52 protein-coding genes (1 of these 52 cut by a window edge) are annotated in these 56,924 nt (G+C 71.4%); 36 read left to right on the top strand and 16 right to left on the bottom strand.

Going from position 1 to position 56,924, the window contains the following annotated elements:
- From metH to AB0E02_RS23095, 4 genes are all read left to right on the top strand, one after another.
- Nucleotides 1-141 carry the 3' portion of a methionine synthase gene (gene metH / locus AB0E02_RS23110; protein ID WP_362142179.1) on the top strand. It extends 3,369 nt beyond the left edge of the window, so the window shows 141 of its 3,510 coding nt (coding positions 3,370-3,510); its start codon lies beyond the left edge, outside the window; its stop codon occupies nt 139-141.
- 222 nt (nt 142-363) lie between these two features.
- Nucleotides 364-1,077, top strand: coding sequence for an HAD family phosphatase (locus AB0E02_RS23105; RefSeq protein WP_030414716.1), 714 nt, complete (start codon nt 364-366; stop codon nt 1,075-1,077).
- A gap of 374 nt (nt 1,078-1,451) precedes the next feature.
- A complete protein-coding gene (locus AB0E02_RS23100) occupies nt 1,452-3,059 on the top strand; it encodes an ABC transporter substrate-binding protein (RefSeq protein WP_362142177.1) in 1,608 nt (535 codons plus the stop codon).
- 89 nt (nt 3,060-3,148) lie between these two features.
- Nucleotides 3,149-4,747 carry an ABC transporter substrate-binding protein gene (locus tag AB0E02_RS23095; protein WP_362142175.1) on the top strand — a complete coding sequence of 533 codons (1,599 nt, stop codon included), beginning with the start codon at nt 3,149-3,151 and terminating at the stop codon, nt 4,745-4,747.
- Nucleotides 4,748-4,900: 153 nt separating this feature from the next.
- On the opposite strand, the gene AB0E02_RS23090 is transcribed toward AB0E02_RS23095, so the two are convergent.
- Entirely contained in the window at nt 4,901-5,572 is a 672-nt protein-coding gene (locus tag AB0E02_RS23090; protein ID WP_030801847.1) for a response regulator transcription factor, read from the bottom strand.
- A gap of 190 nt (nt 5,573-5,762) precedes the next feature.
- Nucleotides 5,763-6,683, bottom strand: a complete 921-nt coding sequence (locus AB0E02_RS23085) for a PD-(D/E)XK nuclease family protein (protein WP_362142173.1) — start codon at nt 6,681-6,683, stop codon at nt 5,763-5,765.
- Nucleotides 6,684-6,858: 175 nt separating this feature from the next.
- On the opposite strand from AB0E02_RS23085, the gene AB0E02_RS23080 reads away from it, so the two are divergent.
- The 3 genes from AB0E02_RS23080 (at nt 6,859) to AB0E02_RS23070 (ending at nt 10,728) form a co-directional block, all read left to right on the top strand.
- The gene (locus AB0E02_RS23080; protein WP_362142171.1) at nt 6,859-8,169 is read left to right on the top strand and encodes a site-2 protease family protein; all 1,311 of its coding nucleotides are present in this window, start codon (nt 6,859-6,861) and stop codon (nt 8,167-8,169) included.
- Nucleotides 8,170-8,263: 94 nt separating this feature from the next.
- Nucleotides 8,264-9,211 carry a tRNA (adenine-N1)-methyltransferase gene (locus AB0E02_RS23075; protein ID WP_362142169.1) on the top strand — a complete coding sequence of 316 codons (948 nt, stop codon included), beginning with the start codon at nt 8,264-8,266 and terminating at the stop codon, nt 9,209-9,211.
- A 944-nt stretch (nt 9,212-10,155) separates the two neighbouring features.
- Complete coding sequence (locus AB0E02_RS23070) at nt 10,156-10,728, top strand: hypothetical protein (RefSeq protein ID WP_362142197.1); 573 nt, start codon at nt 10,156-10,158, stop codon at nt 10,726-10,728.
- A gap of 60 nt (nt 10,729-10,788) precedes the next feature.
- On the opposite strand, the gene AB0E02_RS23065 is transcribed toward AB0E02_RS23070, so the two are convergent.
- On the bottom strand, nt 10,789-11,082 hold the full coding sequence (locus AB0E02_RS23065; RefSeq protein WP_030801836.1) for a ferredoxin: 294 nt from the start codon (nt 11,080-11,082) through the stop codon (nt 10,789-10,791).
- Nucleotides 11,083-11,331: 249 nt separating this feature from the next.
- Here AB0E02_RS23065 and arc point away from each other — a divergent pair, with 249 nt between their 5' ends.
- From arc to prcA, 6 genes are all read left to right on the top strand, one after another.
- Nucleotides 11,332-13,098, top strand: coding sequence for a proteasome ATPase (gene arc / locus AB0E02_RS23060; protein ID WP_362142166.1), 1,767 nt, complete (start codon nt 11,332-11,334; stop codon nt 13,096-13,098).
- Nucleotides 13,099-13,372: 274 nt separating this feature from the next.
- Nucleotides 13,373-14,884 carry a depupylase/deamidase Dop gene (dop, locus tag AB0E02_RS23055; protein ID WP_078866244.1) on the top strand — a complete coding sequence of 504 codons (1,512 nt, stop codon included), beginning with the start codon at nt 13,373-13,375 and terminating at the stop codon, nt 14,882-14,884.
- 189 nt (nt 14,885-15,073) lie between these two features.
- Nucleotides 15,074-15,292: a ubiquitin-like protein Pup gene (locus AB0E02_RS23050; protein WP_030414306.1), complete on the top strand. Its 219-nt coding sequence runs from the start codon at nt 15,074-15,076 to the stop codon at nt 15,290-15,292.
- Nucleotides 15,293-15,339: 47 nt separating this feature from the next.
- Nucleotides 15,340-15,609: an endonuclease domain-containing protein gene (locus tag AB0E02_RS23045; protein ID WP_362142195.1), complete on the top strand. Its 270-nt coding sequence runs from the start codon at nt 15,340-15,342 to the stop codon at nt 15,607-15,609.
- Nucleotides 15,561-16,406: a proteasome subunit beta gene (prcB, locus tag AB0E02_RS23040; protein ID WP_030414304.1), complete on the top strand. Its 846-nt coding sequence runs from the start codon at nt 15,561-15,563 to the stop codon at nt 16,404-16,406. The genes AB0E02_RS23045 and prcB overlap by 49 nt, the downstream gene beginning before the upstream one ends.
- A 63-nt stretch (nt 16,407-16,469) precedes the next feature.
- Nucleotides 16,470-17,333 carry a proteasome subunit alpha gene (prcA, locus tag AB0E02_RS23035; protein ID WP_362142163.1) on the top strand — a complete coding sequence of 288 codons (864 nt, stop codon included), beginning with the start codon at nt 16,470-16,472 and terminating at the stop codon, nt 17,331-17,333.
- Between the two features lie 43 nt (nt 17,334-17,376).
- Here prcA and AB0E02_RS23030 read toward each other — a convergent pair whose 3' ends face one another.
- Entirely contained in the window at nt 17,377-18,453 is a 1,077-nt protein-coding gene (locus AB0E02_RS23030; RefSeq protein ID WP_362142161.1) for a LacI family DNA-binding transcriptional regulator, read from the bottom strand.
- A 126-nt stretch (nt 18,454-18,579) separates the two neighbouring features.
- Here AB0E02_RS23030 and AB0E02_RS23025 point away from each other — a divergent pair, with 126 nt between their 5' ends.
- From AB0E02_RS23025 to AB0E02_RS22975, 11 genes are all read left to right on the top strand, one after another.
- Nucleotides 18,580-19,839 (top strand): MFS transporter, encoded by a 1,260-nt coding sequence (locus AB0E02_RS23025; protein WP_362142159.1) that lies wholly within the window; start codon nt 18,580-18,582, stop codon nt 19,837-19,839.
- A 9-nt stretch (nt 19,840-19,848) separates the two neighbouring features.
- Nucleotides 19,849-21,210 carry a Pup--protein ligase gene (gene pafA / locus AB0E02_RS23020; RefSeq protein WP_030414300.1) on the top strand — a complete coding sequence of 454 codons (1,362 nt, stop codon included), beginning with the start codon at nt 19,849-19,851 and terminating at the stop codon, nt 21,208-21,210.
- A 135-nt stretch (nt 21,211-21,345) separates the two neighbouring features.
- Complete coding sequence (locus AB0E02_RS23015; protein ID WP_362142157.1) at nt 21,346-22,371, top strand: FKBP-type peptidyl-prolyl cis-trans isomerase; 1,026 nt, start codon at nt 21,346-21,348, stop codon at nt 22,369-22,371.
- A gap of 69 nt (nt 22,372-22,440) precedes the next feature.
- Nucleotides 22,441-22,815 carry an FKBP-type peptidyl-prolyl cis-trans isomerase gene (locus AB0E02_RS23010; RefSeq protein ID WP_261952443.1) on the top strand — a complete coding sequence of 125 codons (375 nt, stop codon included), beginning with the start codon at nt 22,441-22,443 and terminating at the stop codon, nt 22,813-22,815.
- A 154-nt stretch (nt 22,816-22,969) separates the two neighbouring features.
- Nucleotides 22,970-24,034: a WYL domain-containing protein gene (locus AB0E02_RS23005; protein WP_362142155.1), complete on the top strand. Its 1,065-nt coding sequence runs from the start codon at nt 22,970-22,972 to the stop codon at nt 24,032-24,034.
- 20 nt (nt 24,035-24,054) lie between these two features.
- Nucleotides 24,055-25,005 (top strand): WYL domain-containing protein, encoded by a 951-nt coding sequence (locus AB0E02_RS23000; RefSeq protein WP_362142153.1) that lies wholly within the window; start codon nt 24,055-24,057, stop codon nt 25,003-25,005.
- A gap of 73 nt (nt 25,006-25,078) precedes the next feature.
- Nucleotides 25,079-25,351 carry a hypothetical protein gene (locus AB0E02_RS22995; protein WP_362142152.1) on the top strand — a complete coding sequence of 91 codons (273 nt, stop codon included), beginning with the start codon at nt 25,079-25,081 and terminating at the stop codon, nt 25,349-25,351.
- A gap of 16 nt (nt 25,352-25,367) precedes the next feature.
- On the top strand, nt 25,368-25,583 hold the full coding sequence (locus AB0E02_RS22990; RefSeq protein ID WP_201809880.1) for a hypothetical protein: 216 nt from the start codon (nt 25,368-25,370) through the stop codon (nt 25,581-25,583).
- A gap of 244 nt (nt 25,584-25,827) precedes the next feature.
- Entirely contained in the window at nt 25,828-26,127 is a 300-nt protein-coding gene (gene tatA, locus AB0E02_RS22985) for a Sec-independent protein translocase subunit TatA (RefSeq protein WP_362142150.1), read from the top strand.
- Between the two features lie 62 nt (nt 26,128-26,189).
- Complete coding sequence (gene tatC, locus AB0E02_RS22980) at nt 26,190-27,149, top strand: twin-arginine translocase subunit TatC (RefSeq protein WP_362142147.1); 960 nt, start codon at nt 26,190-26,192, stop codon at nt 27,147-27,149.
- 151 nt (nt 27,150-27,300) lie between these two features.
- A complete protein-coding gene (locus AB0E02_RS22975) occupies nt 27,301-30,117 on the top strand; it encodes a DEAD/DEAH box helicase (RefSeq protein ID WP_362142145.1) in 2,817 nt (938 codons plus the stop codon).
- A 94-nt stretch (nt 30,118-30,211) separates the two neighbouring features.
- Here the strand turns inward: AB0E02_RS22975 and AB0E02_RS22970 are convergent, their stop codons facing one another.
- From AB0E02_RS22970 to AB0E02_RS22960, 3 genes are all read right to left on the bottom strand, one after another.
- Nucleotides 30,212-31,330, bottom strand: coding sequence for an LLM class flavin-dependent oxidoreductase (locus tag AB0E02_RS22970; RefSeq protein ID WP_362142144.1), 1,119 nt, complete (start codon nt 31,328-31,330; stop codon nt 30,212-30,214).
- 496 nt (nt 31,331-31,826) lie between these two features.
- Nucleotides 31,827-32,288: an ABA4-like family protein gene (locus AB0E02_RS22965; protein WP_362142142.1), complete on the bottom strand. Its 462-nt coding sequence runs from the start codon at nt 32,286-32,288 to the stop codon at nt 31,827-31,829.
- A complete protein-coding gene (locus tag AB0E02_RS22960; RefSeq protein ID WP_362142194.1) occupies nt 32,285-33,187 on the bottom strand; it encodes a hypothetical protein in 903 nt (300 codons plus the stop codon). The genes AB0E02_RS22965 and AB0E02_RS22960 overlap by 4 nt, the downstream gene beginning before the upstream one ends.
- Nucleotides 33,188-33,436: 249 nt before the next feature.
- Between AB0E02_RS22960 and AB0E02_RS22955 the strand changes: the two genes are divergently transcribed.
- A complete protein-coding gene (locus AB0E02_RS22955; protein WP_362142192.1) occupies nt 33,437-34,072 on the top strand; it encodes a MerR family transcriptional regulator in 636 nt (211 codons plus the stop codon).
- Between the two features lie 82 nt (nt 34,073-34,154).
- Here AB0E02_RS22955 and AB0E02_RS22950 read toward each other — a convergent pair whose 3' ends face one another.
- Nucleotides 34,155-35,021: a siderophore-interacting protein gene (locus AB0E02_RS22950; protein ID WP_362142140.1), complete on the bottom strand. Its 867-nt coding sequence runs from the start codon at nt 35,019-35,021 to the stop codon at nt 34,155-34,157.
- A gap of 84 nt (nt 35,022-35,105) precedes the next feature.
- The gene (locus AB0E02_RS22945) at nt 35,106-36,020 is read right to left on the bottom strand and encodes a 5'-3' exonuclease (protein WP_362142190.1); all 915 of its coding nucleotides are present in this window, start codon (nt 36,018-36,020) and stop codon (nt 35,106-35,108) included.
- Nucleotides 36,021-36,247: 227 nt separating this feature from the next.
- Here AB0E02_RS22945 and AB0E02_RS22940 point away from each other — a divergent pair, with 227 nt between their 5' ends.
- The 4 genes from AB0E02_RS22940 to AB0E02_RS22925 all read left to right on the top strand — a co-directional run bounded on the left by AB0E02_RS22940 (nt 36,248) and on the right by AB0E02_RS22925 (nt 41,426).
- A complete protein-coding gene (locus tag AB0E02_RS22940; RefSeq protein ID WP_362142138.1) occupies nt 36,248-37,501 on the top strand; it encodes a betaine/proline/choline family ABC transporter ATP-binding protein in 1,254 nt (417 codons plus the stop codon).
- Complete coding sequence (locus AB0E02_RS22935) at nt 37,494-40,091, top strand: ABC transporter permease/substrate binding protein (RefSeq protein ID WP_362142136.1); 2,598 nt, start codon at nt 37,494-37,496, stop codon at nt 40,089-40,091. The genes AB0E02_RS22940 and AB0E02_RS22935 overlap by 8 nt, the downstream gene beginning before the upstream one ends.
- 136 nt (nt 40,092-40,227) lie before the next feature.
- The gene (locus AB0E02_RS22930) at nt 40,228-40,656 is read left to right on the top strand and encodes a hypothetical protein (RefSeq protein ID WP_362142135.1); all 429 of its coding nucleotides are present in this window, start codon (nt 40,228-40,230) and stop codon (nt 40,654-40,656) included.
- 47 nt (nt 40,657-40,703) lie between these two features.
- A complete protein-coding gene (locus AB0E02_RS22925; protein ID WP_362142134.1) occupies nt 40,704-41,426 on the top strand; it encodes a helical backbone metal receptor in 723 nt (240 codons plus the stop codon).
- Between the two features lie 16 nt (nt 41,427-41,442).
- On the opposite strand, the gene AB0E02_RS22920 is transcribed toward AB0E02_RS22925, so the two are convergent.
- Nucleotides 41,443-42,585, bottom strand: coding sequence for a TDT family transporter (locus AB0E02_RS22920; RefSeq protein WP_362142132.1), 1,143 nt, complete (start codon nt 42,583-42,585; stop codon nt 41,443-41,445).
- A gap of 94 nt (nt 42,586-42,679) precedes the next feature.
- Between AB0E02_RS22920 and AB0E02_RS22915 the strand changes: the two genes are divergently transcribed.
- Entirely contained in the window at nt 42,680-43,639 is a 960-nt protein-coding gene (locus AB0E02_RS22915) for a LysR family transcriptional regulator (protein ID WP_362142130.1), read from the top strand.
- On the opposite strand, the gene AB0E02_RS22910 is transcribed toward AB0E02_RS22915, so the two are convergent.
- Complete coding sequence (locus AB0E02_RS22910; protein ID WP_362142128.1) at nt 43,606-44,916, bottom strand: solute carrier family 23 protein; 1,311 nt, start codon at nt 44,914-44,916, stop codon at nt 43,606-43,608. The two genes, AB0E02_RS22915 and AB0E02_RS22910, sit on opposite strands and share 34 nt — an antisense overlap.
- A gap of 3 nt (nt 44,917-44,919) precedes the next feature.
- Nucleotides 44,920-46,041, bottom strand: a complete 1,122-nt coding sequence (locus AB0E02_RS22905; protein WP_362142126.1) for an aryl-sulfate sulfotransferase — start codon at nt 46,039-46,041, stop codon at nt 44,920-44,922.
- A 102-nt stretch (nt 46,042-46,143) separates the two neighbouring features.
- On the opposite strand from AB0E02_RS22905, the gene AB0E02_RS22900 reads away from it, so the two are divergent.
- Together AB0E02_RS22900 and AB0E02_RS22895 are read left to right on the top strand one after the other, a co-directional pair.
- The gene (locus AB0E02_RS22900) at nt 46,144-46,815 is read left to right on the top strand and encodes a helix-turn-helix transcriptional regulator (RefSeq protein ID WP_362142124.1); all 672 of its coding nucleotides are present in this window, start codon (nt 46,144-46,146) and stop codon (nt 46,813-46,815) included.
- Between the two features lie 36 nt (nt 46,816-46,851).
- Complete coding sequence (locus tag AB0E02_RS22895) at nt 46,852-47,205, top strand: hypothetical protein (protein ID WP_362142122.1); 354 nt, start codon at nt 46,852-46,854, stop codon at nt 47,203-47,205.
- A gap of 9 nt (nt 47,206-47,214) precedes the next feature.
- Here AB0E02_RS22895 and AB0E02_RS22890 read toward each other — a convergent pair whose 3' ends face one another.
- From AB0E02_RS22890 to AB0E02_RS22880, 3 genes are all read right to left on the bottom strand, one after another.
- Entirely contained in the window at nt 47,215-47,913 is a 699-nt protein-coding gene (locus tag AB0E02_RS22890; RefSeq protein ID WP_362142120.1) for a gamma-glutamyl-gamma-aminobutyrate hydrolase family protein, read from the bottom strand.
- Nucleotides 47,914-47,955: 42 nt separating this feature from the next.
- Nucleotides 47,956-49,509, bottom strand: a complete 1,554-nt coding sequence (locus AB0E02_RS22885; RefSeq protein WP_362142118.1) for an amino acid permease — start codon at nt 49,507-49,509, stop codon at nt 47,956-47,958.
- Between the two features lie 168 nt (nt 49,510-49,677).
- Nucleotides 49,678-50,397, bottom strand: coding sequence for an FCD domain-containing protein (locus AB0E02_RS22880; RefSeq protein WP_030414275.1), 720 nt, complete (start codon nt 50,395-50,397; stop codon nt 49,678-49,680).
- 73 nt (nt 50,398-50,470) lie between these two features.
- Between AB0E02_RS22880 and AB0E02_RS22875 the strand changes: the two genes are divergently transcribed.
- The 4 genes from AB0E02_RS22875 to AB0E02_RS22860 all read left to right on the top strand — a co-directional run bounded on the left by AB0E02_RS22875 (nt 50,471) and on the right by AB0E02_RS22860 (nt 55,455).
- Nucleotides 50,471-51,877: a glutamine synthetase family protein gene (locus tag AB0E02_RS22875; RefSeq protein ID WP_362142116.1), complete on the top strand. Its 1,407-nt coding sequence runs from the start codon at nt 50,471-50,473 to the stop codon at nt 51,875-51,877.
- A gap of 11 nt (nt 51,878-51,888) precedes the next feature.
- Nucleotides 51,889-53,277: an aldehyde dehydrogenase family protein gene (locus AB0E02_RS22870; protein WP_362142114.1), complete on the top strand. Its 1,389-nt coding sequence runs from the start codon at nt 51,889-51,891 to the stop codon at nt 53,275-53,277.
- Entirely contained in the window at nt 53,274-54,074 is an 801-nt protein-coding gene (locus tag AB0E02_RS22865) for a 3-oxoacyl-ACP reductase (protein WP_362142112.1), read from the top strand. The genes AB0E02_RS22870 and AB0E02_RS22865 overlap by 4 nt, the downstream gene beginning before the upstream one ends.
- Nucleotides 54,075-54,186: 112 nt before the next feature.
- Entirely contained in the window at nt 54,187-55,455 is a 1,269-nt protein-coding gene (locus tag AB0E02_RS22860) for a haloacid dehalogenase-like hydrolase (protein ID WP_362142110.1), read from the top strand.
- Between the two features lie 36 nt (nt 55,456-55,491).
- On the opposite strand, the gene AB0E02_RS22855 is transcribed toward AB0E02_RS22860, so the two are convergent.
- Nucleotides 55,492-56,712 (bottom strand): amino acid deaminase/aldolase, encoded by a 1,221-nt coding sequence (locus AB0E02_RS22855; protein WP_362142107.1) that lies wholly within the window; start codon nt 56,710-56,712, stop codon nt 55,492-55,494.
- Nucleotides 56,713-56,924: the final 212 nt, after the last annotated feature.

The raw sequence follows: 56,924 nt of genomic DNA, 5'->3' as shown, positions 1-56,924 counted from the left end.
GACCGCGCCAAGATCGCCGACCTGCTGCAGCCGGAGCGGATCGGGGTCCAGCTCTCCGAGGAGTTCCAGCTGCACCCGGAGCAGTCCACCGACGCCATCGTCATCCACCACCCAGAGGCGAAGTACTTCAACGCCAGGTGACGTCCGTACCGCCGGGCCCCGCCCGGCGTGACGCAGCGTGAGCGGCCGGGGCCGTCCGGAGTCGTACCGGGCGGCCCCGGCCGCTGCCGTCCGGTCGTCGGCACGCATTCCGGCGCACACCGTCGTACACTTATCGATCCGGTAGTGGCCGGTCGTATCCCCCAGCCGGGGATGGCGACCGGCCTTTTCGTCCCTTGTGGGACGCGTAACGGAGGTGGATGGATGACCAGCAGCATCCCCGCAGTCGGCACCCGGACGGGCGGCGCCGCGACCCTCCAGGCCGTCTTCCTCGACCTCGACGGCACCCTCGTCGACACGGAGGGGTTCTGGTGGGAGGCCGAGGCGCAGGTGTTCGCCGAGCTCGGCCACGTCCTCGACGACGCCCACCGCGAGGTGGTCGTCGGCGGGCCGATGACCCGCAGCGCCGGGTATCTGATTCAGGCCACCGGCGCCGACATCGGCCTGACCGAGCTCAGCGTGCTGCTCAACGCCGCCTTCCTGGCCCGGATCGCCCGCGGCGTACCCCTGATGCCGGGCGCCCACCGGCTGCTGGCCGAGCTGGCCGCCCACGAGGTGCCCGCCGCGCTGGTCTCCGCCTCGCACCGCACCATCGTCGACCGGATGCTGCAGTCCCTCGGGCCGGAACACTTCCGGCTGACCCTGGCGGGCGACGACCTGCCCCGCACCAAGCCGCACCCGGACCCGTACGTCACGGCCGCCGCGCGGCTCGGGGTGGACCCGGCACGCTGCGTGGTCATCGAGGACACCCTGACCGGGGTGCGGGCGGGCGAGGCGGCCGGCTGCCCGGTCGTCGCGGTCCCCTCGGTGACCCCGATCCCGGCCGCCCCGGGCCGCAGCCTGGTCCGCTCGCTGGAAGAAGTCGATCTCGCATTTCTCCGGTCGCTCATCACGGAAAGCCGCGGCGCCGTGCACTGAGCGTGTCCCGCCAAATCCCCGGAAGAACTCAGGGCAGCGGACCGCTCATTTTCCGTGACGAAAGGGCGGGGGGCATCCTGACTGAATTGATACATCGCCGCAGAGCTGGGAATGCGTGACGTTTCTCACGTGCCGTGGCATCGACAGCGGGCCCGTCAGGTGTTCCACGGGCCCCGTTCGGAGGTTTCTACGGGGGTAAGTGTCCGGATTGGTGGAGCAACGCGCGGATCGTTCCACCGTCCGGATATCGATCACCCCGCCGACGTTATCCGGGACCCTTATCCGTTCAACTCCTTTGTGTCCCGGCGCGGCTGGCCGTTCCTACTAATGTCGACGCGAGCAACACCTCTGCGCTGATAAGGAACCTGCCGACGATGAATCGCAAGACCCTGGTGCTGCCGGCGCTGGCCGGTCTCCTTGCCCCCGTACTCGCGGCCTGTGGAAGCACGGACGGTGCGGGCGATGGCGGCGATCCGATCGTGGTGGGCGTCGCCGCCCAGATCGAGGCGACGAAGGCCGCGCCGGCCCCGCTCGACCCGGCGCAGGCCTACGACGTCGACGCGTGGAACGTGCTGCGCAGCACCCTGCAGACGCTGATGCGGCTGCCCCGGTCCGGCACCACGCCGGTGCCCGACGCGGCCGAGTCCTGCGGGTTCCGCGACACCCAGAACGAGCAGTACCGCTGCACCCTGCGCAGTGGCCTGAAGTTTTCGAACGGTCATGCCCTGACGGCCGAGGACGTCAAGTTCTCCATCGACCGCATGCGGACCATCAACAACAGCAACGGCCCGGTGGCGCTGCTCGACGACATCGACACCGTCGAGGCGCCGGACGCCAAGACCGTGGTCTTCCACCTCTCCAAGCCGGACGCCACCTTCTCGGAGAAGCTCGCCACCCCGGCCGCGGCCATCGTCGACAGCCAGGTGTACCCCAAGAGCCGCCTGTACAACGGCTTCGACGTGGTCGGCTCCGGCCCGTACACCCTCAAGGCCGAGCACAGCGGCAGCCACATCACCAAGGCCGTCTTCACCAAGAACCCCGACTACAAGGGCGGGATGAGCGTGAAGAACGACAAGGTGGAGATGCGGTTCTTCGCCGATTCGGCGGCCACGGAGAAGGCGCTGCGCAAGGGCGACATCGACCTGATGAACCGCGGCCTGGCGTCCGACCAGATCCGCGGTCTGGAGAACGCCCGCGCCCAGCACATCGCCCTCCAGGAGATGCCGGGCCAGGAGATCCGCTACCTGGCCTTCAACACCAAGGCCCCGGTCGTCTCCAACAAGGCCGTGCGCCAGGCGATGGCACAGATCGTCAACCGCTCCGATCTGGTGCGCGACGTCTACTCCTACACCAGTGACCCGCTCTACTCGATGGTGCCCACCGGCCTCACCGGTCACATCAACTCGTTCTTCACCAAGTACGGGAACCCCGGCGTCGCCGCCGCCCGGAAGACGCTGCAGCAGGCGAACATCACCACCCCGGTGAAGTTCACCCTCGCCTACACCACGAACCACTACGGTCCCAGCACCGGCAAGGAAGTCCGGGTGCTGCAGAAGCAGCTCAACGACACCAAGCTGTTCGACGTCAGCCTCAAGGGCGTCGACAGCTGGCAGCAGTACCGCACCAACTCGCAGGCCGGCAAGTACACCGTCTACCACATGGGTTGGTTCGCCGACATTCCGGACGCCGACAACTACATCGCGCCGTTCATCGGCAAGCGGAACTTCCTCGGCATCCCCTACCGCAACCCCAAGATCGAGTCGCAGCTGATCCCGGCCAGCCGCCAGGAGACCGACCGCAACGCGGCGGGCGCCGAATTCAAGCAGGCCCAGGACATCATCGCCGACGACGTTCCGCTGCTCCCGCTGTGGCAGGGCAAGCAGTACGTCGCCGCCCGCGACGACATCACCGGCATCGGCTGGGCCCTCAACTCCGCCTCCGGCCTCCAGATCTGGGAGCTCGGCCGAGGCGTCGCCGACTGACCCCCGCCGCATCCCCCCGGATGCGGCACACCCGCCGCGGTGTCCCCGCCGCGGCCCGACAGGCACCACCCAGAACGTGAGGACCTTTAGTGAGGAAGCGTGACCCGCGGCTGGCCGCCCCGATCCGAGCGGGGCTGGCGACAGCCCTGCTCGCGCTCGCCGGGTGCGGCACCGACGACTCGGCGGCGGCCGGCCACGGCGAGCCGGTCGTCATGGGAATGACGGACAAGGTCGTGGCCACCGACCCGGCAGCCGGCTACGACCCGGGTTCCTGGCTGCTGTTCAACAACGTCTTCCAGTCCCTGCTGAGCTTCCCCAAGGGCGGCAACACCCCCGAGCCGGAGGCCGCCCAGCGCTGCGGCTTCACCGACGCGGACAGCAAGGTCTACCGCTGCACCCTGAAGGACGGCCTCCACTTCAGCAACGGTGACCCGCTGACCTCGAAGGACGTCAAGTTCTCCTTCGACCGCACCCAGCGGATCAAGGACAAGAACGGCCCGGCCGTGATGTTCGCGGCCCTCGACAAGGTCGAGACGCCGGACGCCAAGACCGTGGTCTTCCACCTCAAGACGCCCGACGCCACCTTCCCCATGAAGATCGCCTCGGGTGCCGGCTCCATCGTCGACCACACCGCCTACCCGGCCGACCGGCTGCGCACCGACGGCAAGGCCACCGGCTCCGGGGTCTACACCCTCAAGTCGTACGGCAAGGACCGGGCCGTCTTCTCCGTCAACGAGCGCTACAAGGGCCCCGCCAAGGTCAAGAACTCCGGGATGACCGTGAAGTTCTTCGACGAGCCGGGCAAGCTCAAGAAGGCCGTCGAGAGCGGCGACGTCGACCTCGCCTACCGAGGCCTGGCCATGAAGGACATCGCCCACCTGGACAATGCCTCCCTGAACCAGCAGCACGGCACCCAGGTCATCGAGGGCGGCAGCGCCGAGGCCATGTACATGGTCTTCAACATGAAGGACCCGGTCGCCAAGCAGGCCGGCGTCCGCAAGGCGATCGCCTACCTCCTGGACCGCTCCACCCTCGTCCGGGACGTCTACCAGCGCACCGCCGAACCGCTCTACTCGGTCGTCCCGGCCGGCATCACCGGCCACAGCACCTCGTTCTTCAACACCTACGGCGACCGCCCGCAGCCCGACAAGGCCAAGGCCGCACTGCGCGCCTCCGGCCTGTCCGGCAAGGTCCCGCTGACCCTGTGGGCGACCCCCGACCGGTTCGGCCCCGGCACCGTCCCGGCCTTCCAGGAGATCGCCCAACAGCTCAACGCCAGCGGCCTGTTCGACGCCAAGGTGCGCTCGGTACCCACCGACGAGTACGAAAAGGGCGTCGCCGACGGCCGGTTCGGCGTCTACGTCAAGGGCTGGATCCCCGACTACCCGGACCCCGACAACTTCACCCAGCCGTTCTTCGGCAAGGACAGCGTGCTGTTCAACCACTACAACTCGCCCGCCATCACCGGCCGGCTGCTGCCCAAGACGGCCGACGAGCAGAACCGCGCCGCCACCAAGACGGCGTTCCGCGAGCTGCAGGACATCGTCGCCCGTGACGTGCCGATCATCCCGATCTGGCAGGGCAAGCAGTACGCGGTGGCCCGGAACGGCGTCACCGGCCTGGAGTGGACCCTGGACGCCTCGACCGTCTTCCGGTTCTGGGAGATCAGCAAGGCGACCGACGCCTGACGGACGCCCTGACGAGGCACTGACGGGCGCACCGACGGACGCACTGCACGACAGCGGGGCCGGTCCCGGGAGGTTTCCCTCCCCGGACCGGCCCCGCCGCCGTACCCGCCCTCACGAGCGCCGTAACGGCCTCCGTGGCCCCTCCGGGCCCGGCTACTGCGCTCCCGGGCGCACCAGGCCGCTCTCGTACGCGTACACCGCCGCCTGCACCCGGTCGCGCAGCCCCAGCTTCGTCAGCACATGGCCCACATGCGTCTTGACCGTCGTCTCGCTGACGAACAGGTCCGCCGCGATCTCCGCGTTCGACAACCCGCGGGCCACCAGCTTGAGGACCTCCACCTCCCGGTCGGTGAGGGTGTGCAGGGTGTCCGGCACCGGCTCCTCACCCGACGGCAGATGCCCGGCGTACTTGTCCAGCAGCCGCCGGGTGATGCTCGGCGCCAGCATCGCCTCGCCCGCCGCCACCACCCGGATCGCCTGCACCAGTTCGTTCGCCGGCGCGTCCTTCAGCAGGAACCCGCTGGCCCCCGCCCGCAACGCCTCGACGACGTACTCGTCCAGGTCGAAGGTCGTCAGCACCAGCACCTTCGCCGGCCCGTCCTTCGCCGGACCGGTGATCTGCCGGGTCGCCTCGACCCCGTCCATCCGGGGCATCCGGATGTCCATCAGCACCACATCGGGCTGCAGCGCGCGCACCTGCTCCAGCGCCTGCAGACCGTCACCGGCCTCACCGACGACGGCCAGGTCCTGCTCCGCCTCCAGAATCATCCGGAATCCCGTACGCAGCAGGGGCTGGTCGTCGACCAGCAGGACGCGGATGGCCACGAGCTCTCCTTCGTTAGATCGGCCCCATTCTGCCCTGCGGCCCCCCGCCGCCGTCCCCCGGGCGCACGGGCAGCGCCTGTGCTTCCTGTGGGCCCGACCCCCGGGCCCACGGCCGAAGGCCGTCAGTCACCCGCACCGGCAGCGCCTGTGTCTCCCGAGGGTCGACCCCCGGCCCCCGGCCGAAGGCCCGTCAGTCACCCGCACGGGCAACCGGCAGCGGGTAGACCGGGGGAGTACCGCCGAATTCCGGACAGTGCGCCCGGTGGTCGCACCAGCCGCACAGCTTCGTCGGCCGCGGCCGCCAGTCGCCCGTCTCCGTCGCCAGCCGGATCGCTTCCCACAGCGCCAGCAACTTCCGCTCCGCCGCCCGCAGATCGGCCTCACCCGGGTCGTACGTCCGCACCTCGCCGCTGCCCAGATAGACCAGCTGCAGCCGCCGCGGCACCACACCCCGCAGCCGCCACATCACCAGCGCGTAGAACTTCATCTGGAACAGCGCGCCCTCGGCGAATTGCGGCCGCGGCGCCTTCCCCGTCTTGTAGTCGACGATCCGCACCTCGCCAGTCGGCGCGACGTCCACCCGGTCGATGAAGCCCCGCAGCCGCAGCCCCGACGCAAGCTCCGTCTCGACGTACAGCTCACGGTCGGCCGGCTCCAGCCGCTGCGGATCCTCCAGCGAGAACCACCGCTCCACCAGCGCCTCGGCCTCCGCCAGCCACGCCGCCAGCCGCTCACCCCCCGGATCGTCCGCGAACAGCTCCGCCAGCTCCGGCCGCTTGGCCAGCAGCCGCTCCCACTCGCCCGGCACCATGGCGCGGGCCCCAGCCGCCGTACGCGCCGCCGCCGGGGCGTCGAAGAGCCGCTCCAGCACCGCATGGACGACCGTGCCCCGGGTCGCCGCCGGGCTCGGCTTCTCCGGCAGCCGGTCGATCACCCGGAAGCGGTAGAGCAACGGGCACTGCATGAAATCGCTCGCCCGCGACGGCGACAGCGCCACCGGCGGCCGCGCCGGCTCCCCGCCCCGCTCCTCAGCGGCCCCCGCACCGGACCCCTCCTGGGCGTCCTGCACACCCTGCGTGCCCGCGCCGTCCTGCTCCGTGCTCCATCCCATGGCACAAAACCCTACGGCCCGCCACTGACAGGCGTGGACGGCCCTGCGCCGGAGGCGCCCCGCAGCCGACCGGCGCACGCCACTCCGCATACCATCGACGCCGGACCCCTGCGCCCTGCATGATCGGGATATCAGGCCGAGCAGGGGCGAAAGCCGTATTCGATGAGGGGACACTGTGGACGAGAGCGGGAAGCCGCAGGACCCCGAGGAGTCCGTGCGGCCCCAGCCGCCCGAGCCGCCCGAGGACACCAAGGACATCAAAGACACCGACACCAGCGACACCAAGGGCATCGAGGACACCGGCGCCCCCAAGGCGCCGCCACCGGGCGGGAAGGGCAGCGGCGGCGGCATCCTGATGGGCCGTCCCTTCGGCGTCCCCGTCTACGTGGCCCCCAGCTGGTTCCTGGTCGCCGCCCTGATCACCTGGGTCTTCGGCGGGCAACTGGAGCGCGTGCTGCCCGAGCTCGGCGCCGCCCGCTACCTCGTCTCGCTCTTCTTCGCCGTCGCCTTCTACGCCTCGGTCCTCGTCCACGAGCTGGCCCACACCGTCGCCGCGCTCCGCTTCAAGCTCCCCGTCCGCCGCATCCAGCTCCAGTTCTTCGGTGGCGTCTCGGAGATCGAGAAGGAGAGCGAGAGCCCCGGCCGGGAATTCGTCCTCGCCTTCGTCGGCCCGCTGCTCTCCCTCGTCCTCGCCGCCCTCTTCTACGCCGGGATGCAGCTGGTCGAACCGGGCACGGTCCCCGGCGTCCTGCTCGCCGGCCTGATGATCTCCAACCTCATCGTCGCGATCTTCAACCTGCTGCCCGGCCTCCCGCTGGACGGCGGCCGGATGCTCCGCGCCGTCGTCTGGAAGATCACCGGCAAACCGATGACCGGCACCATTGCCGCCGCCTGGGTCGGCCGCGCGCTCGCCGTCACCGTCCTCATCGGCCTGCCGCTGCTCACCCACACCGGCGCCCTCGGCAACGCCCGCCCCGAGATCGGCGACGCCGACTCGCTCACCGACGCCCTGCTCGCCGCGATCCTCGCCGCCATCATCTGGACCGGCGCCGGCAACAGCCTGCGGATGGCCCGGCTCCGCGAACGCCTCCCCGACCTCACCGCCCGCACCCTCACCCGGCGCGCGGTGCCCGTCGAGACCGCCACCCCGCTCTCCGAGGCCCTGCGCCGCGCCAACGACGCGGGAGCCCGCGCCCTGGTCGTCGTCGACCCCCAGGGGCGGCCCACCGCCCTGGTCCGCGAGGCCGCCATCGCCGGCGTCCCCGACCACCGCCGCCCCTGGGTACCCGTCGGCACCCTCGCCCAGGACCTCAAGGACGGCATGCGGGTCTCCGCCGAGCTCGCCGGCGAGGACCTGCTGGAATACCTCCGCGCCACCCCCGCCACCGAGTACCTCGTCGTCGAGCGGACCGGCGAGATCTACGGCGTCCTCTCCACCGCCGACGTCGAACGCGCCTTCGTCTCGGCGATGGCCCGCCCCAACTAGACTCCGCCCACCCCCGCGCCGCAGCCCCTGCTCACTCGCCCCTGCTCCCTCGCCCGTGGTCAGTGGCGGCCCCACGGCCCGGTAGGCTGGTCACATGTCCGAACCGACCGGTGCCGCCCGCCGTCGCGGGCCCTTCAAGGTCGGGGACCAGGTCCAGCTCACCGACCCCAAGGGACGCCACTACACCTTCACGCTCGAAGAGGGAAAGAGCTTCCACACCCACAAGGGAGCCTTCCCCCACGACGAGCTGATCGGTGCTCCCGAGGGCAGCGTTGTCCGTACCACCGGGAACGTCGCCTACCTCGCGCTGCGCCCGCTGCTCCCCGACTACGTCCTGTCCATGCCCCGCGGCGCCGCCGTGGTCTACCCCAAGGACGCGGGGCAGATCCTGGCGATGGCCGACATCTTCCCCGGCGCACGCGTCGTCGAGGCGGGCGTGGGCTCCGGCTCGCTCAGCAGCTTCCTGCTGCGCGCCATCGGCGACGACGGCATGCTGCACTCCTACGAGCGTCGCGCCGACTTCGCCGAGATCGCCACGCAGAACGTCGAGCGCTACTTCGGCGGCCCGCACCCGGCATGGACGCTCACCGTCGGTGACCTCCAGGACAACCTCTCCGACACCGACGTCGACCGCGTCATCCTGGACATGCTCGCCCCCTGGGAGTGCCTGGAGGCCGTCTCCAAGGCCCTGGTGCCCGGCGGCATCCTCTGCGCCTACGTCGCGACCACCACCCAGCTGGCCCGCACCGTCGAGGCGATCCGCGAGCACGGCACCTTCAACGAGCCGTCGGCCTGGGAAACCATGGTCCGCACCTGGCACGTCGAGGGCCTCGCGGTCCGTCCCGACCACCGCATGATCGGCCACACCGGCTTCCTGCTCACCGCCCGCCGCCTCGCCGACGGCGTCGAGCCCCCGCTCCGCCGCCGCCGCCCGGCCAAGGGCGCGTACGGCGAGGACTACACCGGCCCGGGCGGCCGCGAGAAGGCAGCCGGCAAGGACAAGGGCACGGCCACCCCGGTCGACCCCACCGACGCCGCCTGACCCCTCCACACACCGTCACCGGCCGCCCGCAACCGGCCACCGAACCCCTGGGCGCCGCCGCCGAGTTCCTCCCCGGAACCCGCCGGCGGCGCCTTCCGTTCCCCACCCACAGCAGCGCCCGCCCCGGCCCCAGAAACCGCTGACGCCACCTCCCGTACCCGGCCACACAAACCCTCAGCGCACCCTCCGCCGACCACCCCTCAGACGCCTCCGCCCACAAACCGGCCGACGACACCCTCGGTCCCCGGCCCTGGCACCCCCACTTCCCGGCCCCGGTGCCCCCGGTTTCCGGCCACGGCGCCTTGCGTTCCCGGCCATGGCGCCTCCCGTTCCCGCCCCGGCGCCTCCAGTTCCCGGCCATGGCGCCCCTGGTTTCCGGCCACGGGCCCAATCCCCCAGCGGGCCACGGGCCCCGTCCCGCCCCCGGCCCCCGGGGTTCCCCCAGACATGGCCCCTTCCGGCCACGGGCCCCCGCCCCCAGACATGGCCCCTCCCGGCCACGGGCCCGCCCTCAGACACGGCCCCTTCCGGCCACGGGCCCCCGCCCCCAGACACGGCCCCTCCCGGCCACGGGCCCGCCCTCAGACACAGCCCCTTCCCGGCCACGGGCCCCTGGCCCCCCAGGCACGGCCCCTCCCGGCCACGGGGCCACAGGTCCCCGGCCCCAGACACGCCCCCGTCCCGCCCCCCAGCGTCCACCCCCGTGCGTCCACCGCCCGGGAACCCCCACCGTCCCCCCTCCGTTCACCGGTCAGGGGCTCACACGACCCCTAAGGGATCCCCTAAGGGGCCCCGAGGGATCCCCGACGACAACCCTTACGGAACCCCCACGGGAAACCCCGAAAACTCCCGTCCAGCCGGTTCCTTGCCGCCCTGTCCTGTGGAACGATGCTGGGCACTCCCACCGGCACAGCACTTCACAGGAGTTACCCCGCGTGCAGCCCATGGCAGGCCAGGACCTCTTGCACACCCAGCCGCGCCCCATGCACTGGCTCGCCACCGCCACCGCCCTCTCGGCGGTCGTCGCGGCCGCGTCCTTCGTCCAGCCCCCCGACGCCACCGCCACCACCGCCCGCAACACCGCGGCCGGCCGGTATTCCTCCGCCCCCGACCCCGGCAAGGTCACGTTCCCGGTCACCTGCGGACCCAACCGCCCCGAGGTGGTCAAGAAGGCGTCCGGCGACCTCGACGCCGACGGCACGACCGAGACGGTCGCCGTGGTCCGCTGCCACAGCGACACCGGCACCCCGCCCAGCGGCGTCTACGTCCTCGCCCGTCCCACCGACCCGCAGGCCACCCCGCGCATCGTGGCGACCCTGGTCGCCCCCGCCCAGCAGCTCAGCGTCCGGTCCCTGGCGGTGGAGCACGGGGTGATCTCGGCGGCGCTACTGGGCTACTCCGACCTGAACGTGCCGCGCTGCTGCCCCGACGTGCACAAGAGCGTCAAATGGCAATGGCGGGACGGGAAGTTCATCCAGAGCGAACTGCCCGCCGAGGCGAGCACCACAGGTGTCTGAGTCATTACAGAAGGTGCGGGAAGGGAGCTTTCCGCTTCCTCCGGTTCACTCAGCGTCGGTTCACTCGGCGTCCGGGCCGTAGACCTCGACGCGGTCGCTGACCCGCCGCACGTGAATGCAGTCCCCGGGGCACTCCTTCGCCGAGTCCCGGACGTCGGCGAGCAGCTTCAGCGGGACGGGCGTTGTGGCGCCCTCCTCCTGGAGCAGCTCGTCATCGGCGCTCTTCACGTAGGCCAGACCGTCGATGTCCAGCTCGAAGACCTCCGGCGCGTACTGCGCACAGATGCCGTCCCCGGTGCAGAGATCCTGGTCGATCCAGACTTCCAGCTCTGGGGCTTCGTCCTGCGCGGTCATCTCGCCTGCCGTTCCTGCGTACGTGAACCGTTTTTGTCTAAGTGGCGCCAGCCCTGACGGGTGTTGACCGACTCGACGATACAACCGCTCGCTTTCCGATGTTGATGGGTGGGTATTCCCTTGGCGGGAGGACGTGCGCAAGGGTGAAGATCGGACACACCCCGACAGTCTTTTCGATCTAGGGGTTTCAACCTGCACCGGCCCAGGTAGGGTCAGGAAGCGTCCAGCTCCTTGGAGGAGGTGAGGACCGTGGCAGCCCACGACGACGACATCAACCGCGGCATCCGGCCGGGGCGGGGGTCTGAAGATCCCGCCGGCCAGGTTGCCTATCTCGAGCAGGAGATCGCCGTCCTGCGACGCAAGCTCGCCGACTCTCCGCGTCACACGAGGATTCTCGAAGAGCGGATCGTCGAGCTGCAGACCAACCTGGCCGGCGTCTCGGCGCAGAACGAGCGTCTCGCCAATACGCTCCGCGAGGCCCGTGACCAGATCGTCGCCCTCAAGGAAGAGGTCGACCGGCTCGCACAGCCGCCGGCCGGCTTCGGTGTCTTCCTGCAGGCGAACGAGGACGGCACGGTCGACATTTTCACCGGAGGCAGAAAACTCCGGGTCAATGTCAGCCCGAGCGTGGAGACCGAGGACCTCAGGCGCGGCCAGGAGGTCATGCTCAACGAAGCGCTCAATGTGGTCGAGGCCATGGAGTACGAGAGCGCCGGCGACATCGTCACCCTCAAGGAAATCCTTGAGGACGGCGTGCGCGCCCTGGTCATCGGGCACACCGACGAGGAGCGGGTGGTGAGGCTCGCCGAGCCGCTGCTGGACACCACCATCCGCCCCGGCGACGCCCTGCTTCTCGAACCGCGCTCCGGCTACGTCTACGAAGTCATCCCGAAGAGCGAGGTCGAGGAACTCGTCCTCGAAGAGGTCCCGGACATCGACTACACCAAGATCGGCGGTCTGGGCGGCCAGATCGAGCAGATCCGGGACGCGGTCGAGCTTCCGTACCTCTACCCCGACCTCTTCAAGGAGCACGAACTCCGCCCGCCCAAGGGCGTGTTGCTCTACGGCCCGCCCGGCTGTGGCAAGACGCTCATCGCCAAGGCGGTCGCCAACTCCCTTGCCAAGAAGGTCGCCGAGGTGACCGGGCAGCCCGCGGGGAAGAGCTTCTTCCTCAACATCAAGGGCCCCGAGCTGCTCAACAAGTACGTCGGTGAGACGGAGCGGCACATCCGGCTGGTCTTCCAGCGCGCCCGGGAAAAGGCGAGCGAGGGCACGCCCGTCATCGTCTTCTTCGACGAGATGGACTCGCTCTTCCGCACCCGCGGCTCCGGCGTCAGCTCGGACGTGGAGAACACCATCGTCCCCCAGCTGCTCTCGGAGATCGACGGCGTCGAGGGCCTGGAGAACGTGATCGTGATCGGCGCCTCCAACCGCGAGGACATGATCGACCCGGCAATTCTGCGGCCCGGCCGTCTCGACGTGAAAATCAAGATCGAGCGCCCGGACGCGGAGGCCGCCAAGGACATCTTCTCGAAGTACCTCACGGAAAACCTCCCGCTGCACTCCGACGACCTCGCCGAGCACGGCGACTCGCGCCGGGCGGCGGTCAGCGGGATGATCCAGTCGGTCGTCGAGCAGATGTACGCGGAATCCGAGGAAAACCGCTTCCTGGAGGTCACCTACGCCAATGGTGACAAGGAAGTCCTCTACTTCAAGGACTTCAACTCCGGTGCGATGATCGAAAACATCGTAGGACGCGCCAAGAAGATGGCCATCAAGGCCTTCCTCGAACACAATCAGAAGGGTCTGCGGGTCTCCCACCTCCTCCAGGCTTGCGTGGACGAGTTCAAGGAGAATGAGGACCTGCCGAACACCACGAACCCGGACGACTGGGCCCGGATCTCCGGAAAGAAGGGCGAGCGGATCGTCTACATCCGCACTCTGGTCACCGGAAAACAAGGCGCCGACACCGGTCGCTCCATCGACACGGTGGCGAATACCGGCCAATACCTGTAACACCGCTCGCCGGCTGCGGATGTCCTGCACGGGGCGTCCGCAGCCGGACGCATTTCCGGGGACGCCGCAGCCGCCCCATTTCAGAGCGATGGACCAGGGAAAACCGGACTGGAGCAATGACTGTAATGATCTCCCCAGCGCCGCAAAGGCGTTCTAGGCTCTTCGGTACCGCTGCGTCACGCTGTGCGGGCGTGGGGCACGCACGCGGAACGGAAGCGCAGCGGTACTTGAGCGCCGACCCCATCCGGGGGCGCCGCCGGGCAAGGAGGGCCGCATGACCGTACGGCGAGTAATGGGAATCGAGACGGAGTACGGGATCTCCGTCCCCGGCCACCCGAACGCCAATGCCATGCTCACCTCATCCCAGGTCGTCAACGCCTACGCGGCCGCGATGCACCGGGCACGCCGTGCCCGCTGGGATTTCGAGGAGGAGAACCCGCTGCGGGACGCCCGCGGCTTCGACCTCGCACGCGAGAACGCCGACGCCAGCCAGCTCACGGACGAGGACATCGGCCTGGCCAATGTGATCCTCACCAACGGCGCCAGGCTCTACGTCGACCACGCACACCCCGAATACAGTGCCCCCGAGGTCACCAACCCCCGCGATGCCGTCCTGTGGGACAAGGCCGGCGAACGGATCATGGCCGAGGCCGCCGAGCGGGCCGCCCAGGTGCCCGGCGCCCAGCCGATCCACCTCTACAAGAACAACACCGACAACAAGGGCGCCTCCTACGGCACGCACGAGAACTACCTGATGAAACGGGAGACCCCGTTCTCGGACATCGTGCGCCACCTGACCCCGTTCTTCGTCTCCCGCCAGGTCGTCACCGGCGCCGGACGGGTCGGCATCGGCCAGGACGGCCACGAGCACGGCTTCCAGCTCAGCCAGCGCGCCGACTACTTCGAGGTGGAGGTCGGCCTGGAGACGACCCTCAAGCGGCCCATCATCAACACCCGCGACGAGCCGCACGCCGACGCCGAGAAATACCGCCGGCTGCACGTGATCATCGGCGACGCGAACCTCTCCGAGATCTCGACCTACCTCAAGCTGGGCACGACCTCCCTGGTCCTGTCCATGATCGAGGACGGCTTCATCGCCGTCGACCTGGCCGTCGACCAGCCCGTCCGCACCCTCCACCAGGTCTCGCACGACCCCACCCTGCAGCGCCTGATCACCCTCCGCAGCGGCCGTACGCTCACCGCCGTCCAGCTCCAGATGGAGTACTTCGAGCTGGCCCGCAAATACGTGGAGGACCGTTACGGAGCGGATGCGGACGAGCAGACCAAGGACGTCCTGACCAGGTGGGAGGACGTGCTGGGCCGGCTGGAGAACGACCCGATGAGCCTCTCGGGCGAGCTGGACTGGGTGGCCAAGCGGGAGCTCATGGAGGGCTACCGCCGCCGCGACGGCCTGGACTGGGACGCCGCCCGGCTGCACCTCATCGACCTGCAGTACGCCGACGTGCGGCCCGAGAAGGGCCTGTACAACCGTCTGGCGGCCCGCGGCAAGATGAAGCGGCTCCTGGACGAGGCCGAGGTCCGGCGGGCCCAGCAGAAGCCGCCGGAGGACACCAGGGCCTATTTCCGGGGCCGCTGCCTGGACCAGTACGCCGACGACGTCGCGGCCGCCTCGTGGGATTCGGTCATCTTCGACCTGCCCGGCCGCGACTCCCTGCAGCGGGTCCCCACCCTGGAGCCGCTGCGCGGTACCCGTAAGCACGTCAAGGAGCTGCTCGACCGCTGCCGGACCGCGGAGGAGCTGGTGAGGACGCTGTCCGGCCGCTGAGGAGCGGCAGGTGCACGACAGAATCCGCGGCGATCGCCCGCCGATTCGCGGCTGAAATCGTCGCGGTACGGGAATCATCGAGGTGACCCCCGGGCGTTGCAGCAACAGCAGGGCCGATGTCGGACCCTGCTTGTAGGGTCGGATCTTGAAGGTCACATCGAGCGGGGCAAACCGAGCGGGGTGAGGGATATGGCGACCAAGGACAGCGGCGGCGGACAGGCGAAGGCCACCCGTTCCACCGAAGAGGTCGAGGAGCAGGCGCAGGACGCGCAGGTCTCCGAGGACCTCAAGGAACGGCAGGAAAAGCTGAGCGACGACGTGGACTCCGTCCTGGACGAGATCGACGACGTCCTCGAAGAGAATGCTGAGGACTTCGTGCGGTCCTTCGTGCAAAAGGGCGGAGAGTAGACCACCTTAGCCTTCGCATCGAAGGTGGCGGGGTGGGCGAGCGACGGATGAACAGCGTGCGAAGCGCTGCGCGCGGTGCGGCCGGGCCGGACCGCGCGCACGCTTCGCCCCGGTCCCGGCCCGCGCAGGACGATCAGCATGTGGATCACGCCCACGAGCCGGGTAAGGTCCGGGGCGTACCGTGCATCAACTGCAACTCGGCACTCGGCAAGTTGAGGGATGACCCGGGCGCACACCGCAGGGCCATCGCATATCCGGAAGGAAACGTGTGGAAGCCAATACTCGAAGCACCGGGCGTCTACCAGCTGCCTTCCTGACGCCTGGATCCTCGTCGTTCATGGACTTTCTCGGTGCGCACGCACCCGATCTGCTGCCGGGCAACCGCCCGTTGCCGCCGGTGCAGGGAGCCATCGAGGCGCCGCACGGCACGACGATCGTGGCCGCGACGTTCCCCGGGGGAGTGGTGCTGGCCGGCGACCGCCGGGCGACGATGGGCAATGTCATTGCGCAGCGTGATATCGAGAAGGTTTTCCCGGCCGACGAATACAGCGCGGTCGGAATCGCCGGCACCGCCGGTCTCGCCGTCGAAATGGTCAAGCTGTTCCAGCTGGAGCTGGAGCACTTCGAAAAGGTCGAAGGCGCCCAACTCTCCCTGGAGGGCAAGGCGAACCGCCTGTCGACGATGATCCGCAGCAATCTCGGAATGGCGATGCAGGGGCTGGCCGTGGTGCCGCTCTTCGCCGGTTACGACCTCGACCGCGAGAAGGGCCGGATCTTCTCGTACGACGTCACCGGCGGTCGCTCCGAGGAGCAGGGCTTCGCCGCGACCGGCTCCGGCTCGGTCTTCGCGCGCAGCGCCCTGAAGAAGCTCTTCCAGGAGGACTTCACGGAGGGTCAGGCCGCCACCGCGGTCGTCCAGGCCCTGTACGACGCGGCGGACGACGACTCGGCGACCGGTGGGCCCGACATGGCGCGACGGATCTACCCGATCGTCACGGTGATCACCGACGAGGGCTTCCGGAGGCTGTCCGACGAGGAGGTCGCGGACATCGCCCGTGCCATTCACGAGCGCCGCCTCGACCAGCCCGACGGCCCGCGGGCCGCGCTGCTCTGACGGGACGGACGTTCCGCAATGCCGCCACTGAGAGAGCTTTTGACAGGAAGGGACGGATAGCCGGTGTCGACGCCGTTCTATGTCTCACCCCAGCAGGCCATGGCCGACCGCGCCGAATACGCCCGCAAGGGCATTGCGCGCGGCCGTAGCGTCGTGGTGCTGCAATACACCGACGGCGTGGTTTTCGTCGCCGAGAATCCCTCCCGCGCCCTGCACAAGGTCAGCGAGATCTACGACCGGATCGCCTTCGCGGCGGTCGGGAAATACAACGAGTTCGAGAATCTGCGGATCGGCGGTGTCCGCTATGCCGATCTGCGGGGATACACCTACGACCGCGAGGACGTGACCGCGCGCGGTCTGGCCAATGTCTACGCCCAGACGCTCGGCACGATCTTCTCCAGCGCCGCCGAGAAGCCGTACGAGGTGGAGCTGATCGTCGCCGAGGTGGGCAGTGCCCCCGAGGAGGACCAGATCTACCGGCTGCCGCACGACGGCTCGATCGTCGACGAGCACGGCTCGGTGGCGGTCGGCGGCAATGCGGACCAGATCAGCAGCTATCTGGACCAGCGGCACCGTGACGGCATGACGCTGTCCGAGGCGCTGAAGCTGGCCGTGGAGTCCCTGTCGCGGGACAACAACGGCGGCGAGCGCCGGCTGACCGCGGAGCAGCTCGAAGTGGCGACGCTGGACCGTACGCGGCCGCAGCAGCGCAAGTTCAAGCGGATCCTGGGCCGCCAGTTGTCCCGTCTCCTGGAGGAGAGCGGACCGGCGGGCGCCGAGGAGCCGGCGGCGGACGCGGACGCCGGTACGGAGGGCGCCGGCGGCAAGGGCGCCAAGGGCGGCGGCACCAAGGACAAGGACGTCAAGGACAAGGACGTCAAGGACGTCAAGGGCAAGGACGGTCCGGACGGCGAACCGCTGCTGTAAGGACGGTTTCCGGGCCGGTGCCCGGTGTGCGCGCCCCGGTGGGTCACTGCCCGCCGGGGCGCGCCGCGTTGTCCGGCCCGGCCGGCGGCGGGGCGGTGGAGCCGCGGGTGACCAGTTCGACCGGCAGGGTGGGTTCCTGCGCGGGACGGCCGTCGAGCACGGCCATCAGGGCGCGCATCCCGGCCTCGCCGAACTCCTCCGCGGGCAGCCGTACGGTGGTCAGCTCGGGCTCCACCGCGAGGGCGAGGGCGAGGTCGTCGAAGCCGGTCACCGAGACGTCCTCGGGGACCCGCAGGCCGAGGCGGCGTACGGCCTTGCAGGCCCCGGCGGCGATGATGTCGTCGTCGCAGAGCAGGGCGGTGGGGCGGGGGCCGGGGCCGGTCAGCGCGGCGTGTGCGGCCTGCAGACCGGCGTCGACGCCGAGGGCGGCGGGCTGCCGGCGCAGCAGCGTACCGGGGACGGCGTCGAGGGCCTCGGTGACGGCCCGGGCGCGCACCTCGAAGGTCCAGGAGCGGACGTCGGCGGCGAGGTGGGTGATGCGGCGGTGCCCGAGCGCGGTCAGATGGCCGGTCAACTGCCGGGCGCCGGAGGCGATGTCGAGGTTGACGGTGGCGCTCGCGCGCGCGTCGTCGGGGTCGCTGTCGAGCATGACGAGGGGGAGGTCGGCGGCGCGCAGGGCGGTGAGGGCCTCGGCGGCCATGGAGGAGGCGATCACTCCGTCGAGGGTGGCGGCCGCGGAGTCGAAGGGGTCACGGGCCGGGCCGATGCCCTCGGGGGAGGGGTAGAGGACGACGCCGAAGCCGTGGTCGGCGGCGATCCGGGCGGCTCCGGTGTAGACCCGGGCGAAGAATTCCGTGGTGAGGGCGGGGACGACGAGGAGCACGGTGCGGGTGCGGCCCATGCGGAGGCTGCGGGCGGCGAGGTTGGGGCGGTAGCCCAGCTCGCGGGCGGCCACCCGGACCGCCTCGGCCTTCCCGGGGGAGACCCGGCCGCGCCATTTGTCACCGAGGACGAGCGAGACGGCGGCCTGGGAGACGCCGGCGGCCCGGGCCACATCGCGGCTGGTGGCGCGGGCGGTGGCCGGGCGGTGGCCGGGGGGCGTGGCCTTCTGGCTGGTCACGGGGTGTCTCGCTCCTCGCTCGGGCCGCTGCGGGGTGGACCGCGGGTCGCCGCCATGGTACGTATGACGGAGGACGTTATACGTAACACTGCCGTCCGGACCGGACCGGACAGAAAAGGGGCGGGGATGGCCGCGGGTTATGCGGAGCTGCTGAGAACCCGGCATGCGGCCCGGCTGCTGGCCGGAACGCTGGTCGGTCGGCTGCCGAACGCCACCGCCGCGCTGGCGGTGGTGCTGTTCGCGCGGGCCGAGGGCGGCAGCTACGCCCTGGCCGGCGTGCTCTCGGCGGTCTACGGCGTGTGCAACGCGATCGGCCAGCCGCTGCTCGGCCGGGCCGTGGACCTCTACGGGCAGCCACGGGTGATGCTGCCCGCGTCGGTGCTCTCCGCCCTCGGCATGGCGCTGCTGGCGGCCGTCGGCCTGGACGTGCTGTGGCTCGCCTACGCCGCCATGGTGGTCGCCGGTTTCTTCACGCCCCCTCTGGAGGGCGGGCTGCGGGCGCTGTGGCCCGGCGTGCTCAAGCGCCCGGACCGGGTGCACGCCGCCTACGCACTGGACGCGGTGGCGCAGGAAGTCATGTTCGCGGTGGGTCCGTTGCTGGTGACGCTGTGCGTGGCGGCGTGGTCGGCGGGGGCCGCACTGCTGGTCATCAACGCCGTGGGGGTGCTCGGCGCGCTCTCGGTCGTGGTGTCGCCGCCGTCCCGGCAGTGGCGCAGCGCGCCCCGCGAGGCGCACTGGCTGGGCGCCCTGCGGTCGGCCGGGATGCTGGTGCTGATCGGGGCGTTCTTCTTCGTGGGCCTGGCGCTGGGATCGATCGCGGTCACGGCGGTGGCGTACGCGGACGAGCACGGCGGCGGGGCGGTCTCCAGCTGGCTGCTCTCCGCGCTGGGTGCCGGGGCGCTGGCCGGCGGGCTGGTCTACGGTGCCCGGGACTGGCCGGGGCACCCGGAGAACCGGCTGCGGCTGCTGATCGGGCTGCTGGCGCTGGGGTATCTGCCGCTGGTGCTGGTCCCGGGCGTGGCCGGGATGACCGCGCTGACCGGTGTCGCCGGGGTGTTCCTGGCGCCGGCGCTGGCGTGTGCGTTCGTGGTGGTGGACCGGCATGCGCCCAAGGGGACGGTCACCGAGGCGTTTTCGTGGCTGGTGACGACCTTCGGGGTGGGGTCGGCGGTGGGCATGTCGGTGGCCGGTCCGGCCGTGGAGGGCGGCGGTGCGCAGGCCGGCTTCGCGGTGGCGGGGGCGGGCGGGCTCGCCGCACTGCTGGTCCTTTTGTCGACGAAGCGATTTCTGGGGGAGCCCGGGCGGCGTACGGCGGGTGCCGCCCCGGCGGAAAATGATCGAAACGGGGCCGTCGAACCCGGTTTCAGAGCAGGCCGTCAGGCGTAATGTTCAGTCATGGACCGCCGCATTTTCGGGCTGGAGAACGAGTACGGCGTCACGTGCACGTTCAGGGGACAGCGCCGACTGTCGCCTGACGAAGTGGCGCGGTACCTCTTCCGCCGTGTCGTGTCATGGGGCCGCAGCAGCAATGTCTTCCTGCGGAACGGCGCCCGCCTGTACTTGGACGTGGGTTCGCACCCGGAATACGCAACTCCCGAGTGCGACAACGTGACCGAGCTGGTCACCCACGACAAGGCCGGTGAGCGCATTCTCGAGGGCCTGCTCGTCGACGCCGAGCGCCGCCTGCATGAGGAGGGAATCGCGGGCGACGTCTATCTGTTCAAGAACAACACCGATTCGGCGGGAAACTCCTACGGCTGCCACGAGAATTACCTCGTCGCCCGCCACGGCGAGTTCTCCCGGCTCGCGGACATCCTCATTCCGTTCCTGGTCACCCGCCAGCTGCTCTGCGGCGCGGGCAAGGTCCTGCAGACGCCGCGGGGCGCCGTCTACTGCGTCAGCCAGCGCGCGGAGCACATCTGGGAGGGCGTCTCCTCGGCGACCACCCGCTCCCGCCCGATCATCAACACCCGTGACGAACCGCATGCGGACGCCGAGCGCTATCGCCGGCTGCACGTCATCGTCGGCGACTCGAACATGTCCGAGACGACGATGATGCTCAAGGTGGGCGCCACGGATCTCGTCCTGCGGATGATCGAGGCCGGCACGGTCATGCGCGATCTGACGCTGGAGAATCCGATCCGCGCGATCCGCGAGGTCAGCCACGACACCACCGGTCAGCGCAAGGTGCGGCTGGCCAGCGGGCGGGAGGCCTCGGCGCTGGAGGTCCAGCAGGAGTACTACGAAAAGGCGGTGGATTTCTGCGACCGCCGCGGAATCCGCACCGGTCTCGTGGAACGCGTACTGGAACTGTGGGGCCGCACCCTGGAGGCGATCCGCGACCAGGAACTGGACCGCATCTCCACCGAGATCGACTGGGTGATGAAACATCAGCTGATCGAGCGGTACCGCACGAAGAACAACATCACGATGTCCCACCCACGAGTGGCGCAGATAGACCTCGCGTATCACGACATTCACCGCCGCCGGGGGCTTTACTACCTCCTGGAGCGGAAGGGTCAAGCGGCGCGTATCTGCAATGACTTGAAGATCTTCGAGGGCAAGTCGGTGCCCCCGCAGACGACTCGGGCCCGGCTGCGCGGTGACTTCATCCGGCGGGCGCAGGAACAGCGCCGGGATTTCACCGTCGACTGGGTGCACCTCAAGCTCAATGACCAGGCGCAGCGTACGGTCCTGTGCAAGGACCCGTTCCGTTCGGTGGACGACCGGGTGGAGAAGCTGATCGCCGGAATGTGACCCGCGGGGAATGCGGAGATGTGCCGGGAGCCGAGCGCTCCCGGCACATTGCTGTGTTGTGCCGGGAAGGGCCCACGGGCACAGGTCGTAGAGTGGCGGGCATTGCCCACCACCCCACGAGCCCGAGTTGGACTGATGCTGAATCTCTCCGGGGCACGCCCCCCGCACCACCGCTCGTTCCCGAAGCCCGCCCGTCGCGCCGCCGTCGCCGCGCTGACCGTGCCCCTCCTGCTGATCACCGCCGCCTGCGGGTCCGACGACGGCAAGGGCTCGTCGGGCGAAGCCGTCGTGAAGGTCACGGGCAAGCCGGGGGCGCAGCCCAAGATCACGGTGCCGAAGGGCGCCAAGCCGTCCGACACGGCCGTCACCAAGACCCTCGTCCAGGGGAAGGGCGCGACCGTCAAGAAGGGTGACCTGGTCCGCCTGGACTTCGCGGCGCAGACCATGAAGGGCCAGAACCTGGGCAGCAGCTGGGCGCCGCAGCCCGGCGCCGAGAAGGGCGCGCCGCGCACCCAGGTCGTCAGCGAGGTCACCGACCAGATGACGCAGCAGATGCTGCCGCCGAAGGTGATGTCGGCGGTCGCCGGGCAGAAGGTCGGCAGCCGGTTCGAGGTCGAGGGCACCGCCAAGGCGCTGATCGGCGCGGGCCTGAACCCGCAGTCCGGGATCAAGCCGGGGGACGGCCTGGTCTGGGTCGTCGATGTGGTCGGCGCGAAGAAGGTCGACAAGAAGGCGAAGGCCGAGGGCAAGCAGGCCGACGCCGAGAGCGGGATGCCGGAGGTGACCGCGGCGGACGAGAAGGCCGCGAAGATCACCATCCCCAAGGGGGAGAAGGCGCCCAAGGGCCTGGAGCAGCAGGTGCTGATCAAGGGCAAGGGCCCCGTGGTGAAGGCCGGCGACGGGCTGATCGCGCAGTACACCGGTGTGAAGTGGGAGGACGGCAAGAAGTTCGACTCCTCCTGGGACCACGGGGGTGCGACCGCGTTCCAGATCGGTACCGGGCAGGTCGTCCAGGGCTGGGACAAGGCGCTGGTAGGCAAGCACGTCGGGGACCGGGTGGAGATCGTCATTCCGCCGAAGCTGGGGTACGGCGCGAGCCCGCAGCACGAGCTGGCCAAGAACACCCTGGTCTTCTCGGTCGACATCGTCGGCACCGTCTGACCAGCGACGACGTCAAGATCTGCGAGACTGGCCCGGTAATCGTAAAGATTCGCAAGTAGGAGCACATCAGTGAGCATCGACAAGCCCGAGATCGACTTTCCTGAGGGCCCGGCTCCCACCGAGCTCGAAATCGTGGACCTGACGGAGGGCGACGGGCCGGTCGCCAAGGCCGGGGACACGGTCTCCGTCCACTACGTCGGTGTGTCCTTCAGCACCGGCGAGGAGTTCGACGCCAGCTGGAACCGCGGCAAGCCGCTGCAGTTCCAGCTCGGTGCCGGCCAGGTCATCGCCGGCTGGGACCAGGGCGTCCAGGGCATGAAGGTCGGCGGCCGCCGCCGGCTGACCATCCCGCCGCACCTGGCGTACGGCGCGCACGGCGCCGGGGGCGGCCGGATCGCCCCCAACGAGACCCTGATCTTCGTCTGCGACCTGGTCTCCGTCTGACGCCGCCGCCGCTCCCGACCGGGGCGGCCGCCGACGCACCCGAGGGCCCGTGCCACCTTGTGGCACGGGCCCTCGGCCATGGGCCCTCGGCTTTTACCTTCCGCACCCCGAGCGGTACGGTCAACGATCGGGAGAACAACGAGAAAGGGCGTCGATGGCCATTGCCAAGGCCGAGCGGCTGATGAATCTGGCGCTGTGCCTGCTGGGGACGCGACGCCCGCTGACCAAGCGCGAGCTCCGCTCGTCCATCGAGGCGTACATCGAGGCCTTCGGGCCGGGACACGCCGCGGCCTTCGGGCCGGGACGCGCTGCGGCCTTCGGGCCGGGACGCGCTGCGGCCTTCGGGGCCGGCAACGGCACTCCGGGCGGCGACGAAGCCTTCAACCGCATGTTCGAGCGGGACAAGGACGACCTGCGCGAGCTGGGCCTGGTCATCGAGACCGTCGAGGGCATCGACGGCGAGGTCGGCTACCTCGCCCGCCGCGACAGCAACCGGCTGCCCCCGATCACCCTGGACGCCGAGGAGGCCGCCGCCCTCGGGCTGGCCGCCAAGGTCTGGCAGCAGGCCCGGCTGGCCGGCGCGGCCAGCGGCGCGCTGCAGAAGCTGCGGGCGGCCGGGATGCCGCTGGCCGGGGAGGGCGAGGACTACGACGCCGGGCAGCCGCACAGCGCGCTCGAACCCCGTATCCCCGCCCACGAGGCCGCCTTCGAACCGCTGATGCTGGCCTGCCGCGACCGCCGCCCGGTCGTGTTCGACTACCGCAAGTCCAACGCCGCCCGCCCCGAGCAGCGCCAGGTCGAGCCGTGGATCCTGGAGTGCTGGCGCGGCCACTGGTACGTCGCCGGCTGGGACCGCGAGCGCCAGGCCGAGCGGGTCTTCCGGCTCTCCCGGATCACCGGCAAGGTCCGTTCCCGGCAAGGGAAGTTCACCGCGCCGGTGCCCGACCACGTCACCGTCCGCGAGACCGTCGAGAGCTGGGCGGGGGAGACCGCCACCGGCACCGCCCGGATCAAGCTCCGCGCCGAGCACGGCTATCCGCTGCGGTCCCGCGCGCTGACCGTCCGGGACCTGGGCGACGGCTGGGACGAGCTGGAGATCCCCAACGGCCACGGACTCGACGCCTGGCTGGTGGAGTTCGGGCCCGACGTGGTCGTACTGGAACCCGCGGAACTGCGCGCCGACGTCATCGACCGGCTGCGCGCCGTGGCCAAGGGCTGAGAGGGACGGGAGCTTCACTCATGGCCACGAACGCGATCGACCAGACCCGCCGGATGCTGTCGCTGGTGACGTATCTGCGCGAGCGCCCCGGCGCCCGCGTCGGCGACGTCGCGCGCGCCTTCGGCATCACCGAGGACGAGCTGATCGCCGACCTCGACGTACTGCCCATGTGCGGTACGAGCTTCCGCGGCGGCGATCTGCTGGACATCGACACCGACGGGGACCGCATCTGGTGGCACAACCCCGACGACGTCGCCGAGCCGCTGCGGCTGGCCGCCGACGAGGCCACCGCCCTGCTGGTGGCGGCCCGCGCGGTCGCCACGCTCCCGGGGCTGCGGGAGGGTGACCGGCAGGCGCTGCTGCGGGCCACCGCCAAGCTGGAGGCGGCGGCCGGTGAGGCGGCCGGCGCCAGCTCCCGGCTCTCGGTGACCTTCGAGTCCGAGGGCGGGGTGTTCGCCGACGTCGACCGGGCGATCGCCGAACGGCGCCGGCTGTGGCTGCGCTACTACTCCCCGGCCCGCGACGAGCTGACCGAGCGCGAGGTGGACCCGATCCGGCTGTTCGCCGTCGGCCACACCTACGTGGAGGCCTGGTGCCGGCTCTCGGAGGCCCGGCGCACCTTCCGGCTCGACCGGGTCGCCGAGATCAAGCTGCTGGACGCGCCCGCCGACCCGCCGCCGGTCGAGCTGCGCGACCTGTCCGAGGGCCTGGTGCAGCCGGCCGCCGAGGACCCCGAGGTGTCCATCGAGGTCGGGCCGGGCGGCCGCTGGGTCGCCGAGTACTACCCGCACGACAGCGCCGAGGAGCTGCCCGACGGCGGGCTGCGGATCACCCTGCGCACCCCCGACCCGGCGTCGCTGCGGCGGCTGGCGCTGCGGCTGGGCCGGGACGGCCGGATCGTGGCGCCGCAGGCGCTGGCGGACAGTGCCCGGCGCGCCGCCGAGCAGGCGCTCGCGGCGTACGGCGAGTGAGCCGGGCGGCCCGGCCACCGCGCAGCGACGCCGTAGGGAGAGGGCCGTGTCCAGTGGCAGGAGGCAGCGAGGGATGACGACCACCATGGCGACCGGGACGGCGACCGCCGCCCCGGCGGACGGAGCCGCTCCGGTGCTGTTCAAGGCGGCCTGCCCGGACTGCCGGGGCCGCTTCGAGCTGGCCTCGGACGCCTTCCGGCTGGCCATCGGCGGCAGCCGCCGCACCACCTTCTACTCCTTCACCTGCCCGGACTGCCGGCGGGCGGTGCGCCGGCCCGCCGGTGAGCGGATCGTCGAGCTGCTGACCGGCGGCGGGGTGCGCACGCTGCGGCTGCACTCGGGCTGACCGATAGGCTCGCCCCATGCTCTGGCCCATGATCGCCATCGCCCTCGGCTTCCTCGGGATCGCCGTACTGGGCGTGCTCGCCGTCCGTGTCTTCGTCGAGGTGCGCCGGCTGGCCCGCCAGGTCGGCACGGCGTCGGAGCGGATCCAGCGGGCCGCCCAGGACCTGGAACGGGCGGCGGTGCCGCTGGCCTCCCGGATGCACGAGGCCGGCCGGGACCGGGCCGGGGACTGACGCCGGGGCCGGGTCCGGCGCCCGGACGTCGCCGCAGAGGTCGGCGCCCTCCTGTGCGGCAGGGCGGAGAGGTAGGCTTCCCCCGCGGTTCGAAGAGCGCGGCGGTCGTGGCAATCCGGAGGTTGCACGGGGATTGCCGGACGTTCACCACCGAACGTTACGATCGATCGAGCACCAGGACGCCAGCCCGACCCCATCGGCAGGCACCACAGCAGACGCCGCCCCGGCGAGAAGGTAGTCGCACATGTTGAGCAACCTGAGGGCCCCCGAGATCATCCTGATCCTCGTCGTGATCGTGCTGCTGTTCGGCGCGAAGAAGCTCCCGGACATGGCGCGTTCGCTCGGCAAGTCCGCCCGGATCCTCAAGAGCGAGGCCAAGGCGATGAAGAAGGACGGCGAGGCGGACGGTGCGTCGGCCGGCACCTCGTCCGAGGCATCCGCCGACGCCGGCCAGCAGGCCCCCCGCACGATTCAGGCGGCCCCCGGCGATGTGAGCAGCTCGCGCCCGGTCGCCGAGCCGAACCAGACGACCAAGCAGAGCTGACCGAACCGATCCCGTCGCCCCGCCCGGTCCGGGACGGCTGATGCACGAGACGAGGAAGTGGGTTGCTCAAGTCTGCCCGCAAGCAGGAGAAGGACCCCGAGGGGCGGATGCCGCTCGCGGCGCACCTGCGTGAGCTGCGCAACAGACTGCTGAAGTCGGTGCTGGCGATCGGTGTCGTCACCGTCGTCGCGATGTGGCAGTACGACGCCATCGCCCACTTCATCACGGGGCCGGTCATCGACGCGGTCGGCTGCGGGCGGGGCAGCGTGACCGCTCCGCGTACGCATCCGTGCGCCGAGGTCACCGCCAACGGTCTGCTGGCGCCCTTCACCATCCTGCTCAAGCTGTCGCTCACGGTGGGCGTCGTCGGTGCCAGCCCGATCTGGCTCTACCAGCTCTGGGCCTTCCTCGCGCCGGGCCTGCACAAGCACGAGAAGAAGTACGCGCTGAGCTTCGTCGGGGCCGGCGTGCCGCTCTTCCTGGCCGGTGCCTACCTCGCCTACGCGGTGCTGCCGACCACGGCGGGTGCCCTGGTCGGTCTGACCCCGGACGACTGGGCCAACCTCTTCCCGGCCGACGAGTTCTTCGACATCGTCACGCGCATGATCGTGGTGTTCGGGCTCGCCTTCGAGCTGCCGCTGCTGCTGGTGCTGCTCAACTTCGGCGGCGTGGTCACCGGGCGCCGGATCATGAGCTGGTGGCGGTTCATGGTCCTCGGCATCACGGTCTTCGCGGCCCTCGCCACCCCGACCGGTGACCCGCTGACCATGAGCCTGCTGGCCGCCCCGATCGTGGTGCTGTACTTCGGCGCTGCCGGCATCTGCCTCTTCAACGACCGCCGCCGCCGGCTGGGCAACCCGGACGCGGGGCTGAGCGACGACGAGGCCTCGGAGCTCGATCTGACGCCGTCCGAGGTCGGCTCGATCGAGCCGGTCTCCTCGGGGCGGATGCTGCCGGAGCAGGCGAGCGGCGAACCGGAGGACGGCGCCGGGCCGCGGGGCGGTTACGACGACGTGACGTGAGGTGACTACCCCTCACATGCTGTGACGGCCCCCCCCGGGCTCGCGCGAGCCCGGGGCCTTTCGCATGGTGCTCCGCCGGGCCCCCGCTCGGTAAAGGCCGCCCATAAAGATCGGGTCGTTGTCAGAGGTGGCCGGTAGGCTCGTAGGCACGATGACCGAGGACATGTCCCCTGCTGAGCGCTATGCCGCCGCCAAGCTCCGGGCGGCCGATCAGGCCACCGCACTTGCCGGTTTCCGGGAGCTGTACGACTTCGAGCTGGACCCGTTCCAGGTCGATGCCTGCCAGGCCCTGGAGGCCGGTCAGGGCGTGCTGGTCGCCGCCCCCACCGGATCCGGCAAGACGATCGTCGGCGAATTCGCCGTCCACCTGGCCCTGGAGCAGGGCCGCAAATGCTTCTACACCACGCCGATCAAGGCACTGTCCAACCAGAAGTACCAGGACCTGGTCAAGCGGTACGGCGCGGCGAAGGTCGGCCTGCTGACCGGCGACAACAGCGTCAACTCCGAGGCGCCGGTGATCGTGATGACCACCGAGGTCCTGCGGAACATGCTCTACGCCGGCTCCCAGTCGCTGATCGGCCTGGCGTACGTGGTCATGGACGAGGTGCACTACCTCTCCGACCGCTTCCGCGGTGCCGTCTGGGAAGAGGTGATCATCCACCTCCCCGAATCGGTGACGCTGGTCTCGCTGTCCGCCACGGTCTCCAACGCCGAGGAGTTCGGTGACTGGCTCGACACGGTGCGTGGCGACACCGCCGTGATCGTCTCCGAGCACCGCCCCGTCCCGCTGTGGCAGCACGTCCTCGCCGGCCGCCGGATATACGACCTCTTCGAGGAGCGGGACGGCGCCAAGGGCGCACGCCGGGAGGTCAATCCCGACCTGGAACGACTCGCACGGATGGAGAACAGCCGGCCGACCTTCGGCCGGGACAAGCGCCGGGGCCGCACGATGCGGGAGGCGGACCGCGAGCGCGAGCGGCGGCAGCGGGCGCGGATCTGGACGCCGAGCCGGCCCGAGGTCATCGACCGCCTCGACAACGAGGGCCTGCTGCCCGCGATCACGTTCATCTTCAGCCGGGCCGGCTGCGAGGCCGCGGTCCAGCAGTGCCTGTATTCGGGGCTGCGCCTCAACGACGCGGAGGGCCGCGAACAGGTCCGCCGCATAGTGGAGGCCCGGACGGCCGGGATCCCGGACGACGACCTCCATGTGCTGGGCTACTACGAGTGGCTGGAGGGCCTGGAGCGGGGCATCGCGGCGCACCACGCCGGCATGCTGCCGACCTTCAAGGAGGTCGTCGAGGAACTCTTCGTCAAGGGCCTGGTGAAGGCGGTCTTCGCCACCGAGACCCTGGCGCTGGGCATCAACATGCCGGCGCGTTCGGTGGTGTTGGAAAAGCTCGTGAAGTGGAACGGCGAGCAGCACGCCGACATCACCCCCGGCGAATACACCCAGTTGACCGGCCGGGCCGGGCGCCGCGGCATCGACATCGAGGGCCATGCGGTGGTGCTGTGGCAGCGCGGGATGAACCCGGCCGCGCTGGCCGGGCTCGCCGGCACCCGGACGTACCCGCTGCGGTCGTCGTTCAAGCCGTCGTACAACATGGCGGTCAACCTCGTCTCGCAGTTCGGCCGGCACCGTTCGCGCGAGCTGCTGGAGATGTCGTTCGCGCAGTTCCAGGCCGACAAGTCGGTGGTCGGCATCACCCGGCAGGTGCAGCGCAACGAGGAGGGCCTGGACGGCTACCGCGCCTCGATGACCTGCCACCTCGGCGACTTCGAGGAGTACTCCCGGCTGCGGCGGGAGTTGAAGGACCGTGAGACGGAGCTGGCCAAGCAGGGCGCCGCGCAGCGCCGGGTGGCGGCCGCGGCGGCCCTGGAGAAGCTGAAGCCGGGCGATGTGATCCATGTGCCGACCGGCAAGTACGCCGGCCTGGCGCTGGTCCTCGACCCCGGTATGCCGTCGGGCCGGACCAACGGCCACCGCGGTTTCGAGTCGCAGGACGGCCCGCGGCCGCTGGTGCTGACCGCCGAGCGGCAGGTCAAGCGGCTCGGCTCGATCGACTTCCCGGTGCCGGTGACGGCGCTCGACCGGATGCGGATCCCCAAGTCGTTCAACGCCCGCAGCCCGCAGTCCCGCCGCGATCTGGCGTCCGCGCTGCGCACGAAGGCCGGGCACCTCGTGCCGTCGCGCCACCGCAAGCCCCGGTCGGCGGCGGTCGACGACCGCGAGATCTCCCAGCTGCGCACCGCGATCCGCGCCCATCCCTGCCACGGCTGCGACGAGCGCGAGGACCACGCGCGCTGGGCGGAGCGCTACCACCGCCTCAAGCGGGACACCCGCCAGCTGGAGCGCCGGATCGAGGGCCGGACGAACACCATCGCCCGCACCTTCGACCGGATCTGTGCGCTGCTGACCGAGCTGGGCTACCTCGAAGGGGACGAGGTCACCGACGAGGGCCGTCGGCTCGCCCGGCTCTACGGCGAGCTGGACCTGCTGGCCAGCGAGTGTCTGCGGGACGGCGTCTGGGAGGACCTCGGCCCGGCCGAACTCGCCGCCTGCGCCTCCGCGTTGGTGTACGAGGCCCGGCAGGCGGATGACGCGGTGGCCCCCAAGCTGCCGGCCGGCAAGGCGCGGGACGCGCTCGGCGAGATGGTCCGCATCTGGGGCCGGCTGGACGCCCTGGAGGAGGACCACCGGATCAACCAGGCGGAGGGCGTCGGCCAGCGCGAACCGGACCTCGGCTTCGCCTGGGCCGCCTATCGCTGGGCGGCCGGCTTCGGCCTGGACGAGGTGCTCCGCGAGGCGGAGATGCCCGCCGGCGACTTCGTCCGCTGGTGCAAGCAACTGGTCGACATCCTCGGCCAGATCGCGGCCGCCGCCCCGGCCGGCAGCTCGGTGGCGAAGAACGCCCGCCGGGCCATGGACGGCGTGCTGCGCGGTGTGGTCGCGTACTCCTCGGTGGGCTGACGGGCCGTCCGCGCGACGGCGCACCGCACGGCGACGGCGCCGCGTCCCCCTCGGCGGGGGCGCGGCGCCGTCGTCGTAGGCCGGTCCGGTGCGGTTACGACGCCTGCCGTGCGTCCGCCGCCGCCCGCTCGGCGTCGCGCTTGGCGACCTCCTCGCGGACGAGCGGGATGACGTACCGGCCGAAGTCGACGGCGTCGTCGAGCAGGTCGTAACCGCGCGCGGAGAGGATTTCCACGCCCAGGTCGTAGTAGTCGAGCAGCGCCTGGGCGACGGTCTCCGGCGTACCGACCAGGGCGGTGGAGTTCCCCGCGCCGCCGGTCTCCGCCGCCGTCGGCGTCCACAGCGCCCGGTCGTGCCGCTCGCCCTCGGCGGCCACCGCCAGCAGCCGCTGGGAGCCGGCGTTCTGCGGGTGGGTCGCCGGATGGCGGCGGCTGGGCGCACCGCCCGCCTTGCGCGCCTTGATCCGGTCCAGGGTGCGGTGCGCCTTCTCCCAGGCCAGTTCCTCGGTGGGCGCGATGATCGGCCGGAAGGCGACCTGGATCCTGGGGACGTCGCTGCGGCCGGCCGCCCGCGCCGCCGCCTTCACCGAGGCGATCTGCTCGGCGGTCTGCGCCAGCGGCTCGCCCCACAGGCAGTAGATGTCCGCCTCGGCACCGCCCGCCGCGTATGCCGCGGGTGAGGAGCCGCCGAACGACACCTGCGGATGGGGCCGTTGGAGGGGGAAGGTGTCGGAGACGAAGTCGTGGAAGCGGTAGTGGGCGCCCTCGTGGTCGAAGGGCTCGTGGGTGGTCCAGATCTTCTTGACGATCCGGATGTATTCCCGGGTGCGGTCGTAGCGCTCGTCCTTGGTCAGGGTGTCGCCCTCGCGCCGCTGCTCGTGGTCGTTGCCGCCGGTGATGAAGTGCACCGCGAGCCGGCCGTCGCTGATCCGGTCGAGCGTGGCGAAGGTCTTCGCGGCGAAGGTCGGGTACGACACGTTGGGGCGGTGCGCCACCAGGATCTGCAGGGCGTCGGTGCGGGCGGCGACGTAGGCGGCGGCCGGGGAGGGATCGGGGGAGCCGGAGCCGTAGGCGAACAGCACCCGGTCCCAGCCGTACTGCTCATGGGCGCGGGCGAGCTTGAGGGTGTAGTCCTTGTCGAAGGACGCACCGGAGCGGGGGGCGACTTCGGAACCGTCGTTGGTCGCGGCAATGCCGAGGAACTCGACAGGCATGGGTAGGGCCTCGTCTTCTCGTAGGGCGGGCGCGCCGGGCGCCGGGAATCGCGGAGGGAAGGTCCGCGCCACGGAGAAGTCAGCGGCAACAGGAAGCGGACCACACCCGACCGAAGTCGATGTGGTCACGGGTGACCAGCCGCGTGTGAGGACGCATGAGTTCAGTGGAACAGAAGATGCATGCACCGTCAACCAAATGCCGTCCGGTGCGGGGGAGTTGAGTTACCTGCTGGACGGCGCTGCTCAGTCGAGGTGCTGCGCCCGACGGAGCCCGGGGCGTATTGCCGGATGGAGGCCGCGCCTCGCCGCGTGGGTTCGGCACTGAGCCGCGCCTGCGGGACGTTCACCTGAGCAGGTGGCAGGTGGCAGGTGGCAGGTGGCAGGTGGCAGGTGGCAGGTGGCCGGAGCGGGCGCGGGCGCAGGCGTGGGCGTCCGGGGCCGGGCTCGGCGTGTTCTCCGCGCCGGCCCGGCTCCCGTCGCCGTGTACGGATCTCCGTCAGCGTGCCGTGCGGGCCCGGCCCTCCGCCCCCCTTCCCTTCCCCCGCCGCGCCGTCGCCCGTATCGCGAGGAAGATCAGCACGCCGATCGGGGAGAGGAGGACGGTCAGGAGGAGCAGGGGGCCCATCAGGAGGGGGTGGAGGTGCAGGGCGCGGGCCTCGCGGTACATCCACTGGCCCAGGAACAGGTCCCAGGCGATCACCTGTGCCCAGATCGCGCCGGCCCCGCCGCCGAGGCGCAGCAGGTCCTGGAAGCCGGTCAGGTCGGGGTGGCTGACGGCCGCCCAGAGCTGCGGGAACACCGGGACGGCCAGGGCGAGGTAGACCGCCAGGACCGGGACCATCGGGAGGGGCGAGGCGGCGATCCGGTCGGTCCAGCGCCGGCCGGGAGCCAGGATCAGCAGCGCCCAGAACGGCGCGGCGAGGAGGAAGGCCAGATCGAACAGGGCGCTGGGGGTCATGCGGGGGACTCCGTGGCGAGGGTGGGGGTGAGGGAGGGCGCGGGGTGGTGGCGGAGGGCCGCGTACGTGGCGAGGCCGGTGGCGGTGGCGAGGGCGGCGAGTGCGGTCAGCGTGGCCGGGTCCGGGTGGATGAGGGCCTGGCCGCGCAGTGCCTGCCAGGTGACCAGGGCCAGTAGCCCGGTGAGGAAGCCGGCCGCGACCAGGACCAGCCGCAGCCGGACCCGTGCGTCGCGCAGCCGGGCGAACCGTCCGGCCAGCGCCTCGATCCCGTAGAGGAACAGCGGCAGCGCCTGGAGGGCGTGCATGCCGACGAAGTGCGGGATGCGCAGATCGCCGCCGGTGGTGTTCCAGCCGGTCACCGGCATGGCCGGACCGCCGTCGGGGACGCCGACGCTGTGCGCGCCGACGGCGGTGCGCAGCCCGTCGGCCTGCTGTTCCGGTGTGGGCATCAGCATCAGCCCGCCGAGCAGCAGTCCGGCCAGCGCGATCAGCACGCCGAGGCGGATCGCCCAGGTGGTGGCCCGGTCGCCGAGCCGGGCCCGGAAGAGCAGGACCGCGATGACCAGGGTGGCGGTCCACAGGGCCACGATGGTGAGCCCCATCGCGACGAACAGGCCCTGGTCCAGCGGGGTTTCGATGTTGAAGTGGCTGCGCCGGCCGCGGACGGCCTGGCCGGTGATGATGGCCATTTCGATCAGCCCGGACACCACGACCACATGGGCCGCCCCCGCGCCCAGCCGGCCGGGCGCGGGGCGCCGGGCCAGCATCCAGGCCAGGGTCAGCCCGTAGGCGGCGAACGACACCGCGAACTTGAACGGCTTGAACCAGACCGGCGCCCCGAGCACGACGCGGTCGTCGACGATCAGGCCGGCCGCGGCGACGACCGCGAGCGCGGCCATCGCCCAGGAGAAGGCGAGCAGTGAACGGTATCTGGACATGGGTCCCCCAGGGACGGCACCGGTGCGCAGGTGCACGGGTGCCCAGGCGTGTGCGGGCGGCAGCGGCCGCAGAATGGATAGTGGCGCTCTCCGCTATCTGATAGCTGGACTATCTATGATGGGGGCGGAAATGGCAAGGCCGGGTGTGCGGGGGCCCGGGGGACAGGCGGCGGGGCGGGACCCCGGCGCGGGAAAGGGCGGCGGGTGCGGATGCGCATCGGGGAGCTGAGCCGGGCGACCGGGGTCGCGGTGCCGACCATCAAGTACTACGTCCGCGAGGGGCTGCTGCCCGCGGGCCGGCTGACCAGCCCCAATCAGGCGCGTTACGACGACGGTCACGTCCGCCGGCTGCGGTTGATCCGGGGGCTGATGGATGTCGGCGGGCTCTCCGTCGCGAAGGTGCGGGAGGTGCTGGCCGCCGTCGACTCACCCGAGGAGCCGGTGCACAAGGTCCTCGGCGCGGCGCAGCTGGCGATCGCCCCGCCGCAGGTCGCCGCGCCGGAGGGCATCGAGGAGGCGCGGCACGCGGCCGCCGGGCTGATCCGCCGGCGGGGCTGGCGGGTCGCCCCGGAGAATCCGTCCGTCGAGGCGCTGGCGGTCGCGCTGGCCACTCTCCAGGGCCTCGGACACGGCGATTTCGGCGAGGTCCTCGACGACTATGCCGACGCCTGTGAGCGGGTGGCCACCGCCGATCTGGCGTGGGTGGGCCGCAACGCGGAGGTCGACCGCCTGGTGGAGAGCGTGGTGGTGGGGACCGTGGTCGGGGACGCGGTCCTGAGTGCGATGCGCCGGCTGGCGCATGTGGAGGCCTCGGCCCGCAGGTACGAGGGCGGGGAGGCGGACTGAGGGGGGCCGGCGGGCCCGGGAGCGCGAGGGGCTGCCCGCGGGCCCGCCGGTGGGGGGCGTTTCAGGTGGGGCTGACGCAGCGTCAGGAGGCGGCCGCGGGGGTGGCCTCCTGCTCCGCCTCGACCTGCTGGTTCCAGTCGCGCTTGGACGCCTGCCAGCCGTCCTCGTCGTGGCCGGTGCGCCAGTAGCCGGAGATGGACAGGTCCTCGCGCGGGATCTGGCGCTCGACGCGGAGCAGCCGGCGCAGCTCCTTCACGAAGCCCGCCTCGCCGTGCACGAACGCCTGGACCCGGCCGGCTGGGAACGCCAAGTCCCGTACGGCCGCGACCAGTTGGCGGCCGACCGGGGCGCCGTCGCGGTGGATCCAGGTGATCCGCGCACCGGCCGGAACGGTCAGCTCCTGGCGTTCCTCGGGCCCGGCGACCTCGATGAACGCATGCACCGCGGCGCCCGCCGGGATCCGCGCCAGGGACGCCGCGATGGCCGGCAGGGCACTCTCGTCACCGGCCAGGAGGTGCCAGTCGGCGGCCGGGTCCGGGACGTAGCCGCCGCCGGGCCCCAGCAGGAAGATCTCGTCGCCCGGCTGCGCGGCCGCCGCCCAGTGCCCGGCCAGGCCCTCGTCGCCGTGCACCACGAAGTCCACGGTCAGCTCGCGGCTCTCCGGGTCCCAGGCGCGGACCGTGTACGTACGGGTCCGGGGCCAGCGGTCGCGCGGGAACTCGGCGCGGATCTGCGCGATGTCGAAGGGCTCCGGGTAGCGCACGCCGGGGACCGGGAAGACCAGCTTGACGTAGTGGTCGGAGTACTCGCCCGCGGCGAACTCCGCCAGTCCCTCGCCGCCGAGCACCACCCGGACCATATGGGGGGTGAGCCGCTCGGTGCGCCGCACCCGGGCGCGGTGCAGGGCGGGCTTCTTGCGGGACGGACGCTCCGTTGCGGCTGCAGCCACGGCAATCTCCCCTGTGCGGTGGTGGGCGGCGGGCCCGGAGCAACCGGACCCGCCGAAGTTAGGCATACCTAACCTAACAGTAATTCACCGGCGGAGCGTGAGGAGCAACCGCTGCAGAGCGCCACCCAGGCCCCACTGCGTGGCCAGCGCCTCCAGGCGCTCGGGGTCGGCCGGCTCCGCCGGCAGTGCGAGGTCCGCATCCGGAACGGGCACGTCGTTGGCCACCTTGATCACCTTCGGGGCGACCGCGACGTACGGGCGGGCCTCCAGCAGACGGGCGCGCTGCGCCGGGGTCACCTTCGAGGCGGGGTCCTCCGCGGCGGCCATGATCCCGGCGAGGTCGCCGTAGGTGGCCAGCAGCTTCGCCGCGGTCTTCTCGCCGATCCCCGGTACGCCGGGCAGACCGTCGCTGGGATCACCGCGCAGCAGCGCGAGATCGGCGTACCCCGGGCCGTCCACGCCGTACTTCTCGCGCAGCCACGCCTCGTCGGTGACCTGGAGGGTGCCGACGCCCTTGAGGGGGTACAGGACGCGGATGCCGCGCCGGTCGTCGACGAGCTGGTAGAGGTCCCGGTCGCCGGTGACGATGTCCACCGGGCCCGGCGCCCGCGCCGCGAGCGTGCCGATGATGTCGTCGGCCTCGTAGCCGGCCGCGCCGATCCGGGCGATGCCGAGCGCGTCCAGCACGTCCTCGATGACCGGGACCTGGGGCGAGAGGGTGTCGGGGACCTGCTCCTCGTCGGGCTCGGCGGAGCCGGCCGGGGCCTCCTCGGCGACCCGGTGCGCCTTGTAGGAGGGGATCAGATCGACCCGCCACTGCGGACGCCAGTCGAAGTCCATACAGGCGACCAGGTCGTCGGGGTGGTGGTCCTGGACGAGCCGGGCGATGAAGTCCAGCAGACCGCGCACCGCGTTCACCGGCGTGCCGTCCGGGGCCCTGACCGATTCCGGTACCCCGAAATAGGCGCGGAAGTACAACGAGGCGGTGTCGAGGAGCATCAGGCGTCGAGTCACACCCCGCATGATGCCGTATGCCCCAATCGCCGCCGCGATGTGATCTGGCACACCGATGTGTTTGCGCCGCATAAAGACGGGCAGACGCGCAGCCGGAGCGGACCCGGTGGAGATTCAACATTTCCAGCGGTAAAGGCGGGCGGACCCCGTCCCGCACCACGACCTGCCGGCGGGGGTGGCAGGTCGTTTCTCGTGCGACAAGAGAGGCATATGTGTCCAGGCTGCAAGCCGAGCACCTGTACAAGGTGTTCGGCAGACGACCCGAGGACGCGGTACGCAGACTCGAAGCCGGCGCGAGCCGGGACGAGTTGCGGGCCGAAGGCACCACCGCCGCCGTGATCGACGCGTCGATCGAGGTGGACGAGGGCCAGATCTTCGTCGTCATGGGTCTGTCCGGGTCCGGCAAGTCCACCCTGCTGCGCATGCTCAACGGCCTGCTGGAGCCGACCGCCGGAACCGTGCGGATCGACGGCCAGGACCTCACCTCCCTCAGCGACAAGGAACTGCGCGCGGTCCGCTCCCGGAAGATCTCCATGGTCTTCCAGCACTTCGCGCTCTTCCCGCACCGCAGCGTCCTGGAGAACGCCGCCTACGGGCTGGAGGTCCAGGGCGTGCCGCGCGCCGAGCGCGAGCGGCGAGCCACCGAGGCACTGGAACTCACCGGCCTCAAGGGCTGGGAGAAGTCCTGGCCCGACGAGCTGTCCGGCGGTATGCAGCAGCGGGTGGGCCTGGCCCGGGCGCTGGCCACCGACGCCGATCTGCTGCTGATGGACGAGTCGTTCAGCGCGCTGGACCCGCTGATCCGGCGTGACATGCAGGACCAGCTGCTGGAGCTGCAGAAGACCCTCAAGAAGACCATCGTCTTCATCACCCACGACCTCAACGAGGCGATGCGCCTCGGTGACAGGATCGCGGTGATGCGGGACGGCCGGATCGTGCAGACCGGCAGCGCCGAGGACATCCTCGTGCGCCCCGCCAACGACTACGTCGCCTCCTTCATCCAGGACGTGGACCGCAGCCGGGTGCTGACCGCCGGCGCGGTCATGGCCGAGGTCGGCACGGTGCTCGGCGGCAGCACCCCGGAGGGCGGCACGCTCGGTACGGCCGCGGAGTTCCGTGCCGCGGCGCCGGCCACCGTGGGCGTCGACACCCCGCTGGTCGAGCTGTTCACACCGTGCTCGGCCAGCAGCGTGCCCGTCGCGGTGACCGACGACCAGGGCGCCGTGATCGGTGCCGTACCGGCCGAGCGGCTGCTCGCGGTGCTCGGCGAGCCCGCCGAACAGGGCGCGGAGCAGCAGGCGCCGGCGACGGCTCCCGGTGTCCCCGCCCAGCCCGCGGTGAAGACCCTCGCGAAGACGGCGAAGAGCCCGAAGACGGACGTGGGTACGGCGGAGCCGCCCGCGGAGACGGGCGACGACGAACCCGGCGACGGCGACGCCGAGGGCAAGGTGACCGCCGGTGCCTAGGATCCCGATAGGCAGCTGGGCCAACGACGCCGTCAACTGGCTGCGCGACAACCTCGACTGGCTCTTCACCCTCATCACCAAGGTGCTGAACGGCCTCTACGACGCGATCCACACGGTCCTCGCCGGGCCCGAACCGCTGCTGCTGGCCGGCATCTTCGCGGTGCTCGCCTGGTGGCTGCGCGGACTGCCGGCCGCCGTGCTCACCTTCCTCGGATTCGCCCTGATCGACTCGGTCGAACAGTGGGGCCCGACCGTCGAATCGCTCTCGCTGGTCCTGGTGGCCTGCCTGATCACCGTCGTGGTCGCGGTGCCGCTCGGCATCTGGGCGGCCCGCAGCCGGGTCGTCGGCGGAGCGCTGCGCCCGGTCCTGGACCTGATGCAGACCATGCCGGCGATGGTCTACCTGATCCCCGGCATCCTCTTCTTCGGCCTCGGTGTCGTCCCCGGCATCGTCGCCACCATCGTCTTCTCCATGCCGCCCGCGGTCCGCATGACGGAGCTGGGCATCCGGCAGGTCGACGAGGAACTGGTCGAGGCCGCCGAGGCGTTCGGCACCCACCCGCGGCGCACCCTCTTCCGCGTCCAGCTGCCGCTCGCGCTGCCCACGATCATGGCCGGCATCAACCAGGTCATCATGCTGGCGCTGTCCATGGTCGTCATCGCCGGCATGGTCGGCGGCGGCGGTCTCGGCGCGTCCGTCTACAACGCGATCAGCTCGGTCAACGTGGCGCTGGGCGCCGAGGCCGGCCTCGCGGTGGTCATCCTCGCCATGTACCTGGACCGGATGACCGGCGCCCTCAACCAGCGGGTCTCCCCGCTCGGCCGGCGCGCGCTGGCCAAGGCCCAGGCGTCGCTGGGCGGCCTGAAGTTCCTGCAGTGGCGGCCCGCCACGTCCGTGGCCGTGGTCGGCGTGGTCGTGCTCGCGCTGATCGCCGGCGGCATGGGCATGTTCGGCAAGAACGCCGGCCAGGGAGGCGGCAACGGCCGCCCGATCAGCCTCGGTTACGTCAACTGGGACGAGGGCAAGGCCACCACGTACCTCTGGAAGGAGATCCTGGAGGAGCGCGGCTACAAGCCCAAGGTCCAGGCCCTGGAGGCCGGTCCGCTGTTCGCCGGGCAGGCCCGCGGCGACATCGACGTGCAGACCAACGCCTGGCTGCCGACCACCCACGCCTCGTACTGGAAGAAGTACCAGCACCAGCTGGAGGACCTCGGCGCCTGGTACGACAAGACGTCGCTGGAGATCGCGGTGCCGTCGTACGTCAAGGGCGTCAAGACCCTGGACGACCTCAAGGGCAAGGCCGGCGAGTTCGGCGGCAAAATCACCGGCATCGAGCCCGGCGCCGGCGAGATGAAGATCCTCAAGGACAAGGTCCTCAAGGACTACGGACTGAGCGGTGAGTACAAGGTGCAGGAGTCCAGCACCGCCTCGATGCTCAGCGAGCTGGACCGCTCGGTCCACCGGAAGAAGCCGATCGCGGTCACGCTCTGGTCGCCGCACTGGGCGTACGACAAGTACCCGCTCACCAAGCTGAAGGACCCCAAGGGATCGTTCGGCTCGGGTGACAGCCTGCACCTGCTGGGCCGCAAGGGCTTCGCGAAGGACGAGCCCGAGGTCGCCAAGTGGATGAAGAACTTCCACCTGGACGAGAAGCAGCTCACCAGCCTGGAGAACGACGTCAAGAACGCCGGCGAGGGCCATGAGCAGGACGGCGTGCGCAGCTGGCTGAAGAAGAACCCGGGCCTGGTCGAGAAGATCGCGCCGTCCGCCCACGCCACCTACGCCAAGGGCAAGGACGCGGGCAAGGCGCCCGCCATCGGCTACCCGGCGTGGGACGAGGGCATCGCCACCACGTACCTCTGGAAGAACGTCCTGGAGAAGCGCGGCTACCACCCGAACATCCGCAACCTCGACGTCGGGCCGATGTGGACCGGGCTGTCCACCGGGCAGATCGACGTGGAGACGGACGGCTGGCTGCCGGTGGCGCAGAAGCAGTACTGGGACAAGTACAAGAAGGATCTCGTCGACGTCGGCCCGTGGTACGACAAGACGTCCCTGGAAATCGCCGTGCCGTCGTACGTCAAGGGCGTCAAGACGCTCGACGACCTGCGGACGCACAAGGACGAATTCAAGGGCAAAATCATCGGGATCGAGCCCGGCACGGGTGAGATGAAGCGGCTCAAGGACACCGTGGCACCGGCGTACGGGCTGCAGGACTTCGACGTCACCTCCGCCGGTACCAGCGCCATGCTCGCCGAGCTGGACCGCGCCTACCACAAGCACGAGCCGATCGCGGTCGTGCTGTGGTCGCCGCACTGGGCGTACAGCAAGTACCACCTGACCAAGCTCGCCGACCCCAAGGGCACCTGGGGCGCCAACAACCAGATCAAGACGCTCGGCAACAAGAGCCTGCCGAAGAAATTCCCGGAGTTCTACGGCTGGCTGAAGAACTGGAAGATGAGCCCCGAGGAACTCGGCAGCCTGGAGAAGGACATCCAGGACGCCGGAAAGGGAAATGAGAACAAGGGCGTCGAGAAGTGGATCGACGACCATCCGGGAATTGTGGACAAGATGGCGCCGGTGAAGTAGGCGGGTCTTTTCCCCAAGACCGCAGCGGGCCCCGTTCCCCGGCAGTCGCCGGGCGGCGGGGCCCGCGACGTGTCCGGTTCACCTGACCGGCGGCGGGTGCGTCGCGGACCCCGGTGCGGGATGGTTCGCTGGGCACGTGAACCCTGCGCACATCGCCGCCGCCGCACTGATCGGCGCCGCCGGTCTGGGCGTCGCCGCGCCGGCCGCCGCGGCCGAGGTCGACCCGGACCCGATGGTGGCCGGGCAGCGGGTGCGGATCAACGACGAGCAGGAGTGCGGCGCGGTGCACGGCGCCCGGGCCGCCTCGAAGCTGTTCGGGCCGGTGGCGCTGCGGCCGGGCGCGGACGGCCTGACCGGCCACGCCAGGGTCGCCGACGGTGCGGCCCCGGGACGCTACCGGGTGATCATCGAATGCGCGCCGGGCGGCGAGCGGTTCACCGAGCTGGTGACCGTACGGGCCGGACGGGTCGAGGGGCTGACGGCGACCCAGGCGGCGGGCGGGCTGGCCCTGCTGCTGCTCGCCGGGGGCGCGGCGTATCTGCTGCGGCGCAGCGTCCGCCGTTAGCCGGGGAAGGCGGGGCGCGCACCTTCGCCGGCCCCTAGCCTGGGCCCATGACCCGTCGCGTGGTGTCCCTGGTGCCGTCCCTCACCGCAGCCGTGGCCGTCAGCGCGCCCGGGCTGCTGGTCGGGGCGACCGACTGGTGCTGTCGTCCGGCGGACCTCGACGTGGCGCGGATCGGCGGCACCAAGAATCCCGACACCGCCCGGATCGCCGCGCTGGCGCCCGATCTGGTGCTCGCCAACGAGGAGGAGAACCGCCCGGCCGACCTGGCCGCCCTGCGGGCCGCCGGGCTGGACGTGTGGGTCACCGAGGTGCGGACGCTGGAGCAGGGCTTCCGGGAGCTGCACCGGGTGCTGGTCACCGGCTGCCGACTGGCCCGGCCCGGGTGGCTGGACGCCGCCGAGGCCGCCTGGCGTGACCTGGCCCGGCCGGCGGGGGAGCGGACCGCGGTGGTGCCCGTCTGGCGGCGGCCGTGGAGGGTGCTGGGCCGGGACACCTTCGCCGGTGACCTCCTGGCCCGCCTCGGCGTACGGAACGTCTACGCCGGCCACCCGGACCGTTATCCGCGGATCGCCCTGGACGCGCTCAACGCCGCCGGCGCCGACCTCGTCGTGCTGCCCGACGAGCCGTACCGCTTCACCGCCGACGACGGGCCCGAGGCGTTCCCCCAGCTGCCCGCCGCGCTGGTCAGCGGGCGCGATCTCACCTGGTACGGCCCGTCGTTGGTGACCGCCCCGGCAGCCCTCGCCAAGGCGCTGGCCGGGGCCGGCTGAGCCGTACGGGGGCCGGCTACCGAGCCGGCGGCACGGGCGCGAGCAGCCGGCCGTGGACCAGGCCGCTCGCGGTGCGGGTCGCGGTCACCGCGACCGCGGCCACCAGGAGGACGTAGAGCGCCACGGCCAGCCAGGTGAAGGCGGTCAGCCCGGTGTGCCGGGCCAGGCCCGCCACCCCGGTGACGCAGGTGCCGAGCGGGAAGGTGAAGCCCCACCAGGTCATCGCGAACGGCATGCCGTTGCGGACGGCACGGACCACCAGCGCCGTCGCGAGCGCCAGCCACAGCAGGGCGAACCCCGTCACCGGGATCCCGTACAGGACCGCGAAGGCGCCCATCGCGTGGGCGGTCGGCGCGTCGACGACGCCCGGCGCCACGTCGGCCAGGTTTCCGGTCGCGGTTGTGGACTGGCCGAGCGGGCCGAGCACGAGGAACAGCGTGGGGGTGAGGGCGAGCGGCAGCGGTCCGTGGTGCAGCAGCCGGGACACCACGAGGGGCAGCACCAGCAGCGTCGCCAGCAGCGACATCCCGAACAGCGCGTAGCAGCCCACCAGCATCGCCTGCCGCCACTGGCCGGCCGGCAGATGGGGGAGCAGCCCCGGGCCGAGGGCCGCCGAGACCATCGGCGCCACCAGCGGCAGCAGCCAGACCGGCGTCGCGCTGCCCGGCTCGATCCGGTGGCGGGTCACCATCAGGTACGGGATCGCGGCGGCGCCGACCACCCCGACGAGGGTGCCCAGGCTCCACAGCACGGCGTCGGTGGCGAGCGCGGCCGGCCCGCCGATGACGTCCCGGCCCACCGTCAGCGTGCCGCCGCCCACCGCCAGCAGGGCCATCGACAGACACCCGTAGAACGGCGCCACGGCCGGGTCGAGGAGATGCCGGCGGGCCTGGTCGGTGTGGCGGAGCCAGTGGACGGCACGGGCGGCCAGCAGGGTGACCAGCAGCAGCCCCGACAGCGCCCAGACGAGCTGGTAGGCGGTGCGCAGTCCCGGGGCGGCGAGCGGCAGGGCCGCGCCGGCGTTGGCGACGATCGCGGTGCCCATCACGGTGGCGTACCAGTTCGGGCCGAGATGGCGGACCGGGCCCGAGGGGCCGGCCGGCTCCGGAGGGAGGGGTGGGGCGGTGGGGCGGGAAGGTGCGTGCGCGAGGGTTGCCATGGAGGAAGCGTCGGTGGTCGGCGCCGCCGCCACCAGGGACGTCGTGTCTATGGGGGCATAAGCTGGGTTTATGAGCAGGGGGCCTGGGGGACCGATGAGTGACGCGCATGCGGCCGGTGCCGGGGACGGGTCGGGGGAGGTGCCGGCCGTCCCGCTGGCGCACCGGGTGCCGGACCTGGGCGCGCTGGAGCTGCTGCTCGCGGTCGCGCGGCTGGGGAGTCTGGGACGGGCCGCCCGGGCCCGCGGCATCAGCCAGCCCGCGGCCAGCAGCCGGATCCGGTCGATGGAGCGGCAGTTGGGCGTGGGCCTGGTGGAGCGGTCGCCGCGCGGCTCCCGGCTGACCGAGGCCGGGGTGCTGGTGACGGACTGGGCGCGCCGGGTCGTCGAGGCGGCCGAGGCGTTCGACGCGGGGGCCCAGGCGCTGCGCGGCCGGCGCGACTCCCGGCTGCGGGTCGCGGCGAGCATGACGATCGCCGAGTACCTGCTGCCCGGCTGGCTGATCGCGCTGCGCGCCGAACTGCCCGGCACCGCGGTGTCCCTGCTGACCGGCAACTCCAAGGTGGTGGCCGAGCGGCTGCTGGCGGGCGAGGCGGACCTGGGGTTCGTCGAGGGGCTGGACGTGCCGGCCGGGCTGGACGGCGCGGTCATCGGGCACGACCGGCTGGTGGTCGTCGCCGCCCCGTCCCATCCGTGGGCCCGGCGGCGTACCGGACCGACCGCCGCCGAGCTGGCCGCGACCCCGCTGATCCTCCGGGAGCGGGGCTCGGGCACCCGGCAGGTGGTGGACGCGGCGCTCGCCGGGTACGGCGGGCCGGCCGAGCCGCTGCTCGAACTCGCCTCGACCACCGCCCTGAAGGCCGCCGTGCTCAGTGGGGCGGCACCGTCGGTGCTCAGCGAACTGGCGGTCGGCGAGGAGCTCACCGCCCGCCGGCTGGTGGCGGTCCCGGTGCGCGACCTGCGGCTCGGCCGTGATCTGCGGGCGGTGTGGCCCACCGGACAGCGGCCCGCGGGCCCGGCCCGTCAGCTGCTGGGGCTGACCCGCGGCGCGTCCTGAACCGGGCGCCGCCGGCCCGGCCCCCACCGGGCGAACAGCGCGGACAGCACGACCGCGGTCAGGGCGGCGGCCGGCACCCCGCTGCCGAAGAGCGTCCGGGCCCAGTCCGGCAGCGGCCGGTACCACTCCGGGGCCAGGACGGGCAGCAGCCCCGCCAGCAGGGTCAGCGCGACGACGGTGACCGCGCCCCGGTCGGCGAGGTCGGTGCGGCGCAGCAGGCCGATGCCCATGGCCGCGATGACGGCGTAGATCACCAGGGACGCGCCGCCGACCACGGGGGTGGGCAGCGCCGCCAGCAGCCGGGTCACCGGCGCGCACAGACCGCCGAGGACCAGCAGCCCGCCCGCCCCGGCCGTCACGAACCGGCTGCGCACGCCGGTGAGTTGGACGATCCCGATGTTCTCGGCGCTGGTCACCATCACGGTCCCGCCGAGCAGCCCGGCGCCCAGGGAGGTCACCGCGTCCGCGCGGGCGGTGCGCGGGACGTCCCGCGCGGGGTCGGGCCTACGGCCCACCGCCTCGCTGTTGAGGACGGTCTGCCCGGTCGCCTCGGCCAGCGAGGCGAGCGCGAAGACCATCAGCGGCAGGGCGGCGAGCAGGTCGAAGTGCGGGGCGCCGTACGGGAAGAGGCGGGGCAGGGCCAGCACGCCGCCGCCCGGGACGTGGTGGAAGGGCGCCCCGGTCAGGACGGCGGTCAGGGTCCCCGCGGCCATCCCGAGCAGCACCGAGAACTGCCGCCACACCCCGCGCAGCAGCAGGAGGCCGAGGGCGGTGGCGGCGATCGTGACCACCGCCGGCCCGGCGCCGCCGACCGCCATCGGCGCCGCCACGTCGATCATGTTGACGCCGATGACCAGCACCGTCGCGCCCATCACCAGCGGCGGGAAGAACCGTACGATCCGCCGGTACAGCGGAGTTACGGCCAGCAGCAGCGCGGCCGCCAGGAGGACCGAGCCGGACGCGGTGGCCGCGCCGTGCTCCTGGGCGGTCCGGAGGAAGAGGGCGGCCGCCGCGCCGCCCGGCAGCATCATGAACGGCAGCCGGGCCCCGGTCCGCAGCACGCCGAAGGACTGCAGCAGCGCACCGGCCCCGCACAACAGCAGGGTGGCGCTGAGCAGGGCGGCGGTGCGGTCGGCGGGCAGCCGCAGGCCGGTCGCGATCAGGAAGACCGTGGAGACCGGGGCCGCGATCATCGCCAGGACGTGCTGGGCGGCCAGCGGCAGCAGCCGGGCCGGCGGCAGCCGTTCGTCGACGGCATCCGGTGCCGAGGCGGCCATCGCTCACACCTGCCGCTTCAGCCAGGGCAGTTGGCCGGCGTCGTAGCGGTGGGCGCGGAAGACCGCGTTGTTCTGCGCCGGGAAGAGCGCACCGACCTCCGGCTCGCGGTAGCTGCCGAATTCCGGGACGACGTACTCCCAAGCCAGCAGGCCCTCGGCGGTCACCTCGAAGAGCCGGCCGGCGGGCGAGTCGGTGATCAGGGTGTTGCCGTTCGGCAGCCGCTGGGCGCTGCCCATGAACGGCGCGAAGAACGCCTCCCGGGACGGGTCGTGGTACTCCCACACGATCTTCCCGGTCGCCCGTGCCACCTCGATGACCCGGGAGAACGGGACGTCCCGCCCGGGGCGGAAGACGCCGTTGTCGAAGATCAGGAAGTTGCCGTTCGGCAGCTCGGTGGGGTGGTGCTGCTGGGAGACCAGGCCGGGTTCGGTGCGCCAGAGGATCTCGCCGGTCGCGCGGCTGATCACCACGACCGCGGAGACGCTGCGCAGGCTGGCGAGGACGTTCCCGTCGGCGAGCGGGTACACCGAGTTGATCAGCGGCCAGTGTTCGCGCGAGTAGTCCGGGTGGAGGGCGTACGCGTCCCGGTCGAGGTGGTCGGCGGCCCGCCAGGACCACAGCAGCCGGCCCTCCGCGTCGACCTCCCGGATGGTGTCGGCCCAGACCGTGCCGCCCGGTTCGGAGCCGGGGACGCCGCCGCGCACCGCCGCGGCCCGGTCCCCGGTGAGCGGTTCGAGCGCGGCGTACAGGATCCGCCCGTCGCCGTGGTGGTGGGCGTCGTGGTGCTGCAGCGGGTCGGTGAACTCCCGCAGCACGGTGCCGTCCGGGGCGATCTCCTGCATCAGCCCGCCGCGGTACTTGTGCCACATCGGGAACAGCGCGTCCTGGTCGGGGAGGGTGGCGTTGTAGGCGAGGTTGCCGTTCGGCAGGATGCGGGCGTGCCGACCCGGGCGGTGCGGCAGGTGCCAGCGGTGCACGACGGTGCCGTGCAGGTCGATGAGCAGCACCTCGCCGCCGCCGGTCAGCGGGGCGTAGAGGGTGTAGCCGTCGTGGGCGGTGCGGGTGTCGAGCGCGATCAGGCCGGTGCCCCGGCGGCGGCGTGTGTTTTGATCGACCGTGGTCATGAAGAACTTCCCCTTGTCAAACTTTGTTTGATGGGATCAAACAGCGTAGACGCTAGGGGCGGTCTGTTGCAGAGCTGTGAACGCGGCAATAAGGAGTGGCGGATGGGCGGGCCGACGGACGGCGGACAGGGTGGCACGGAGGCGCCGCGGGTCGGGGCGGGCGTACGGCGGCGCCGCCGGGCCCGCGAGCTGACCCTGGCCGAACTCGCCCGCCGGACGGGGCTGTCGGCGCCCTTCCTCAGCCAGGTCGAGAACGACCGGGCCCGCCCCAGCATGCGCTCGCTGCAGCTGATCGCCGACGCGCTGGACACCACCGCGGTCCGGCTGCTGGCCGCCGCCGACGGCCCGCGCACCGTCGACGTGGTCCGGGCCGACTCCGCGGCGGTGCCCGAGGGCGGCGACGAAGCGGGCCGCGGCGAAGCCGGCCGCGACGAGGGAAGCGACGCCGCAGCGGGCGGCGGCGGGGGGAGCGGCGACGAGCGGGGTGCCGGCGGTCAGGGCCGGGTGCGCCCGCTGGTCCGCGGCCGGCAGCAGCTGCACGCCCTGGAGTTCACCGGCCGGCACGACTGGCAGCGCGAATTCCGGCACCCGCACGACGAGTTGATGTACGTCGTCGAGGGCGCGGTGGAGGCCGAGGCGGCCGGCGAGGCCTATGAACTCGGCCCCGGTGACACCCTCTACTGCTCCGGCGGGGTCACCCACCGCTGGCGCGCGCTCACTTCGGGCACCCGGGTCCTCCTGGTCGGGGTGGCGGACGACTTTCCGCATCGATAATCTGTGCGAACGCTTCATCGATCTTGAGGGGGACACATGAGGCTGAAGCTGACGGCTCCCGCCGTCATCGCCGTGGCCGTGCTCGGCACCGCACTGACCAGCGGGACCGCCACCGCCGCCACACCCGGGAAGGCGCCCGCCGCCACGGCCACCGCGCGGGTCGCGTGCGTCAACGCGCAGGCTCAGGAGAACGTGCGGATCCGCAAGGAGCGGAAGCTGAACAGCACCGCGGTGGGGCTCTTCACCAAGGGCGCGACCACCTGCATCACCGGCCGGGGCACCGGGCAGAGCTATCACCTCTGCGGCCGCTCGGGCAACGACTGGCTGAAGATCACGTTCCGGGGCAACACCGGCTGGATTCCCGGCGCCTGCGGGAGCAGGAGGGTCTGACCCGGCAGGTCACTGTCGGGGGGACGACCCGCGTGCCGCCGCCACCAGGGCGTCCATGACACGCGTGTCGTCCCCCGCCTCCGGGTGCCACTGCACCGCCAGCGCGAAGCCCGGCCCGTCCGGCAGCTCCAGCGCCTCCACGGTGCCGTCCTCGGCATGCGCCGAGACCAGCAGCCCGCTGCCGAGCCGGTCCACGGCCTGGTGGTGGTAGGTCGGCACGGAGACCGGCTCGGGCAGCGCCCGGGCCAGCAGCGTCCCGGCGACCGGCGTGATCTCGTGCCGCTCGAAGACCCCGGGCGGCCCGGCGTGCCCGTCGAGGTGCTGTACGAGCGTGCCGCCCAGCGCCACGTTCAGCAGCTGCAGCCCGCGGCAGATCCCCAGCAGCGGCACCCCGGCCGTCAACGCCGCCCCGATCAGGGCGAGTTCCCAGGCGTCCCGGTCGAGCGACGGCGGCCCGGTGCGCGGGTCGGGCTCCGCGCCGTACCGCGCCGGCTGTACGTCCGCGCCGCCGGCGATCACCAGCCCGTCCAGCCGGGCCACCGCCGCGGCCGCGGTCGCCGGATCGCCCGGCGGCAGCAGCGCGGCCAGCCCGCCCGAGCGCTGCACCAGCCGCGGGTATCCGGCGGGCACCAGCGCGGCCGGCAGCGTCCACACCCCCCAGCTGGCCTCCTGCTGGTAGGTGCTGATGCCGATGAGCGGCTGGGACACGGATCCTCCGAGGGGTGCTGGGGCGTCAACGGCCCGGCCTTTTCAGAATTCCAGTTCGTGCTCGATGGCGGCCAGCTCCTCCGCCGTGCCCTGGACCTTCGGGCCGGTGAACCACTTGCGGGCCGACACCAGCCACCAGGTGCCGGCGAAGCCGAGGACCAGGAGGACGGCGAGCGGGGTGTAGTTGAAGGTCTCCGCCGTGACCGGGCTGCTGGTCGGGAGCATGAAGAGGACGGAGATGACCAGCGTCCAGCCGACCGCGATGACGCCGACGGGCTTGCTCCAGCGGCCGAGGTGCCAGGGCCCGCGCTGGAAGCGGTCGCCCTGCAGCAGCCGGAGGATGACCGGCAGGACGTAGGCGATGTAGAGGCCGATCACGGCGATCGAGGTGACGGCCGCGTACGCCGTGGCGTTCCACAGGTACGGCAGCCCCAGCAGGAAGGCGCCGCCGGCGGCCAGCCACACCGCGTTGGTCGGGGTCTTCGTCCGCTTGTTGATGCGGTGCCACAGCTGCGAGCCGGGCAGCGCGCCGTCCCGCGAGAAGGCGTAGATCATGCGCGAGTTGGCGGTGACCGACGACATGCCGCAGAAGAACTGGGCACCGATGGCGACCAGGAGGAGCAGCTTGCCGCCGGTGGCGCCCAGCGCGTCGATGAAGATCTGCGCCGGGGGCACACCGGTCTTGCTGGCCAGCGCGCCGTCGTAGTTCTGGATGGCGAAGGTGATGCCGACCAGCAGCACCCAGCCGGCGACCAGGGAGACCAGGATCGACATCACGATGCCGCGGGGGCCGGACCGGGCCGCGTCGTGCGTCTCCTCGGTCATGTGCGCCGAGGCGTCATAGCCGGTGAAGGTGTACTGCGCGAGCAGCAGCCCCAGCAGTCCGACGTAGAGGCTGGAGTGCCAGCCGGTGTTGTTGGTGAAGTGGGTGAAGACGAAGGAGGCGGACTGGTGCTTCGAGGGCACCACGACCAGGGTGCCCACGATGACCAGCACGCCGAGGATGTGCCACCACACGCTGACGTTGCTGAGGAAGGAGGCCAGCTTCACGCCGAAGGTGTTCAGCAGGCCGTGGACCAGCAGCACGATGCCGAACAGCATGATCGTGTGCTCCGGGGTGGCGGCGAAGCCGAACTGCAGGTCCAGCAGCGCGTTCGAGAAGGACGCGGCGCCGAAGTCGACCCCCGCGGTCACCGCGACCTGGCCCAGGAAGTTGAACCAGCCGGTGAACCAGGACCACGCCGGGCCGTGCGAGGGCGCCAGCTTCGCCGCCCAGTAGTACAGGCCGCCCGCCGTCGGGTAGCTGGAACAGACCTCGGCCATCGCCAGGCCCACGAACAGCGTCATGAGGCCGACCAGCGGCCAGCCCCAGGTGATCAGGGCGGGCCCGCCCGTGTTCATGCCGAAGCCGTACAGTGTCAGACAGCCGGAGAGGACCGAGATGATCGTGAACGAGACGGCGAAGTTCGAGAACGCCGACATCGAGCGGGCCAGCTCCTGGGCATAGCCGAGCTCATGGAGGCGCTGTTCATCGCTGGACAGCTGAGGGGGTTGTTGTTCCTGCTCTGGGTTCGTCGCGTGCTCGTTGATGGACACCACGCCTCCGAGGGCCTCGATGATCCGCGGCGGGTACGGCCGTACCGCTACCAGCCCCGCAATAAAGGTATGGGCCGATACCTTTGTCTTCGGCTCGGCTGAGCGCAAGACCCCGGCGGGAAAATCTTGTAACGGGCGGGTTTCCGGGCCCGGCGAGTGGCGTAAGCGTCACGAAAGGAAGCCCCGGAGCAGCGCCGCGGTGCCGCAGCAGTGCTCCCGCATCACCTCGCGCGCCCCGTCCGCATCGCCCTCCAGCACGGCCTCCACCAGCGCCGCGTGCTGGGTCTGCGAATGCTCCAGGTTGCGGACCAGCAGCGGGATGCAGTCCAGCAGGTCGTTGACGTTCGCCCGGACGGCGGCGTACTGCGCGGCCAGCGACACCGAACCGGACAGCTCGGCGAGGGTGAGGTGGAAGAGGGTGTCGCGCCGGCGGTAGTCGGCGAGCGGTGCGTCCTGCGTCGCGGCCAGCGCCTCGCGCAGCCGGCCGGCCTGCTCGTCGGTCAGCCCGTGCGCCGCGCACAGCCCGGCCGCGCCCACCTCCAGCACCTCCCGGAACCGCAGGGTGTCCTCGACGTCGATCTTCTCGATCCGGCGGCGCAGCTCGGCCTCGCCGTGGTTCTCGGCGCGCACCCGGACGAAGGTGCCGCCGTACCGCCCGCGCCGGCTCTCCACCAGCCCCTCGTCCTGGAGCACCTTGAGCACCTCGCGCAGGGTGACCCGGCTGATCTGCAGCCGCTCGGCCAACTCCCGTTCCGCGGGCAGCCGTTCGCCCTGCTGGACCAGGCCGAGCCGGACGATCTGGAGTATCTGCTCCAGCGCCTCCTCGAAGCCATTGCCCGCGCGCACCGGCCGCAGCACCGGCGCCAGCCGGTCGTCCGTCCCGTCCATCGACACCCCTTCCCAATCAATGGTTCGTGTGCCTACCTTATGACCTCCGGATGCAGTGACAGGAGGCATTACCGTGGCAGACCGCACGCCCCCACTCTCCGTCGAGGAGCTCAGAGCCCTCGTCGACGCCGGGGAGATCGACACTGTCGTCCTCGCCTTCACCGATATGCAAGGCAGGCTCCAGGGCAAGCGGTTCGCGGCCCGATACTTCCTCGACACCGTCCTCGACCACGGCACGGAGGGCTGCAACTACCTCCTCGCCGTCGACGTCGACCTCAACACCGTCGACGGCTACGCGATGTCCTCCTGGGAACGCGGCTACGGCGACTTCGCCATGCACGGCGACACCGGCACCCTGCGCCGCACCCCCTGGAACCCCGGGACCGCCCTGATCACCGCCGACCTCGCCTGGCACGACGGCTCCCCGGTCGCCGCCTCGCCCCGGCAGATCCTGCGCCGCCAGCTCGACCGCCTCGCCGACCGCGGCTGGCGCGCCTTCGCCGGGACCGAGCTGGAGTTCATGCTCTTCAAGGACTCCTACGAGGACGCCTGGTCACGCGGCTACCGCGACATGAACCCGGCCAACCAGTGGAACGGCGACTACTCCGTCCTCGGCACCGGCCGCGTCGAGCCCGTGCTGCGCCGCATCCGCAACGAGATGGGCGCCGCCGGGATGACCGTCGAGTCCGCCAAGGGCGAGTGCAACCTCGGCCAGCACGAGATCGTGTTCGTCTACGACGAGGCGCTCACCACCTGCGACCAGCACTCGATCTACAAGACCGGCGCCAAGGAGATCGCCGCCCAGGAGGGCATGGCACTCACCTTCATGGCCAAGTACGACGAGCGCGAAGGCAACTCCTGCCACATCCACCTCTCGCTCCAGGACGAGCAGGGCCACCCCGTCCTCGCCGACGACTCCGGCCCGTACGGCATGTCGCAGACCATGCGGCACTTCCTCGCCGGCCAGCTCGCCGCGATGCGCGACTTCACGCTCTTCTACGCCCCCAACATCAACTCCTACAAGCGCTTCCGCCCCGGTTCCTTCGCGCCCACCGCCGTCGCCTGGGGCCCCGACAACCGCACCTGCGCCCTGCGCGTCGTCGGCCACGGCCGCGCCCACCGCCTGGAGAACCGCCTCCCCGGCGGCGACGTCAACCCCTACCTCGCGGTCGCCGGCATGGTCGCGGCCGGCCTGTACGGCATCGAGCACGAGCTGGAACTCCCCGACGCCACCACCGGCAACGCCTACGCCGTTCCCCAAGCTCTCAACTCCGTTCGAGCAGGGGAGACCCCAATCGCCGCGAACGTCCCCACCACCCTGCGCGAGGCCGCCGAGCTGTGGGAGCGCAGCCCGATCGCCCGGGAGGCCTTCGGCGACGAGGTCGTCGACCACTACCGCCACATGGCCCGCGTCGAACAGGACGCCTACGACGCCGCCGTCACGGACTGGGAGCGCTTCCGCTCCTTCGAGCGCATGTAAGGAACCACGCTGTGTCCAATGGTCCGCACGAGCTGAAGATCCTCAACCCGGCCACCGAGGAAGTGGTGGCCACCGTCCCCACCACCTCTCCCGAAGAGGTCGACGCCGCGGTCCGCCGGGCCGCGGCCGCCCAGGAGGCCTGGGCCGCGGTGGCCCCCGGCGACCGCGCCCGCCTCCTGCGCCGCTTCGCCGACGTCGTCGACGCCCACATCCCCGAGCTCGCCGAACTGGAACGGACCGAGGCCGGCCACCCCCTGGGCAACGCGCAGTGGGAGGCGGGCAACGTCCGCGACCTGCTGCACTACGCCGCCGGGGGAGTGGAGCGGCTGACCGGCACCCAGATCCCGGTCGCCGGCGGCCTCAACATCACCGTCCAGGAACCGCTCGGCGTGGTCGCCGTGATCGCCCCCTGGAACTTCCCGATGCCGATCGCCGCCTGGGGCACCGCCCCCGCCCTCGCGGCCGGCAACGCGGTCCTGCTGAAGCCCGCCGAGACCACCCCGCTCACCGCCCTCAAACTCGCCCAACTCGCCCTGGCGGCCGGCCTCCCCGAGAACCTCTTCCAGGTCCTGCCCGGCGAGGGCCCGGTCACCGGCACCGCACTCGTCGACCACCCCGGCGTCGCCAAGGTCGTCTTCACCGGCTCCACCGCCACCGGCCGGCAGATCGCCGCCCGCTGCGCCGCGCAGACCAAGCGGCTCACCCTCGAACTCGGCGGCAAGAGCCCCAACATCGTCTTCGCCGACGCCGACATCGAGGCCGCCGCGGCCGCCGCCCCCGGCTCCTTCCTCGACAACACCGGCCAGGACTGCTGCGCCCGCAGCCGCATCCTCGTCCAGCGCAGCGTCTACGACCGCTTCCTGGAACTCCTGGAACCCGCGGTCAAGGCGTTCACCGTCGGCGACCCGGCCGACCCCGCCACGCAGATGGGCCCGCTGATCTCCGCCGCCCAGCGCGAGCGGGTACGGTCCTACGTCCCCGAGGACGCCCCGGCCGCCATCCGCGGCGAGGCCCCCACGGGCAAGGGCTTCTGGTACCCGGCGACCGTCCTGGAGGGCCGCCCCGAGGACCGTACGGCCGTCGAGGAGATCTTCGGCCCGGTCGCGGTCGCCATCCCCTTCGAGGACGAGGCCGACGCGGTCCGGATCGCCAACGCCACCGACTACGGCCTCTCCGGCTCCCTGTGGACCCGCGACGTCGGCCGCGCGCTGCGCGTCTCGCGGGCCGTCGCGGCCGGCAACCTCTCCGTCAACTCCCACAGCAGCGTGCGCTATTGGACCCCCTTCGGCGGGTTCAAGCAGTCCGGACTCGGGCGCGAGCTCGGCCCGGACGCGCTCACCGCCTTCACCGAGACCAAGAACATCTTCATCAGCACCGAGCCCAGCGAGGAGTCCCCGTGACCGACCAGACCGCAGTGTGCCGCCGCCTCGTCGGCCGTACCGCCGTGATCACCGGAGCCGGCAGCGGCATCGGCCTGGCCACCGCCCGCCGACTGGCCTCCGAAGGCGCCCACGTCGTCTGCGCCGACATCGACGAGACGGCCGGCAAGGCCGCCGCCGAAGAGGTCGGCGGCCTCTTCGTCCAGGTCGACGTGACCGACTCCGAGCAGGTCGAGGCGCTCTACAGGACCGCCTTCGACACCTACGGCTCGGTCGACATCACCTTCAACAACGCCGGCATCTCACCGCCCGACGACGACTCCATCCTCACCACCGGCCTGGACGCCTGGAAGCGCGTCCAGGAGGTCAACCTCACCTCGGTCTACCTCTGCTGCAAGCACGCCCTGCCCTACATGCAGCGCCAGTTCGCCGAGACCGGGCGCGGCGGCTCCATCATCAACACCGCCTCCTTCGTGGCCGTCATGGGCGCGGCCACCTCCCAGATCAGCTACACCGCCTCCAAGGGCGGCGTGCTGGCGATGTCCCGCGAACTGGGCGTGCAGTTCGCCCGGGAGGGCATCCGGGTCAACGCCCTGTGCCCCGGGCCGGTCAACACCCCGCTGCTCAAGGAGCTGTTCGCCAAGGACCCCGAGCGCGCCGCGCGCCGTCTGGTGCACGTCCCGGTCGGCCGGTTCGCCGAGCCCGAGGAGATCGCATCCGCGGTCGCCTTCCTCGCCAGTGACGACTCGTCATTCGTCAACGCGGCCGAATTCCTGGTCGACGGAGGCATCGCGGGAGCGTACGTCACACCGGTGTGATCGCCCGTTGTTCACTTCCGCGTAAGCGCCCCGGCGGCCGGATGTCGCGCGACGTCCGGCCGCCGTACGCTAGCGTCCGCCTTCGATCCTTCGTTCGACAGGAGTTACGTCCATGCTCACCAAGCGTCGCTGGCTGGCAGCGGGAGCTGCCCTCGCGGTCGTCGGAGGCGGCGTCGCGGTCGCGCAGACGGCCACCGCACAGCCGGCCCCGCACCGCTGTCCCACCCTCCAGGTCTCCAAGGGCTGGTACGGCGACAACCACGCCAAGCTGCAGAAGATGATCGACGAGCGCGGCAGCTGCTCGGGATCCGGGGGAGCGCGGCCGGTCGCGACCTTCGACTGGGACAACACCGTCGTCAAGAACGACATCTCCGACGCCACACTGGCCTGGATGCTCCGGCACGACAAGGTGCTGCGCCCGGCCAGCTGGAAGGCCACCAACAAGTGGCTGACCGACGCCGCCGCCGACGCGCTCACCACGGCCTGCGGCACCTCCGTGCCCGCCGGCCACCCGCTGCCGACGTCGACCGACACCGACTGCACCGACGAGATCCTCGACGTCTACAACGACGAGAAGACCTCGGGCGGCAAGCCCGCGTTCGAGGGGGAGTGGAACCACCGGCGTACGGTGCCCTCCTACGTCTGGATCACCCAGCTGTTCGCCGGCCACAGCCCGGCCACCCTGACCTCGTACGCCGCCGAGGCCCGCACCCAGAACCTCGCCGCGCCGATCGGTACCGAGCAGACGGTCGGCACCCACAAGTGGGCCGGCTACATCCGCTACTACGACCAGCAGCGCGACCTCATCGGCACCCTCAAGAAGGCCGGCTTCGACGTCTACATCGTCTCCGCCTCCGCCGAGCCGCTGGTCCGCGCCTGGGCACCCGGAGTGGGCATCGACCGCGACCACATCATCGGCATCCGCAACGTGGTCCGCGACGGCAAGCTCACCACCGGCGTCGAGGGCTGCGGTGACGTCAAGGACACCAACGGCGAGGTCCTGACGTACATGGACGGCAAGCGCTGCTGGATCAACCAGGAGATCTTCCACGTCAAGGGCGCCAAGGCCTGGCAGCAGCAGGACCGGGCGCACCGCCCCGCCTTCGCGGCCGGCGACGCCGAGACCGATGTGACCTTCGTCGGCGACGCCACCGCCGGCCACCTGGCCATCAACCGCAACAAGACCGAGCTGATGTGCCGGGCGTACGACAACGCCGACCACCGGTGGATCGTCAACCCGATGTTCATCGAGCCCAAGCAGCGCAAGGCCGACCCGTACCCCTGCGCGAGCACCGGCTACACCCGGCCGGACGGCACCCTCGGACCCGTCCGGCGCGCCGACGGCTCCGTGGTCCCGGACCAGCAGGACACCGTCTACTGACCCGCTGATCGTCACCGCACGGGAGGGCCGCCCCGCTCAGAGGAAGGTGCGGCCCTCCCCGCGGTACGTCGGCACGGTGTCCACCACCCGGTCCCCGTCGACCAGCCGCAGCGCGTCGAACCGCTCGCACAACTCCCCGGCCTTGGCGTGCCGGAACCACACCTTGTCGCCGATCGCCAGCCCGTCCGCGGCCGCCCCCAGCAACGGCGTCTGCACCTCACCCGGGCCCTCCTGGGGGTCGTAGCGCAACCCGGCCGGCAGATACGGCACCGGCAGCCGGTCGGTGCCCGCCACCCCCGACGCCGGATAGCCACCGCCCAGCACCGTCACCACCCCGGGCCCCGGCCGGCGCACCACCGGCAGGGCGAACAGCGCCGCCGGACGGCCGCTGAACGAACGGAAGTTGTCGAACAGCCGCGGCACGTACAGCCCCGAACCCGCCGCGACCTCGGTGACCGCCGCCTCCGCGGCCGTGTGCTGCACGCTGCCGGTCCCGCCGCCGTTGACGAACTCCAGCCGCGGCGCCACCGCCCGCACCGCCCGTACGGCCTCCCAGCGCCGCTGCGCCAGCTCCTTGCGCGCCGCCGCCTGCATCATCCGGACCGTGCGGGAGAACACCGGCTTGCCCTCGACCTCGTCACCCACCCCCGCCACATGCCCCTCGTACGCCATCAGGCCCACCAGCCGGAAACCGGGGCGGCGCGCCACCGTCCGGGCCAGCGCGGCCAGTTGGGACGGCTCCCGCAGCGGCGAGCGCCGGGCACCGAAGCGCACCTTCCCGCCCATCAGCCGGTACGAGGTGTCCAGCTCCAGGCACACCCGGACCTCCTCGCCGCCGCGCCCCGCGGGCCGGGCCGCGTCGATCAGCGCCAGCTGCGCCGGATCGTCGACCATCACCGTCACCGCGGCCGCGAGCTTCGGATCGGCGGTCAGCTCGGCAAACCCCGCCCGGTCGGCCGACGGGTACGCGAGCAGGACGTCCGAGAAGCCCGAGCGCGCCAGCCACAGCGACTCGGCCAGCGTGAAACTCATGATGCCGGCGAAGCCGTCCCGCGCCAGCACCCGCTCCAGCAGGGCCCGGCAGCGCACCGACTTGCTCGCCACCCGGATCGGCTTCCCCTTCGCCCGGCGCACCAGATCGGCCGCGTTGGCGTCGAACGCCCGCAGGTCGACGACGGCCAGCGGCGCGTCGAGAGGGGCCGTCGCCCGGTCATAAGCGGCTTTGTCGCCGTACGCATCGACTCTCAGCTGGGACATGGCCGCAGCCTGCCAGAACGGCCTACCACTGGGTAGGGGGAGAGACCCCGACAGAGCGGACAACGCGGTGAGTGTGGGTACCCCCCTGCTCCTTAAGTGCTTGGGTGGGGGTACCCCCTGCTCCTTAAGTGCTTGGGTGGGGGTACCCCCTGCTCCTTAAGTGCTTGGGTGGGGGTACCCCCTGCTCCTTAAGTGCTTGGGTGGGGGTACCC

Origin of the sequence: Streptomyces sp. NPDC048196, assembly GCF_040652715.1 — a bacterium.
Classification (GTDB): domain Bacteria; phylum Actinomycetota; class Actinomycetes; order Streptomycetales; family Streptomycetaceae; genus Streptomyces; species Streptomyces siderophoricus.
This window is presented reverse-complemented; position numbering and strand designations above follow the sequence as displayed.

What these genes read in the sequence shown, in the direction of transcription:
- AB0E02_RS23045 (WP_362142195.1), top strand. Translation starts at nt 15,340, where the DNA reads ATGAACAGCGTGCGAAGCGCTGCGCGCGGTGCGGCCGGGCCGGACCGC.
- AB0E02_RS23075 (WP_362142169.1), top strand. Translation starts at nt 8,264, where the DNA reads ATGTCCGAACCGACCGGTGCCGCCCGCCGTCGCGGGCCCTTCAAGGTC.
- AB0E02_RS22945 (WP_362142190.1), bottom strand. Translation starts at nt 36,020, where the DNA reads ATGCTCCTCGACACCGCCTCGTTGTACTTCCGCGCCTATTTCGGGGTA.
- AB0E02_RS22915 (WP_362142130.1), top strand. Translation starts at nt 42,680, where the DNA reads ATGAGTGACGCGCATGCGGCCGGTGCCGGGGACGGGTCGGGGGAGGTG.
- AB0E02_RS23085 (WP_362142173.1), bottom strand. Translation starts at nt 6,683, where the DNA reads ATGGGATGGAGCACGGAGCAGGACGGCGCGGGCACGCAGGGTGTGCAG.
- dop (WP_078866244.1), top strand. Translation starts at nt 13,373, where the DNA reads ATGACCGTACGGCGAGTAATGGGAATCGAGACGGAGTACGGGATCTCC.
- AB0E02_RS22855 (WP_362142107.1), bottom strand. Translation starts at nt 56,712, where the DNA reads ATGTCCCAGCTGAGAGTCGATGCGTACGGCGACAAAGCCGCTTATGAC.
- AB0E02_RS22905 (WP_362142126.1), bottom strand. Translation starts at nt 46,041, where the DNA reads ATGACCACGGTCGATCAAAACACACGCCGCCGCCGGGGCACCGGCCTG.
- tatA (WP_362142150.1), top strand. Translation starts at nt 25,828, where the DNA reads ATGTTGAGCAACCTGAGGGCCCCCGAGATCATCCTGATCCTCGTCGTG.
- AB0E02_RS22960 (WP_362142194.1), bottom strand. Translation starts at nt 33,187, where the DNA reads ATGGCCGCGCTCGCGGTCGTCGCCGCGGCCGGCCTGATCGTCGACGAC.
- AB0E02_RS22995 (WP_362142152.1), top strand. Translation starts at nt 25,079, where the DNA reads ATGACGACCACCATGGCGACCGGGACGGCGACCGCCGCCCCGGCGGAC.
- AB0E02_RS22910 (WP_362142128.1), bottom strand. Translation starts at nt 44,916, where the DNA reads ATGGCCGCCTCGGCACCGGATGCCGTCGACGAACGGCTGCCGCCGGCC.
- AB0E02_RS22895 (WP_362142122.1), top strand. Translation starts at nt 46,852, where the DNA reads ATGAGGCTGAAGCTGACGGCTCCCGCCGTCATCGCCGTGGCCGTGCTC.
- AB0E02_RS22965 (WP_362142142.1), bottom strand. Translation starts at nt 32,288, where the DNA reads ATGACCCCCAGCGCCCTGTTCGATCTGGCCTTCCTCCTCGCCGCGCCG.
- AB0E02_RS23105 (WP_030414716.1), top strand. Translation starts at nt 364, where the DNA reads ATGACCAGCAGCATCCCCGCAGTCGGCACCCGGACGGGCGGCGCCGCG.
- AB0E02_RS23065 (WP_030801836.1), bottom strand. Translation starts at nt 11,082, where the DNA reads ATGACCGCGCAGGACGAAGCCCCAGAGCTGGAAGTCTGGATCGACCAG.
- AB0E02_RS22900 (WP_362142124.1), top strand. Translation starts at nt 46,144, where the DNA reads ATGGGCGGGCCGACGGACGGCGGACAGGGTGGCACGGAGGCGCCGCGG.
- pafA (WP_030414300.1), top strand. Translation starts at nt 19,849, where the DNA reads ATGGACCGCCGCATTTTCGGGCTGGAGAACGAGTACGGCGTCACGTGC.
- AB0E02_RS22990 (WP_201809880.1), top strand. Translation starts at nt 25,368, where the DNA reads ATGCTCTGGCCCATGATCGCCATCGCCCTCGGCTTCCTCGGGATCGCC.
- AB0E02_RS23000 (WP_362142153.1), top strand. Translation starts at nt 24,055, where the DNA reads ATGGCCACGAACGCGATCGACCAGACCCGCCGGATGCTGTCGCTGGTG.
- AB0E02_RS22925 (WP_362142134.1), top strand. Translation starts at nt 40,704, where the DNA reads ATGACCCGTCGCGTGGTGTCCCTGGTGCCGTCCCTCACCGCAGCCGTG.
- AB0E02_RS22955 (WP_362142192.1), top strand. Translation starts at nt 33,437, where the DNA reads ATGCGCATCGGGGAGCTGAGCCGGGCGACCGGGGTCGCGGTGCCGACC.
- AB0E02_RS23005 (WP_362142155.1), top strand. Translation starts at nt 22,970, where the DNA reads ATGGCCATTGCCAAGGCCGAGCGGCTGATGAATCTGGCGCTGTGCCTG.
- AB0E02_RS22975 (WP_362142145.1), top strand. Translation starts at nt 27,301, where the DNA reads ATGACCGAGGACATGTCCCCTGCTGAGCGCTATGCCGCCGCCAAGCTC.
- AB0E02_RS23070 (WP_362142197.1), top strand. Translation starts at nt 10,156, where the DNA reads ATGGCAGGCCAGGACCTCTTGCACACCCAGCCGCGCCCCATGCACTGG.
- AB0E02_RS22970 (WP_362142144.1), bottom strand. Translation starts at nt 31,330, where the DNA reads ATGCCTGTCGAGTTCCTCGGCATTGCCGCGACCAACGACGGTTCCGAA.
- AB0E02_RS22920 (WP_362142132.1), bottom strand. Translation starts at nt 42,585, where the DNA reads ATGGCAACCCTCGCGCACGCACCTTCCCGCCCCACCGCCCCACCCCTC.
- AB0E02_RS23015 (WP_362142157.1), top strand. Translation starts at nt 21,346, where the DNA reads ATGCTGAATCTCTCCGGGGCACGCCCCCCGCACCACCGCTCGTTCCCG.
- AB0E02_RS22880 (WP_030414275.1), bottom strand. Translation starts at nt 50,397, where the DNA reads ATGGACGGGACGGACGACCGGCTGGCGCCGGTGCTGCGGCCGGTGCGC.
- AB0E02_RS23025 (WP_362142159.1), top strand. Translation starts at nt 18,580, where the DNA reads ATGGCCGCGGGTTATGCGGAGCTGCTGAGAACCCGGCATGCGGCCCGG.
- AB0E02_RS23050 (WP_030414306.1), top strand. Translation starts at nt 15,074, where the DNA reads ATGGCGACCAAGGACAGCGGCGGCGGACAGGCGAAGGCCACCCGTTCC.
- AB0E02_RS22860 (WP_362142110.1), top strand. Translation starts at nt 54,187, where the DNA reads ATGCTCACCAAGCGTCGCTGGCTGGCAGCGGGAGCTGCCCTCGCGGTC.
- AB0E02_RS23100 (WP_362142177.1), top strand. Translation starts at nt 1,452, where the DNA reads ATGAATCGCAAGACCCTGGTGCTGCCGGCGCTGGCCGGTCTCCTTGCC.